The sequence below is a fragment of the Streptomyces sp. NBC_00354 genome (assembly GCF_036106915.1).
In the GTDB taxonomy this organism is placed as follows: Bacteria; Actinomycetota; Actinomycetes; order Streptomycetales; family Streptomycetaceae; genus Streptomyces.
In genome coordinates this window covers 6,551,485-6,607,386 of record NZ_CP107983.1, presented here as the reverse complement: position 1 = coordinate 6,607,386, position 55,902 = coordinate 6,551,485, and the positions used below count along the sequence as shown (strand labels likewise).

Genomic DNA, 55,902 nt, shown 5'->3' with positions numbered 1-55,902 from the left:
GTAGTCGTCCTCCACGACGAAGGCCCCGGCGGCCCGCGCGATCCGCAGCACCTCGGCCCGCCGCGCGGGAGCCAGCACCGCACCGGTCGGGTTCTGGAACAGCGGCTGGCATACGAACACCCGCGCCCCGGTCGCTTCGAAGGCGGCGGCCAGCAGCTCCGGCCGGACCCCCTCGGCGTCCACCGGGACGGGCACCGGCCGGCATCCGGAGGCGCGGGCGATGGCCAGCAGCCCGGGGTAGGTCGGGGACTCCACCAGGACCGGCGCCCCGGGCGGGGCCAGCGCCCGCAGGGCGGTGGTCAGCGCACTCTGCCCGGCCGCGGTGACCAGTACGTCGGCAGCCGCGACGGCTCCGCCGATCTCCCGGGCGAACCAGTCGCGCAGCTCGGGCAGCCCCTCCATGGGCGGCCGTTCCCAGGCCCCGGGGCGCCGCCCGGCTCGGGCGAGCGCGGCGGCCATGGCCCGCTCGGGCTGGATGGAGGGGTGCAGGTAGCCGCTGTTGAGCCCGATCACCCCGGACGGCGGCGCAGCCAGACAGGCCAGCACCCCCGAGGCGTCCACCGAGCGCGGCACGATCTCGCCGTCGCCCTCCGCGCTGAGGGCGACCTCCTGCCAGGAGGTGTCCCCGGGCGCGGGCTCCGCCGTCCGGGGCCGGGCCCGGAACACCCCGGCGCCGGGCCGGGTGACGACCAGCCCCTCGGCGGCCAGCTGCGCGAGGGCGCGGGAGACGGTGACGGGGCTGACCCGGAAGCGCTCCACCAGTGCTCGGCTCGACGGGAGCTTTCCACCGACCGAGTAGCGGTTGAGCTCCGACCGCAGGGATTCTGCCAGTTCGGCCACACTGCTACGCTCGTACATGACAGCAAAGAATAGCGCTACTCTCCCGACGTCGATAGCGGTTGAGCGCTCGGCCCGCCGGTTCGGCCGGGGCGGGCGGAGTCACGACGGCAGCCGCGGCCCCGGCCGGGGCGCTCCCGCCGGCCGGGCCACCGGAGGCACCGCGCTCGCCGCGCTCGGCGTCATCGCCTTCTCGCTGACCTTCCCCGCCACCGCCTGGGGCCTGGAGAGCTTCGGCCCCTGGTCCTTCGTCGCCGTGCGCAGCGTGCTCGCGGCCCTGATCGCGGGCGCCTTCCTGCTGGCCGGCCGCGTGCCGCTGCCCGCCCGCGAGCACCGGGCGGGCCTCGCCGTCGTCGCCGCCGGGGTCGTCGTCGGCTTCCCGCTGCTCACCACCCTGGCGCTGACCACCTCCACCACCTCGCACGCCGCCGTCGTGGTCGGCCTGCTCCCGCTCACCACGGCCGCCCTGTCCGCGCTGCGCACCGGCGCCCGCCCCTCACGCCGGTTCTGGGCGGCGGCCGTCGCCGGAGCCGCCGTCGTGCTCGGCTTCACCCTGGCCCAGAGCGGCGGCGCCCTCTCGGCCGGCGACGGCTACCTCTTCGGGTCGCTGCTGGTCTGCGCGGCCGGGTACACCGAGGGCGGGCGCCTCGCCCGCGTCATGCCCGGCTGGCAGGTCATCGGGTGGGCGCTGGTGCTGTGTCTGCCGCTCGGCCTGGCCGGTTCCGCGCTGGGGCTCGCGTACGAGCCGGTGCACCTGACCGGCCACGGGCTGGCCGGTCTGCTGTGGGCGGCCGCCGGCTCCACCTTCCTCGGCCTGTACGTCTGGTACCGCGGCATGGCGGAGATCGGCGCGCCGCGGGCCAGCCAGCTCCAGCTCGCCCAGCCGCTGCTGACCCTGGTCTGGTCGGTGGCGCTGCTGGGCGAGCACCTCTCCCCCGCCGCCCCGGCCGCCGCCTGCGCGGTTCTGGTCTGCATCGCCGTGACCCAACGGGCTTAAACCGCACAATCCGCCGTAAACTGCTGTCACCGGATCCAGACCGCCTCCGAGGAGGTCAGCAATGCGCGCGACCGAGGGCGACCAGTTGGTGCAGCACGGCAGGATCGTGGGACAGCACGACAAGGTCGGTGAAATCACTCAGGTACTCGGCGAGAACGGCACCCCGCCCTACCGGGTCCGTTTCCAGGACGGTCATGAGGCAGTCATGTCCCCGGGGCCCGACTGCGTCGTGAAGCACCCGACGGAGCCCACGCACTGATTCGGCGCGGCCGACGCGGCCGACGCAGTCTCAGCGCGGCGGCACGGCCGTCGGGTAATGGTCGGCAACGACCCTGGCCATCGCTCCATTGGGGTCCGCGACCACCTGCTTCGCCGAGAAGTAGACGTGGCCGCGGACCTCGGGGTACTGGCGGGCGAACGTCAGGTGCTTCGACAGCTCCGCCGGATCGCGCCACGCCGCGGTGGAGCTGTTGCGGTCGCAGCGGTACAGCGCCTCGCCCACGTACAAGGCCACGTCGGTGCCGGCGACGGTGTCCGCCCACCAGGGCACGATCTTCGCGTAGTCGGCCGCCGGGTGGCCGATCTGCCAGTACGCCTGCGGCACGATGTAGTCGATCCAGCCCTCCCGGACCCACTTGCGGGTGTCCGCGTACAGGTCGTCGTACGTTTCGACGCCGGCCTGCGTGGCCGAACCCAGCGGGTCCCGGCTGCTGTTGCGCCAGACCGCGAAGGGGCTGATGCCGAAGCGCGCCTCCGGGCGGATCGAGCGCAGCCGCTCCGACATCTCGCGGACCAGCGTGTCGGTGTTGTTGCGGCGCCAGTCCGCGCGGGACGCGAAGGCGCCGCCGTGGCGCGCGTACGCGTCGTCGTCGTCGAAGGACTGCCCCTCGGCGGGGTACGGATAGAAGTAGTCGTCCCAGTGCACCCCGTCCACCGCGTAGCGGGAGACGGCATCGAGCATGGCCTCCTGCACGAACGCGCGCACCTCGGGCAGACCTGGGTTGTAGTACAGCTTCCCGTTGTACGGGACCGTCCAGCCGGGGTTGCGCCGGGCCGGATGATCCGCGGCCAGGCGCGCGGGTTCGGTGTGGTTGGCCACCCGGTACGGGTTGAACCAGGCGTGCAGCTCCAGCCCACGGGCATGGGCTTCGGCGACCGCGGTACCCAGCGGGTCCCAGCCGGGGTCCTCGCCCTGCTCCCCGGTCAGCCACTGCGACCAGGGCTCCCGGGCGGCGGGCCACATGGCGTCGGCGGCCGGCCGGACCTGGAGGATCACCGCATTCAGGCGGCGGGCGACGGCGGTGTCGAGGAGGCCGGTCAGCTCGTCCCGCTGGTCGTCGGCGTCCAGCCCGCTCTCGGAGGGCCAGTCGACGTTCTCCACAGAGGCGATCCACATCGCGCGGAACTCAGCGGCCGCCTCCCTCCGCCCGCCGCGCCCCCGCGCCGCCCGGGCCGCGTGCGCCGGGCCCGCCCCGCCCGTCGCACCCGCCGCGGCCAGCAGCCCGGCGGCCCCCGCCAGCAGCCCCCGCCGTCCGATGTACGCCATGTGACGACTCCGTTCCGTTGCGTGACATTGCTCTGCGTCTGACAGCATGCCCGCCCCGGCGCCCCGGCATGGTCAAGGTCGGGGGTAACGTCGTGGGGCGTGGCGGGCGCCGGAATGCAGTTACCACTGCGAAGCACGGGGGACCCGCCGACGGATGAGCAGCGAAAGGCACGAAGTGACTGACCTCCCTTCCGACATCACTCGAGTCGGCGTAGTGGGCTGTGGCCAGATGGGCGCGGGCATCGCCGAGGTGTGCGCGCGCAGCGGCCTCGAGGTGAAGGTCGCCGAGACCACCGGCGAGGCCCTGGAGATCGGGCGCACCCGGCTGCACAACTCCCTGACCAAGGCCGCCGAACGCGGCAAGATCAGCGAGGAGGAGCGGGACGCCACCCTGGCCCGCCTCACCTTCACCACCGATCTCGGCGAGTTCGCCGACCGCGACCTCGTCATCGAGGCCGTCGTCGAGAACGAGCAGGTCAAGACGGAGATCTTCCAGGTCCTCGACCAGGTGATGACCCGCCCGGACGCGATCCTCGCCTCCAACACCTCCTCGATCCCGCTGGTCAAGCTGGCCGTCGCGACCTCCCGGCCCGACCAGGTCATCGGCATCCACTTCTTCAACCCGGCCCCGGTGCAGCAGCTCGTCGAGCTGATCCCGGCGCTGACCACGAGCGAGGAGACCATCAAGCGGGCCGAGGCCCTGGTGGGGAAGGTCCTGGGCAAGCACGCGATCCGCGCCCAGGACCGGTCCGGCTTCGTCGTCAACGCCCTCCTGGTCCCCTACCTGCTGTCGGCCATCCGGATGTTCGAGTCCGGCATCGCGAGCCGCGAGGACATCGACAACGGCATGGAGCTGGGCTGCGCCCACCCGATGGGCCCGCTCAAGCTCTCCGACCTGATCGGCTTGGACACGATCGCCTCGATCGCCGACTCGATGTACGCGGAGTACAAGGAGCCGCTGTACGCCGCTCCCCCGCTGCTCCAGCGGATGGTCGACGCGGGCCGCCTCGGCCGCAAGACCGGCTCGGGCTTCTACCCGTACGGCTGACCCCCGCGACCCGCGGCCCGGCGCTAGCCGAGCCGCAGATGGTGCAGGAGCAGCAGCCCGGCCGCCATGTTGGCGGCCGGGATCTCGCCGCGCGCGATCATGTCCGGAACCAGTTTGAGCGGCACCCACTCGCGGCGCGAGGACTCGAAATCGTCCTCGGGATGCCCGATGTACGTCGCGCCGTCCGCCCAGTAGAGGTGGTGGCGGGCGTCGGTCAGCCCGTTGGCCGGCTCGACGGTCATCAGGTGGTGGAGGGGCCCCGGCCGCCAGCCCGACTCCTCCTCCATCTCCCGGGCCGCGGCGTCTGCGATGTCCTCGCCGTCCTCGACCACGCCCGCGGGCAGCTCCCAGCCCCAGCTGTCGGTGATGAACCGGTGCCGCCACAGCAGCAGCACCTCATTGGCCTCGTTGACGGCCGTGGCGACGGCGACCGGCCGCAGCCGGATCACGAAGTGGTCCAGGTGCCGGCCGTCGGGAAGTTCCACATCGGCGAGATTCACGTCGAACCAGCGGTTCTTGTACACGGTCTGCTCACTCAGGTTCGTCCACTGCACGGTTGTGCCACCTTCCGTTCGAGTAGGTGGCAACATGGCAGCAGTTCACGCGCTCACAGGGGAACGCGCAGCGCCCCGTCGATGAGCTGTGCGGTCTCCTCCGCGCCGGAACATCCGCTGGTCAGCAGCTGTTCGCGGACCGCCCGCAGCCGGTCCCGCAGCCGCAGCGACTCCATCCCCTTGGCCCGCTCGGCCATCTCGGCGGCGGCCGCCACCGCCCGGTCCGCCTCGCCCTGGCGCAGCTGGATCTCGCACAGCATCGCCAGCCGGTGGACCCGCCCCCGGTCGTGCGCGGGCGTCCCGACGGCCGCGGTCGCCTGCTCGTGGGCGGCATCCAGATCGCCGAGGCTGAGCAGCGCCTCGGCCACCTGTACGTTGACCAGCCCGGGCTGTACGTACCCCGTCTCGTCGGGCTCCGTACCGGGCCGGATCCGCTCGGCGGCCGCCTCGGCATGCCGGATGCAGCCCAGTGCGGCGGCGGTGTCGCCGAGTTGGGCGTACGCCTTGGCCTGCATGGCGTACAGGTCGGCGGTCAGGGCCGGGGTGGTGTGCCGGCCTGCGGCGCGCAGCGCGGCCTCGGCGAAGGCGACGGCCTGGCGGTACTCCCGCAGGTGCAGTGACTGGTTGACGATCAGCGCGATGACGTAGGCGCCGAGGCCCCGGTCCCCGCTCGCCTTCGCGAGCCGCAGCGCCTGGTGGAAGTACCGCTGGGCGAGCCCGTGGGCGTCCGAGTCGTACGCGCAGATCCCGGCCACCGCCACGAGGGACCCGGTGGCCCGGTGCAGCTGGCGGCCGAGGCCGTCGGGGTAGCTCCCGCGCAGCATGGGCGCGGTCTCGCTGCCGAGGAAGCGGACGATCCGGGCCCGGGTGGCCACACCGCCGGCCCGGCGGTACATCAGCTCGTAGTGCGCGCGGGCGGCCCGCAGGATCTCGATGTGCTCCGGCCCGATCCGGTTCGGCCCGTCGCGGGAGACGTCGGCGTCCTCGGGCGGGTTCTCCCACTCCCAGACCGGGATCACGGCGGGCGTTCCGGTGACGGCCTCGGCGGTGAGCAGCTGGAACCGGCCTTGCTCGTCGGAACGCCACAGGGCAGCGGCCCGGTCGACGAAACCGCTGAGCGGGGAGCCCTGCGCGGACACGGGCTGGCCGGGCACGCCGAGCCCGACGTCGTCCAGCGACACCGGGCGCCGGAGCCGGCCGCCGAGCACCTCGCAGATCAGGTCGGGCACCTGGCCGCGCGGCCGCTGCCCCTTCAACCACCGGGTGACGGCGGTGTGTTCGTAGCGCAGGGCCAGTCCGCGGGACCGGCCTGCCTGGTTGACGTGTGCTGCGAGTCCGGCGTGGGACATGCCCGCCTCGGCGAGGAGGGCGTCGAGCAGGGCATTGGGCTGCATGGGCCCCTCCAAGGGCTCTTCGGTCTCAGGCTAGTGGGTGTGCGGTTCACACGGGGTGTACTTCCTTTTGATTCACACGGGGTGTGAACCGAGTACGCGCATAAATGCGATACGCACCCTGCCGCAAGGAGCCCTGGGAGCGGTTCACTTAAGAGCCTCGCCAAAGAGGCAGCCCGGGTCGTCGGCTCCCCCTCGTACAGTGCGACGACCCGCACCGCGCCGCCCGCTCTGCTGTCTGCCCGACACTCCATGGCAGGCGGGCGGCGCGCTCCGGCTCCGCCGGCGCCCGGTTGGTCGCCGGGCCCCGGCAGGGGCCGCGGAACGCGCGCCGGGCCCTCCCACCGGGCCCGGTGTGCGGTTCCCTCCGGCTCAGCAGCTGCGGTCGCTGCGCAGCACCAGCAGGGCGACGTCGTCGGCGAGTTGCCCGCCGGTGTGGTGCAGCAGTGCGGCGTGCACGCCCGCGACCAGCCGCGCGGGCGTGTCCGCCTCATGGGAGGGATGCTCTGCGAGCACGCTGCGCAGGGGGAAGAAGCGACCGTCGCGGTCGCGGGCGTCTTCGGCGCCGTCGGTGTGCAGGAACAGGACGTCGCCGGGCCACAGTTGTCCGCAGTCGTCTCCGACCAGCCCGTCGGGCACGGGCACCACACCGAGTGGCGGCAGCACCTCACCCCCGTCGAGCGATTGCACGGCCATGCGCCGCTGCGCGAGGCCTTCCCCCACCCCGCCCCTTCTCCGTTTCCCGGGCTCTGCCCGGACCCGCGCCTCGAACGCCGGCGGGGCTGAACGTGCCCGGCGCGGGCTGTACGGCCCGCAAGGCTCAAGCGGCTGCGGCTCGCGCAGGAGGTACGGCCACGGGTGGCCGCAGTTCAGGGCCAGGACGGAACCGTCCTCCGCGATCTGGAGCAGCAGCACCGTCACGAACTCCTCCGACAGCCCGTCCGCGTCCCGGACGTGTCGGGACAGGGCCCGTTCCATGCGGATCAGCACCCCGCCCAGCGCGGGTTCGTCGTACGCCGCCTCCCGAAAGGCACCGAGCACCGCCGCCGCCGCGCCCAGCGCCGGCAGCCCGTGCCCCCGTACGTCCCCGATGACCACCCGGACCCCGTACGCCGTCGGCACGGCCTCGTACAGGTCGCCGCCCACCGCCGCGCCCCGGCTCGCCGACAGCTGCGCCGCCGACAGCATCAGGCCGTCGATCCGCCCCGGCAACGGCCGCAGCAGGGCCCGCTGCGCCGCGCCCGCGATCTCCTGCGAGCGGCGCAGCTCGGCCATCAGCCCGCGCCGGATGTGCAGTGCACACCCGGTGGCCAGTAACAGGAACGCCGCGCAGCTGGCCAGGCTCGCCCCCAGCCGCCCAGAGGTGGACAGCTCCCAGGACACCGCGGCGCCTCCCCATGCCAGGACGCACACCCGGCGCACCTGGGGCATCTCCCCGCACGTGATCATCGTTCCGGCCTCCCCTCGGCCGCCAACGATTCTGTCGACAGCCCGGAGCACCGGACACGGCTCAACGGCGTTCTCACCCGAATGAGTGAGGGGCGCATCCGGTGGTCCGGACACGCCCCTCAGCCCTCAGCAGTAACAGCCGCGGCAGCGTTACGCTCCGCGCAGCACCGCGCCCGTGCGCTCGGCGGCCAGCGCCACCGCCGCGTCGCGCGCGGCCGTGGACTCCTCGGCCGTCAGCGTGCGGTCGGCCGCGCGGAAGCGCAGCGCGTACGCCAGGGACTTCTTGCCCTCGCCGACCTGCTCACCGGTGAACACGTCGAACAGCCGCAGGGACTCCAGCAGTTCGCCGGCGCCCTTGCGCAGCGCGGCCTCGACCGAGGCGGCCGGGACCGACGCGTCCACGATCAGCGCGACGTCCTGGGTCGCCACCGGGAAGGTGGAGATCCGGGGCGCCTGCACGGCGCCGCCGCCGGCCGCCGCGAGGCGGTCCAGGTCGAGCTCCATGGCGCTGGTGCGGGCCGGCAGGCCCATCGCCTTCACGACGCGCGGGTGCAGCTCGCCGGCGTGGCCGATGACCGTCTCCACCCCGTCCAGGGTGACGAGCAGTTCGGCGCACCGGCCCGGGTGCCACGGCCCGTACTGGCCCTGGCGCACGACGAGCTCCACGCCGGCCTCGACGGCCAGCGAGCGCGCGGCCTGAACCGCGTCCGCCCAGTCGGCCGGGCGGCCCTTGCCCCACCAGCCGGCCTGCTCGCGCGCACCGGCCAGCACGACCGCGGCGTACCGCGGCTGGGCCGGCAGGGCGGCGTTCAGCGTGGCGATCTCCTCGGCCGTGGGACGCCGGTCGACGGGCAGTCGTACGGCGACACCGGGCTGCGGGCCGGCCCGGAAGACCGAGCCCGTCTCGAAGAGGGCGAGGTCGTGGCTGCCCCGGCTGTCGTTGCGGCGCAGTGCGCCCAGCAGGCCCGGCAGCAGCGTGGTGCGCAGCGCCGGCTCCTCGTCGGAGATCGGGTTGACCAGCTTGACGACCTGGCGGGCCGCGTCGTGCGCGGGCAGCTGGAGCTGGTCGAAGACGCCCTCGCCCACGAACGGGTAGCTGAGCGCCTCGACGTAGCCCGCGCCGGCCAGCGCGCGGCCGACCCGGCGGTGCAGCTGCTGCCGGGCGGTCAGACCGCGGCCGGAGGGCAGCTTGGGCAGGGTCGACGGAAGGTTCCCGTAGCCCTCGAGCCGGATGACCTCTTCGGCGAGGTCGTTGGGCTCGGCGAGGTCGGGGCGCCACGACGGGACGGTCACGACGAGCTCGTCCTGGCCGTAGACGTCGCAGCCGACCTCCTGGAGGCGGCGGACGACGGTCTCGCGGCCGTAGTCCATGCCCGCGACCCGGTCCGGGTGGTCCGCGCGCATCGCGATGGTGCGCGGGGCGCCCGGGGCGGTGAGCTCGGTGACGCCGGCCTCGGCGGTGCCGCCCGCGAGCAGCACGAGCAGGTCGACGGTCCGCTGCGCGGCCGCGGAGGCCGCCTGCGGGTCGACGCCGCGCTCGAAGCGCTTGGAGGCCTCGGAGGCGAGCTTGTGGCGGCGGGCGCTGCGCGAGATCGTCAGGGCGTCGAAGTGCGCCGCCTCGATGACGACGTCCGTGGTGCCCGAGACCGCGCCGGTCTCGGGGTCGGTCACGGAGTCGGCGATCTCGGTGTCGGCGCCGCCCATGACGCCGGCGAGGCCGATCGGCCCGCTGTTGTCGGTGATCACCAGGTCCTCGGCGTCGAGCGTGCGCTTGACGCCGTCGAGGGTGGTGAACTTCTCGCCCTGCTCGGCCCGGCGCACGCCGATGGCGCCGTCCAGGCGGGAGCGGTCGTAGGCGTGCAGCGGCTGGCCGAGTTCGAGCATCACGTAGTTGGTGACGTCGACGGCGAGCGAGATCGGGCGCATGCCGGCCTTCTGCAGGCGCCGCGTCAGCCAGATCGGGGACTTCGCCTCGGGGTCGAGGCCGGTCACCGTACGGGCGGTGAAGCGGTCGCAGCCGGCCGGGTCGTCGATCTTGACCAGGTAGCCGTACGAGTTCGGCGCGGGCACGTCGAGCAGCGCCGGGTCGCGCAGCGGCAGGCCGTACGCGGTGGCCGTCTCACGGGCCACGCCGCGCATCGACAGGCAGTAGCCGCGGTCCGGGGTGACGGCGATGTCGAGGACCTCGTCGATGAGCTGGAGCAGCTCGATCGCGTCGGTACCGACCTCGTGCTCCGGGGGGAGCACGATGATGCCGTGGGTGCCGTCGTCGCCCATGCCCAGCTCGTCGCCCGAGCAGATCATGCCGTGCGAGGTGCGGCCGTACGTCTTGCGCGAGGCGATCGCGAAGTCGCCGGGCAGGACGGCGCCGGGCAGGACCACGACGACCTTGTCGCCGACGGAGAAGTTCCGGGCGCCGCAGACGATCTCCTGCGGCTCGCCGGTGCCGTTGGCCTGGCCGACGTCGACCGTGCAGAAACGGATCGGCTTGCGGAAGCCCTCGAGCTCCTCGATGGTCAGCACCTGGCCGACGACGAGGGGGCCCTTGAGGCCGGCGCCGAGCTGCTCGACCCTCTCGACCTCGAGGCCGGCGTCTACGAGCTTGGCCTGTACGTCACGACCGGTCGTGCCCGCAGGCAGGTCGACGTATTCCCGCAGCCAAGAAAGCGGGACCCGCATCAGATCTCCATCCCGAACGGCCGGGTGAACCGGACGTCACCCTCGACCATGTCTCGCATGTCTTCGACGTTGTGGCGGAACATCAGCATCCGCTCGATGCCGAACCCGAAGGCGAACCCGCTGTACTTCTCGGGGTCCACACCGCAGGCGATGAGCACCTTGGGGTTGACCATTCCGCAGCCGCCGAGCTCGATCCAGCCCTCGCTGGAGCAGGTGCGGCACGGGCGGTCGGGGTTGCCCACCGACTCGCCGCGGCACACGTAGCACTGCATGTCCATCTCGGCGGACGGCTCGGTGAACGGGAAGAAGTTCGGGCGCAGCCGGGTGGTCATGTCCTTGCCGAAGAGCGCCTGGACCATGTGGTCCAGGGTGCCCTTGAGGTCGGCCATGGTCAGGCCCTCGTCGACGGCGAGCAGCTCGACCTGGTGGAAGACCGGGGTGTGCGTCGCGTCGAGCTCGTCGGTGCGGAACACCCGGCCCGGGCACACCACGTACACGGGCGGTTCCCGGTCGAGCAGCGAGCGCGCCTGCACCGGGGAGGTGTGGGTGCGCAGCACGACGCCGGACTCGTCGCCCTCGGTACCCTCGGGCCCCTGGACGAAGAACGTGTCCTGCATCTGGCGCGCCGGGTGGTCGGGCGTGAAGTTGAGGGCGTCGAAGTTGAACCACTCCGCCTCGACCTCGGGGCCCTCGGCCACCTCGTAGCCCATGGCCGTGAAGACGTCCGCGATGCGGTCCATCAGCGTGGTCAGGGGGTGCCGGGCGCCGGCCGGGACGCGGTCGTACGGCAGCGTGACGTCCACCGCCTCCTCGACCAGCACCCGCTCGTCGCGCTCCGCTTCGAGCTCGACCGTGCGGGACCCGAAGGCCTTGTTCACGGCGCCGCGGGCCTGGCCCACGCGCTTGCCCGCCTCGGCCTTGGCCTGCGGCGGCAGGGCGCCGATCTCGCGGTTGGCGAGCGCCAGGGGCGAGCGGTCGCCCATGTGCGCGGTCTTCGCCTCACGCAGCGCGTCGAGGTCGCCGGCGGTCGCGAAGGCGGCGAGCGCCTCGTCCCGCATGCGCTCGATCTCTTCCGGTTTCAGTGCCTCGACCTCGACAGGGTCGTACGACTTGTTCGGTGCCGACATCTCTTCCCGTACTTCCGATGGCTGGCTGGTGGGTCCCCCGCGCGACACGCAGGGCGCGCTCGGCACAAGGACACAAAGGTGCCAAAGGACGAGTCTAAAGGTCGCTGGGGGTGAAGGAGCCCGTGGGCCGCCTGGCGAGACGCTCCGCAGGGTTACTGCGTGAGGTAGGCAGGCGCCCCCACGGGCAGGATAAATCGGAACTCGGCGCCGCCGCCGGGGCCGCGGCCGACCGTGATGGTGCCGCCGTGGGCCTCCACGATGCCCTTGACGATGTACAGGCCCAGGCCGGTGCCGCCGCGCTTGCTGCCCCGCCAGAAGCGGGTGAAGACACGGCCCATCGACTCCTCGGGGATCCCGGGGCCCTCGTCGGTCACGGTGACGGCGGTTCCCTTCTCGGTCTTGCCCGCAGCGTTCGTCATGCTGGTCGGCGATACGTCGATGGTGACCGTTCCCTCGCCGTGCCGCACCGCATTTTCGAGGAGGTTGCCGAGGATCTGGTCGATCTTGTCCGGATCGGCCCACAGATCGGGGAGCGAGCTGCTGACCCGTACGAGGAACCGCTCGGGTGCCTGGCCGTTCGCGGTGAGCGCCTGCACGTGGCGGCCCACGGCGGTGGCGATGTCCACCGGCTGGCGGCGCACCTCGAGGCGGCCCGAGTCGATGCGGGAGATGTCGAGGAGCTCGGCGATCAGCCGGGTGACGCGGTTGGCGTCGGCGTCGACGGTCTCCAGCATCAGCCGCTTCTGGTCGTCGGTGAACCGCTCCCACTTGGCGAGCAGGGTCGCGGTGAACCCCTTGACGGAGGTCAGCGGCGAGCGCAGCTCGTGCGCGACGGTGGCGATCAGCTCGGCGTGGCTGCGCTCGGTGCGGCGGCGGGCCTCGGTGCCGCGCAGGGTGACGACGAGGCGGCGCAGCGGGCCGGTGGGGTGGGTGCGCACGTACCGGGCGGAGACCAGCACCTCGCGGCCGCCGGGGAGCAGGAGGTTGCGCTCGGGCTGGCCGCGCCGGGTGGCGAGGCCCCCGTACGGGTCGGTCAGCGGCCACCAACGGCGGCCTTCGAGGTCCTCCAGCGGCAGCGCCCGGTCGATGCGTGCGCCGAGCGCCTCGTCGGGGGCCAGGGCGGTGATCCGGGCGGCGGCGGAGTTGAAGCAGATCACCCGGCCGGTGTGGTCGGCGACGACGAGCCCGTCGGGCAGGTCGTCGGGATCGATCCCGAGCTGGGCGAAATCGCAGGGATCGCAGGATTCGGGTGCGGCCGGTCCGGCGCGGCCCGCGGCCTGCGGGGGCACGGCCGCCAGGGACGGCGTCCCGGACGCCTTCACGGCCCCGGGCGAGCTGTTCGTACCGACGGTCATGTCCCCGTACCCCACATCTCCGAGTAGCGCAGTGGGCCCCCCGGGCCGCCACATTACTAGCTGGGGGTCACGGAGCGGCACCCTCCGGGAGCCCGCTGTGCACGAGCGGACGCGTAGAGGCACACCGCGGCGGCCGTGGCGAGGTTCAGGCTCTCGGCTTTTCCGTGGATCGGGACGCGTACGACGGCGTCCGCGAGCGCCCGGGTCTCCTCCGGCAGGCCCCACGCCTCGTTGCCGAAGACCCAGGCCGAGGGGCCGCCCATGGTGCCCGCGTCGAGCTCGGCGTCCAGGTCGTCCTCGCCGGCCCCGTCGGCGGCGAGGATCCGCACGCCGGCCGCCCGGAGCCCCTCGACGGCCTGCTCCACGGGAACGCCGACCGCCACCGGCAGGTGGAAGAGGGAGCCCACGGAGGCCCGTACGGACTTCGGGTTGTACAGGTCCACGGAGGCGTCGGTCAGGACGACCGCGTCCGCTCCGGCGGCGTCGGCGCAGCGCAGCACCGTGCCGGCATTCCCGGGGTCGCGGACGTGGGCGAGGACGGCGACCAGCTTCGGCTCGGCCTTGAGGATGTCCTCGAACGGCGAGTCGAGGAAGTGGCAGACGCCGACGAGCCCCTGCGGGGTGACGGTCTGCGAGACCTCGGCGAGCACCTCGTCGGAGGCGTAGTGGACGCGCGCGCCTGCGGCCAGCGCGGCATCGATGATCTCGGCGTAGCGCTCGGCGGCCTCGACGGTCGCGAACAGCTCGATCAGCGTCGACGCGCCGCCCGCGCCCCGGTGCTCGACGGCCTCACGGACGGCCTGCGGGCCCTCGGCGATGAACCGGCGCTCCTTGGTGCGGAAGTTGCGGCGCGCCAGTCGCCTGGCGGCGGCCACCCGCGGGGATCGGGGGGAGATCAGCTCGGCGGGGGTGCCCATGGCGGTCGGCTCGCTTCCGTACGTACAACAGGTGGAACTCAGTCGAACTCGGTGATCAACGCACCGGACCCGCAGGCGCGAGGCCTGCGGGTCCGGGCAATTACTGCAGCCTTGAAGGGCGTACTGCTTAGGCAGCGGCCTTCGGGGCGTTCACGTCGGCCGGAAGCGCCTTCTGCGCGACCTCGACCAGCGCGGCGAACGCGTTGGCGTCGTTGACGGCCAGCTCCGCGAGGATCTTGCGGTCCACCTCGACGTTGGCGGCCTTCAGACCCTGGATGAGGCGGTTGTACGTCATGCCGTTCTGGCGGGCAGCGGCGTTGATGCGCTGGATCCACAGCTGACGGAAGTCGCCCTTGCGCTTCTTGCGGTCGTTGAAGTTGTAGACCAGCGAGTGGGTGACCTGCTCCTTGGCCTTGCGGTACAGGCGCGAACGCTGACCGCGGTAGCCGGAGGCCGCCTCGAGGATTGCCCGGCGCTTCTTGTGGGCGTTTACTGCCCGCTTGACGCGTGCCACTTTTTAACTCCTTGTAGCGGGGCCGTGGGTGTCTTCACACGGCCCGAATTCGATGGGGTCCCGGTCTTGACGCTCATCCGCTCCCTGCGCGGGAGCGGAGAACATCACTTGCCGAGAAGCTTCTTGATCTTCGCGGCGTCGCCGGGGGCCATCTCCGCGGTGCCGGTCAGGCGGCGGGTGACACGGGACGACTTGTGCTCGAGCAGGTGGCGCTTACCGGCGCGCTCACGGAGCACCTTGCCGGAGCCGGTGATCTTGAAGCGCTTCTTGGTACCGCTGTGCGTCTTGTTCTTCGGCATAGCGCCGTTATCTCCTCGTCGGTGGCGCCCCCGCCGGTCCGGTTCGGGGACCGGCGCCCGGGAGCGTCATGTTGTGTCGGTGATCCGAGACAGGCTGCCTCGGAATCAGGCCTCGGCCGGTGCCTCGGGAGAGGCATCCTCGGTGGCCTCGGCAGAGGCGACCTCGGTGTTCTCCTCGACGTCGACGGGGGCTTCCTCGGAAGGAGCCTCGTCGGCGGCGACACCCTGGCGCTCGGCCTTGCGGGCGGCCTGCGCCTCGCGGGCTTCGGCCATCGCCTCGGTCTTCTTCTTGTGCGGACCGAGGACCATGATCATGTTTCGGCCGTCCTGCTTCGGGTTCGACTCGATGAACCCGAGGTCCTCGACGTCCGAAGCGAGGCGCTGCAGCAGTCGGTAGCCGAGTTCCGGCCGGGACTGCTCGCGACCACGGAACATGATCGTGATCTTGACCTTGTCGCCCTGCTTGAGGAACCGAACGACGTGACCCTTCTTGGTGTCATAGTCGTGCGGGTCGATCTTCGGCCGGAGCTTCATTTCCTTGATGACCGTGTGCGCCTGGTTCTTGCGCGCCTCACGGGCCTTCATGGCCGACTCGTACTTGAACTTGCCGTAGTCCATGAGCTTGCAGACCGGCGGGCGTGCGGACGCCGCGACCTCGACCAGGTCGAGGTCGTACTCCTGCGCGAGCTCAAGCGCCTTGGCAAGCGGCACGATGCCGACCTGCTCGCCGCTGGGACCGACAAGCCGTACCTCGGGAACGCGAATCCGGTCGTTGATGCGGGGCTCGGTGCTGATGGATCCTCCTCGGTAGCACCACACGGCTGCCTGGCAGACAGCCGCTGACGTCTAATGTCGTCAGACCAACCGCGGCGGAGAATGAAAAATGCCCCGCCGGGCACAGGCAGGGGCTCCAAAACAACCGGAGCACCGCCGCATGCGATCGCGGGGCGCAGACTCGGGCAGCTTTCCATCGTCCGTACGGAACGATGGATGCCGCCTGACCGGTGACCCGCCGCCCCGGAGGGTGGTCGGGTGGGAGAGCGGAGCCTCCACTTGTGGGCCGGGGACATAAGTCTCCGGCCGGTCGTCAGCCCAATATAGCATTCCGCGCCGGGTCCGCTCACCCGGAGGCCGCCCGTCCGGTGTCCCCCGGGTGTCCGCCCGGGGCCCGGTCGGCGGACCGTGCGTCCCGGCTTATCGTGTGAGGCATGACTGACGCGACCCCCGCCCCCGCCACCGAGGCCGGCAGCACGCCGGACGCTCCCGACTACGACGCCATGACCCGCGACATCGCGGACGTGCCCGCCGTCGAGGTGATCACCACGGTGGCCGTGCACCTGCTGAGCGCCGCGGCGGTCAACCTGGGCCTGGACAAGCCGGACTCCGAGCACAAGGACCTCGACGAGGCCCGCAAGCTGATCACGGCGCTGGCCGGCCTGGTCACGGCGAGCGCCACCGAGATCAGCTCCTTCCACGCGGCTCCGCTGCGCGACGGCCTGAAGTCGCTGCAGCTCGCCTTCCGCGAGGCCTCGATCGTGCCGGACGAGCCGGGCCAGGGTCCGGGCGAGAAGTTCACCGGTCCGGTCTTCGGCTGAGCCGTCCGAACGTACGGGGAAGGGCCGGGGCGATGCCCCGGCCCTTCTTGCATGCGGCCCTTCCCGCGCTCGCTGCTCAGCGGGTGAAGAGCGGCTCGCCGGCCGGGGCCGGGGCCTCCTCCGGGAGCAGGGCCAGGTCCAGCCCGCGCACCAGGCGGGCCCGCAGGGTCTCGTCGGCGGCCAGGGCCTCGGCGACCCGGCGGGCCGCGGCGTGCGGCTGCGTACCGGGGGCCAGGACGATCGCCAGGGTGCCGTCGGCGTCCGCCCCGCCCGGGCCCAGGTGGGCGCGGAGTACGGCCTGTTCGGCGGCCACGGCGGCCCGTACGGCCTCCCGTACCGCGGGGTCGGCCAGCGGGCCCGCGTCGGTGCGGCCCTCGGCCAGCGCGAGCAGCGCGGGTCCGGTGAGCTGGTAGGTGACGGGGCCGGCCAGGTCCAGGACCACGGTGTCGGCCTTCTCGTGCGCGGCGGCCGCCAGCGCCTGGTGCAGCGGGACGGCAACCGGCCGGGCCGCCGGGTCCCAGAGCGCCAGCGAGGCGATCGAGGTGAACGCGGGCAGCGCCCGCCGGTCCCCCGCCCGCAGGGTCGGGACGGCCATGTCGCTGGTCTTCTCCCGCTTGAGCCCGGTCTCCGGGTCGGTCTCCACCTCGCCGAGCACGGCGACGACCGGGACCAGCAGACGGGCCCCCTTGAGGGCGGCCAGCACCTCCGGCTCGTTCGCCCGGTCCGCGGACCAGGCGGCCAGAGCCGCACTCAGCCGGGGGTCGGCCGAGCCGTCGTCGTCTGAGAAGCCGGGGTCGGGAATGTTTTTGTTCGCCACAGTTACCCGACCCTATCCCGATCCCGCCGTGCGCCCCGCGGGCGCCGGGCCAGTACGGCGGCCAGTACGAGCAGCGCCAGCCCGGCGGCCGCGGCCGCCGGGGCGCCGAGGCGGGCACCGCGCCCGGCCGCACGGACCGGCTCGGGGCCGGGGCCGAAGTACGGCTGCCCGGCCGCGACGGGCGCGGGGACCGGCGGCTCGGCGCGCACCGTGTCGGCGACCTGGAGGGCGGCGACCGGATCCACCAGTCCGTGGCCGCGGGAGTCGTCCCGGCCGCCGGGCGGGGCGTCGGAGGCGGTGTCCTCGAGGAGCTTCTTGATCTGGGCCGGGGAAAGGTCCGGGTGCGCGGCCTTGACGAGGGCCGCGACACCGGAGACGAAGGCCGCGGCGGCGCTGGTGCCCCAGCCCTCGTAGTAGGAGCGGTCGGGGTCGGCGATGACGACGTCGACCCCGGGCGCGCTGACGGTGGCGTACCAGTTGCGGGTGGAGAAGGAGGCCTTCTTCCCGCCGCGGTCGACGGCGGTGACGGCGATGACCCCGGGGTAGGCGGCCGGGTAGGAGGCGTGGTCGCCCTGCCGGCCGCCGTTGCCCGCCGAGGCGACGACGACCACGCCCTTGGCGAGGGCGTACTGGACGGCCTCGTCCTCGGCGGCCTCGTGGTGCGCGGAGTCGCTGTCGTCGCCGAGGGAGAGGTTGATCACGTTCGCGCCGTGGTCGGCGGCCCAGCGGATGCCCTCGGCGAGGGCGCCGCCCTTGTTCTCACGGGCCTTGGCCCGGCCGGGGTCGCCCTCTTCGAGGATCACGCGGACCGGGAGGATCTTCGCCTGCGGGGCGATGCCGAGGACGCCCTGGCGGCGGTTGGCGCCGTGGCCGTGCCCGGCGATGATCCCGGCCATGGCGGTGCCGTGCCGGGCCCAGGCGCGGTCGCCGCGGCCGGCGCCCATGCCGATCAGGTCGGTGCCGTCGAGGACCTGGCCGGCCAGGTCGGGATGGGTGGCGTCGACCCCGGTGTCGAGGACGGCGACGGTGACCCCGTTGCCCCGGGTGGTGCCCCAGGCCTCCTCGGCGCGCAGGGCGGTGAGGCCCCACTGGCGGTCCCGGATGGCGTCGGCGGTGGCCGGGGGCGCGGTGGCGCCGACGAGGAGGGCGCCGAGTACGAGGGCGGCGGCGGCCCCCGGCCGGCTCATCGGCCCGCCCCGGAAGGGGCGGGAGGCCCGGCGAGGGTGCGTACGGCTCGCTCCATCCGGTCGGCGACGGCCTTGGCCTCGTGGCCGAGGCCGGCCTGGGCGACGGCTCCGGGGGCGTCCGTGCGCATCACGTCCTCGGCGGGGCGGGGGGCGTCCAGCGTGCGGCCGTCGGTGAAGGCGGAGACGGTGTAGACGACGACGGGTGCCTCGGACGGCACGGACGCGGTCCACGCGGCGCGCTGGCCGTCGGCGAAGCCGTAGCCGGGCGGGGCGGGAAGTCGTCCCCGCAGGGCCGCCATGGCCGGGGCGTCGGCGGGGGTGAAGACCATGCCGACGGTGACGAGGGAGCTGCGGGTGGCATCGCTGTAGGTGGCGCGCAGGACCCGGGTGCAGCCGGTGGCGGCGAGGACCGCCTGCCAGTCGGGGGCGAGCGCGGGCCCGCAGTCGGCGTCGGGGGCGAGCGCGACCCGGGTCCACGTACGGTCGGCCCCGCCGGGGCCGCTCTCCGCCCCGTCCAGGACGGGCGGGAACAGGGTGTCCACGGGGGTCGCGCGCCAGAGCGAGCCGGCCTTGCGGTAGGCGGCGTCGGCGGCCAAGGGGCGGTGGGCGGCGCGCTGTTCGACCCAGCCGCTGATGCCGGCCCCGCCGACCAGGCCCACACCCACCAGGGCGCACAGCGCGGCGGCGACGCCCCGCCCGGACCCGCGGCGGCCCGGACCGGATTCGGCCGCGGGCTCGGCGAGGACCGCGGTCTGCGGTGTAGACGCACTCATCCGGCGGCTCCGCCCCCCGTTCCGTACGGCTGCCTCCCCGTACTCTACGCGGCCTCATCCCCCCATCCGCGGGCCCGGGCCGGGGGCGCCCGCACCGAGCCGACCGCGAGGCCGGGCCTGGGCATGGCGCCCCTACCGCCACGACCGCGGGTCCGCGCCCAGGGGGCGCAGCCCCGGCTCCGGCCTCCGACCCCGCCGGGCCGATCAGCCCCGCCGGCGATTGAGGCGCGGGGTCTGGGGCGGAGCCCCAGGATCTTCGAGCCCCGCCGGCGATTGAGGCGCGGGTCCGGGCGGAGTCCGGTGAACGGGAGAAGGGCGGGTAGGGGACACGCCCCGCGCAGCGGCGACCCGCACGCCGGACCACGGGAACCGGAAACCGGGAACGGGGAGTGCGCGTGCGTCGCCGCTGCGGGGGCCGGCGGTACGGCAGGGGCGAAACGGGGCTAGGCCAAAACCGCCGAGGGGAGGGCGGCGGCTTCGATCAGGGCGGACATCACACGGGTGTCCTTGTCCCGTTCCGGGTGCCACTGGACGCCCAGGACCCAGTGCGCGGGGTCGGGGAGTTCGATGGCCTCCACCGTGCCGTCGACCGCATGCGCCGAGGCGATCAGGCCGCGGCCCAGGCGGTCGACGGCCTGGTGGTGGTAGGTCGGGACCTCCGCCTCCTCCGGCACCAGCGCCGCGTACCGCGTGTCCGGGACCGGCCGGACCGGGTGCCAGGCCATGACGCCCGGAGCCACCGCGTGGCCGTCGATGTGCTGGACCAGCGTGCCGCCCAGGGCCACGTTCAGCGCCTGCATGCCCCGGCAGATGCCCAGCACCGGCATGCCCGCCGCCAAGGCCGCCTCGATCAGGGCGAGTTCCCACTCGTCCCGCTGCGTCGCGGGGGCACCCGTACGCGGGTCGCGTTCGGCCCCGTAGCGGACCGGGTCCACATCGGGGCCGCCCGCGACGACCAGGCCGTCCAGCCGGCTCAGTACCTCCGCCGCCGTTCCGGGTTCGTCCGGCGGGAGCAGCACGGCCGCGCCGCCCGCCGCCTGGACGAGTTCGTAGTACCCGGTGGGTACGAGGGACGTCGGGACGTCCCACACCCCGTAGCGGGTGGATTCCTCCACGTAGGTGGTGATGCCGATGAGCGGCCTGGGCACTGTTGCTACCTCCAAGGGACGAAGAACGACGGTCAGTCTCGGGTCAGTTCGGCCTCGGCCTCCGCCAGAGCCGCGAACTCCTCCTCCGGCGCGGAGGCCACCAGGTGGTGCCGACTGTAGAGCGCGAAATAGGCGAGGGCGACGGCGTACACACCCAGTGCGATGAACGCCGCGTCCTTGTCCACCAGGAAGGTCGCGACCAGCGCCGACAGCGCGAGGACGAAGGCCACCGAGGAGGTGGCGATGCCGCCCGGCGTGCGGTACGGGCGCTCCAGGCCCGGCTCCCGCTTGCGGAGCACGATGTGGGAGAGGGCCATCAGCGCGTACGAAATGGTCGCGCCGAACACCGCGATGTTGAGCATGCGCGGGCCGTTCCCGGTGGCCGCGGCGAGCGCGAAGCCGATCGCGCCGGGGATGAGCAGGCCGAGGTACGGGGCCTTGCGCTTCGAGGTGAGGGACAGGAAGCGCGGGAGGTAGCCGGCGCGGGAGAGGGCGAACAGCTGGCGCGAGCCGGCGTAGATGAGGGAGAAGAACGAGGCGACGAGCCCGGCCAGGCCCGCATAGTTGACGAAGGTCTTCAGCCAGGACAGGTCCGGGTTGCCTTCGAGGGCGACGACCAGCGGGTTCCCGGCGTCCTTGATGGCGTCGGCGCCGCGCGCTCCGGTCGAGGCGAGGAAGGTGACCAGCGCGAGCAGGACGAGGATGCCCATGGAGATCGACAGGGCCCGCGGCATGGAGCGCACCGGGTCCTTGGCCTCCTCGGCGGCCAGCGGTACGCCCTCGACGCCGAGGAAGAACCACATGCCGAAGGGGAACGCGGCCCAGATGCCGAGGACGCCCAGCGGCAGCCAGGAACTGGAGCCGGCGGCGGTGGTGTCCACGGCGATGTTGTCGAGGTTCGAAGGGTCGAACTCGGTGAAGGCGCCCAGTGCGAAGACGATCAGCGCCATCACGGCGATCGCGGTGACGACGAGGGAGAAGCGCAGCGCCTCGCCGACGCCCCACAGGTGGATGCCTATGAAGATCGCGAAGCAGGCGAGGTAGACGGGCCAGCCCGACGTGAGGCCGAAGAGGTTGAGGGATTCGACGTAGTCGCCGATGAAGATGGCGATGGCGGCCGGGGCCAGGATGTACTCGATGAGGATCGCGGTGCCGGTGAGGAAGCCGCCCCAGGTGCCGAGCGCCCGGCGGGCGAAGCCGTAGCCGCCGCCGGCCGTCGGCAGGATCGCGGACAGTTCCGCGAGGGAGAAGACGAGGCAGGCGTACATCGCGCCCATCAGGGCGGTGGCGATGGCGAGCCCGCCGAAGCCGCCCTGGGCGAGGCCGACGTTCCAGCCGGAGAAGTCGCCGGAGACGACGTACGCGACGCCGAGGCCGGTCAGCAGCAGCCAGCCGGCGCTGCCGCGGCGGAGCGTACGGCGTTCCAGGTAGCTGTCGCCACCTTCGGGGGACGTGGTGGGTTCGGGGACGGCTGCGAGCCGTGCCTCGGTGTCGTCGGCCATGTGCGCTCCTGCCTAGGGCAATGGTTGTGGGGCGTACCTTTGCCGTAGCGGAGTGGAGAGCGCAAGACCCCTGCGTTAAACAAGGGTTACGAAAAGCTCTCGGGCCACCCCCGCACCAGTTCCCCCTAGGCCAGAAACCCCCGCAGCAGCGCCGCCGTTCCGCAGCAGTGCTCGCGCATCACCTCGCGCGCCGCGTCCGCGTTCCGCTCCAGCACCGCCTCGACGAGCGCGGAGTGCTGCTGCTGCGAGTGCTCCAGGTTGCGCACCAGCAGCGGGATGCAGTCCAGCAGGTCGTTCACGGTGGCCCGGACGGCCGCGTACTGGGCCGTGAGGGTGGCGGATCCGGCGAGCTCGCACAGGGTCAGGTGGAAGAGGGTGTCCTGGCGGCGGTAGTCGGGCAGCGGTGCGTCATGGGTGGCGGTCAGCGCGCCGAGCAGCCGCTCGGCGCCCTCCTCGGTCAGCCCCTGGGAGGCGCACAGCCCGGCCGCGCCCACTTCCAGGACCTCGCGGAACCGCAGGACGTCCTCGATGTCCACGCCCACCACGCGCCGGCGCAGCTCGTCCTCGGTGCCGCCGACGGGGGTGTCGGGGCGGGGGAGCACGAACGTTCCGCCGTACCGCCCGCGCCGGGCCTCCACCAGGCCCTGGTCCTGGAGCACCTTCAGCACCTCGCGCAGGGTGACCCGGCTGATCCCCATGCGCTCCGCCAGCTCCCGCTCGGGCGGCAGCCGCTCCCCGCCCGGCACCAGCCCCAGCCGGACCACCTGGAGGATCTGCTCCAGCGCCTCCTCGAAACCGTTGCCCGCCCGCACCTGTCGCAGCACCGGATTCAGCCGCGCGATCGCGCCGCCTTCGCTCGCCGTGTCGGTCATCTCGGCTCCTCCCCTTCCCAAGCAATGGTTCTATTCAATACCTTAGGCCTCCTCGGCTCACCGAAGGAGAGATTCCAGTGGTAGACCGCAAGCCGCCGCTCGCGCCCGAGGAGCTCCGCGCTCTCGTGGCCAGCGGCGAGATCGACACCGTGGTCCTGGCCTTCCCCGACATGCAGGGGCGGCTCCAGGGCAAGCGGTTCGCCGCACAGTTCTTCCTCGACGAGGTCCTCGCGCACGGCACCGAGGGCTGCAACTACCTCCTCGCCGTCGACACGGACATGAACACCGTCGACGGATACGAGATGTCCTCCTGGGACCGGGGCTACGGCGACTTCGCCATGCACCCCGACCTCGCGACCCTGCGCCGGATCCCCTGGAACCCGGGCAGCGCCTTCCTCCTCGCCGACCTCGCCTGGAACGACGGCTCGCCCGTGGTCGCCGCGCCCCGGCAGATCCTGCGCCGCCAGCTCGAGCGCCTCGCCGAGCACGGGTACACGGCCATGGTCGGAACCGAGCTGGAGTTCATGGTCTTCCAGGACACCTACGAGCAGGCCTGGAACGCCAATTACCGCGGCCTGACCCCCGCCAACCAGTACAACATCGACTACTCCGTCCTCGGGACCGGGCGCATCGAGCCCCTGCTGCGCCGGATCCGCAACGAGATGCAGGCCGCGGGCCTGATCGTCGAGTCCGCGAAGGGCGAGTGCAACCTCGGCCAGCACGAGATCGCCTTCCGCTACGACGAGGCGCTGACCACCTGCGACCAGCACGCCGTCTACAAGACCGGGGCGAAGGAGATCGCCTCCCAGGAAGGCGTCTCGCTCACCTTCATGGCCAAGTTCGACGAGCGCGAGGGCAACTCCTGTCATATCCACCTCTCGCTGGGCGACGCCGACGGGCACAACGCGATGGCCGGTGACGGCCCGGGCGGAATGTCACCGGTGATGCGGCACTTCCTGGCCGGACAGCTGGCCGCGCTGCGCGACTTCTCCCTTCTCTACGCCCCGAACATCAATTCGTACAAGCGTTTCCGGCCGGGATCCTTCGCGCCGACCGCCGTCGCCTGGGGCGTGGACAACCGGACCTGTGCGCTCCGAGTCGTCGGCCACGGCCGCTCCATGCGCTTCGAGAACCGCCTCCCCGGCGGGGACGTCAACCCGTACCTCGCCGTCGCCGGCCTGGTCGCGGCCGGGCTCTACGGCGTCGAGAACCGCCTCGAGCTGCCGGAGGCCTGCGCGGGCAACGCGTACACCGCGGAGTTCGCACACGTTCCCACCACCCTGCGCGAGGCCGCGGAGCTCTGGGAGAACAGCGAAATCGCCAAGGCCGCCTTCGGGCCCGAGGTGGTCGCCCACTACCGCAACATGGCGCGCGTCGAACTGGACGCGTACGACTCCGCGGTCACCGACTGGGAACTGCGCCGCTCCTTCGAGCGCCTGTAGCCACCCCGCCCCGCACGCCGCGCGCCCCGCATGCCACCGCGCGCCCGCATGCCACCGCGCGCCGCGCACGCCACCGAACCGAGAGTCTGTGAGGCACCACGTGTCCGATGTGCTGGTCCCCGACCATTTGAAGGTGTTGAATCCGGCCACCGAGGAAATCGTCGCCATCGTCCCGGCCGCCACACGGGACGATGTCGACACCGCCGTCGCGCGGGCCGCCGCGGCCCAGCGCGGCTGGGCGGCGGCCGCCCCCGCCGACCGGGCCCGGCTGCTTCGCCGCTTCGCCGCGGTCGTCGACGGGCACATCGAGGAACTGGCCCAGCTGGAGGTCCGCGAGGCCGGGCACACCATCGGCAACGCCCGCTGGGAAGCCGGCAACGTCCGTGACCTGCTCGAATTCGCCGCCGGCGGAGTGGAGCGGCTCTCCGGCCGCCAGATCCCCGTCGCCGGCGGCATCGACGTCACGTTCCTCGAACCCCTCGGCGTCATCGGCGTGATCGCCCCGTGGAACTTCCCCATGCCGATCGCCGCCTGGGGCCTGGCCCCGGCCCTGGCCGCCGGCAACGCCGTCCTCCTCAAGCCCGCCGAGACCACCCCGCTCACCGCGCTGCGCCTTGCCGAACTCGCCCTCGAAGCCGGGATCCCCGAACACCTCTTCCAGGTGCTCCCCGGCCACGGGACGGTCACCGGAGACGCGCTCGTCGAGCACCCGGGCATTGCGAAGATCGTCTTCACGGGATCCACGCCGGTCGGCAAGCAGATCATGGCCAAGTGCGCCGGGCGGGTGAAGCGGGTCACCCTCGAACTCGGCGGCAAGAGCCCCAACATCGTCTTCGCCGACGCGGACCTGGAGGCGGCCGCCGCCGCGGCGCCGATGGCCTTCCTCGACAACACCGGCCAGGACTGCTGCGCCCGCACCCGGATCCTCGTCCAGCGTTCCGCCTACGACCGGTTCCTGGAGCTGGTCGCCCCCGGCATCGAGGGCGTTCGCGTCGGCGACCCCGCCGACGAGAAGACCCAGATGGGGCCGCTGATCTCCCACGTGCAGCTGGACCGCGTACGGTCGTACGTCACCGACGACCTCACCGCGATCCGCGGCACCGCCCCCGAGGGCCCCGGCTTCTGGTACCCGCCGACCCTCGTCACGGACGTCGCCCCCACCGCGCCCGTGGCGGCCGAGGAGGTCTTCGGCCCGGTCGCCGTCGTCCTCCCCTTCGAGGACGAGGAGGACGCCGTACGGCTCGCCAACGCGACCGAGTACGGCCTCTCCGGCTCCCTCTGGACCCGTGACATCGGCCGCGCGCTGCGCGTCTCGCGCGCCGTCTCCGCGGGCAACCTGTCCGTCAACTCCCACAGCAGCGTCCGCTACTGGACCCCCTTCGGCGGCTACAAGCAGTCCGGACTCGGCCGCGAGCTCGGACCCGACGCCCTCACCGCATTCACCGAGACCAAGAACGTCTTCATCAGCACGGAGGCCTGAGCACACCATGACCACTTCTGACACCGAGATCGTCTGCCGCCGCCTGGTCGGCCGTACCGCCGTCATCACCGGAGCCGGCAGCGGCATCGGCCTCGCCACCGCCCGCCGTCTGGTCTCCGAAGGCGCCCACGTGGTCTGCGCCGACATCGACGAGACGGCCGGCAAGGCGGCCGCCGAGGAGGTGGGCGGCCTGTTCGTGAAGGTCGACGTCACCAGCCCCGAGGAGGTCGAGGCCCTCTTCAAGACCGCCTTCGACACCTACGGCTCCGTCGACATCGCCTTCAACAACGCGGGCATCTCGCCCCCGGACGACGACTCGATCCTCACCACCGGCCTCGAGGCCTGGAAGCGCGTCCAGGACGTCAACCTCACCTCCGTGTACCTGTGCTGCAAGGCCGCCCTGCCCTACATGCAGCGCCAGGGCCGCGGCTCGATCATCAACACCGCGTCCTTCGTGGCCATCATGGGCGCCGCCACCTCGCAGATCTCGTACACCGCCTCCAAGGGCGGCGTGCTCGCCATGTCCCGCGAGCTCGGCGTGCAGTTCGCCCGCGAGGGCATCCGCGTCAACGCGCTGTGCCCGGGGCCGGTCAACACCCCGCTGCTGCAGGAGCTGTTCGCCAAGGACCCGGAGCGGGCGGCCCGCCGTCTCGTGCACATCCCGCTGGGCCGGTTCGCCGAGCCCACCGAGATCGCCGCCGCCGTGGCCTTCCTGGCCAGCGACGACTCCTCGTTCATCAACGCCACCGACTTCCTGGTCGACGGCGGCATCTCCGGCGCGTACGTCACCCCCCTGTAAGCCGGCTCCGCCGACGGGCCTTGCAGGCCCCGAGCGTTCACCCGTACTCCATCCCCCCGACAGCCGGGCGTCGCACGACGCCCGGCTGTCGTGTTCTACCGTCCCAGATGATCTTCGTAGGAGAGTAGGGAGTGTTCACCTCAGTGACCCCACGTAGCACGGCACGACGGCTCCAGGCCGTCGGCGCCGCCGTCGCGATCGCCGCCGGCACCCTCGTCGCCGCCGCGCCCGCCGCCCAGGCGGCCCGACCCGGCGCCCACTGCACCACCCCGCAGCTCGCGGCCGGCTGGTACGGGGACAACCAGGCCCGGCTCCAGCAGCTGATCGACCAGTACGGAAAGTGCAACCCGTACCGGCCGAGCCGCAACAAGCCGGTCGCCGTCTTCGACTGGGACAACACCGTCGTCAAGAACGACGTCGGTGACGCCACCATGTACTGGCTGCTGCGGAACGGCAAGATCCGCCGGCCGGCCGCCGGGGACTGGACCGCCACCAGCCGCTACCTCACCCCGGCCGCCGCCCAGGCCCTCGCCGATGCCTGCGGCGCCCTCGCCCGCCCCGGCGCCCCGCTGCCCACCGGCACCCCCGAGGGCGCGGGCTGCGCCGACGAGCTCGCCGCCGTCTACGGCACCGCCGCGACCCGCTCCGGCGCCGCCGCCTTCGCCGGCTGGGACCACCGCACCATCGAGCCCGCGTACGCCTGGCTGCCCCAGCTGATGCAGGGCTGGACCGCACGCGAGGTCCGCGGCTTCGCGGCCGCCGCGCAGGCCGAGAACCTGGCCGCGCCGGTCGGCGCCAAGCAGCAGGTCGGCACCGGTACCGCCACCGGCTGGGTCCGCTACTACGACCCGCAGAAGGACCTCATAGCCGGCCTGCAGAAGGCCGGCTTCGACGTCTGGATCAGCTCGGCCTCGCCGCAGCCGGTCGTCGAGGTGTGGGCCAAGGGCGTCGGCGTCGACGCGGACCACGTCATCGGCATCCGCAACACGACCACGTCCGGCGGGAAGCTCACCGCGCACCTGCAGGGCTGCGGGTCGGTGAAGGACGGCGCCGACACGATGATCACGTACATCGACGGCAAGCGCTGCTGGATCAACAAGGAGGTCTTCGGCGTGCGCGGCGCGGCCGCCGAGAAGGTCCAGCCGGCCGCCCGCCGCCAGGTGTTCGCCGCGGGCGACTCCGACACCGACATCTCGTTCCTGCGGGACGCGACCGCGCTGCGGCTGGTCGTGAACCGGAACAAGAACGAGCTGATGTGCCGTGCGTACGACAACAGCGACGGCAAGTGGATCGTGAACCCGATGTTCATCGAGCCGAAGAAGCAGAAGAGCGCGCCGTACCCGTGCTCGACCACGGGCTACGTCGACCACGACGGCACGGCGGGCCCCGTCCGCCGGGGCGACACGAGCGTCATCCCCGACCAGACGGACTCGGTGTTCGGGGGCTAGAGGAAGGTGCGGCCCTCGCCCCGATAGGTCGGGACGGTGGCCGTCACCCGGTCGCCCTCGATCAGGTGCAACGCGTCGAAGCGCTCGCACAGTTCCCCGGCCTTCGCGTGCCGGAACCAGACCCGGTCGCCGATCAGCAGATCGTCGGCCGGGCCGCCGAGCAGCGGGGTCTGCACCTCGCCGGCCCCCTCCTGCGGGTCGTAGCGCAGGCCCTGGGGGAGGTACGGGACCGGAAGCCGGTCCGCCCCGGCCGCGCCGGAGGCGGGGTAGCCGCCGCCGAGCACGGTGACCACGCCGACGCCGGGCCTGCGGACCACCGGCAGGGCGAAGAGCGCGGCGGGGCGGCCGCGGAAGGACGTGTAGTTGTCGAACAGCCGCGGTACGTAGAGCCCCGAGCCGGCGGCGATCTCCGTGACCGCGTCCTCGGCGGCGGTCTGCTGGACGCTGCCGGTGCCGCCGCCGTTGACGAACTCCAGGTCCGGGACGACCGCGCGGACGGCCCGTACGGCTTCGGCGCGGCGGGCCGCGAGCTCCTTGCGGGCGGTGGCCTGCATGAGCCGGATGGCGCGGGAGCGCAGCGGGCGCCCCGCGAGGGCGTCGCCGACGCCGGCGACGTGGCCCTCGTAGCCCATGATCCCGACGACGCGGAAGCCGGGCCGGGCGGAGACCGTACGGGCGAGGTCCGCGAGCGCGGCGGGATCGCGCAGCGGCGAACGCCGGGCGCCGACGCGGACCCTGCCGCCGAACAGGTGGAGCGCGGTGTCGAGTTCGAGGCAGACGCGGATCTCGTGCGTGCCGGCGCCGTCCCGGGAGTTGTCGATCAGCTCCAGCTGGGCGGGGTCGTCGACCATGACGGTGACGGCGGCGGCCAGCTTGGGGTCGCCCGCGAGCTCGGCGAACCCGGCTCGGTCGGCGGACGGATAGGCCAGCAGCACGTCCTCGAACCCCGACCGGGCCAGCCAGATCGATTCGGCGAGGGTGTACGACATGATCCCGCCGAACCCGGGCCGGGCGAGGACCCGTTCGAGGAGCGCGCGGCAGCGGACGGACTTGCTGGCGACGCGGATCGGCTTGCCGCCGGCCCGGCGGACGAGATCGTCCGCGTTGGCGTCGAACGCTGCGAGATCGACGATGGCCAGGGGCGCGTCGAGATGCGCGGTGGCCCGGTCGTAGCGGGCCCTGTCTCCACCGGCGGGAAGATTCATGGCGGCAGCCTGCCAGATGGTTTTACCGGTGGGTAGGGGTGTGCGGCCGAGGCCTGCGGCGCACTTCCGGGCCCGGGCGCCCGGGCCCCGGGCCCCCGCGGGCAGGGCCACAGCTGTCAGCGGCCGGAGGCCGTGGGGGTGGCTCGGGTCAGGGACAGGAGGTCGCGGGCCGGGCCCGCCGGCCTGGCGCCCACGGGCCAGACCGCCCGCAGTGCACGCCCCAGCGCCGCCCCCGACACCGGGACCTCGACCAGCCGCCGCGCCGCAAGCTCGTCCCCCAGCGCCAGCTCCGACAGCACGCACGGCCCCGCCCCGCTCACCGCCGCCGCCTTCACCGCCGTCGTCGACGCCAGCTCCAGCAGTGGCTCCGCCAGCCCCCCGCTCCCGGCCAGCGCAGCGTCCAGCACCTGCCGGGTCCCCGACCCCCACTCCCGAAGGATCAGCGGCGTCGCCGCCAGCTCCGCCGCCTCGACCCCCCGCGTCCGCCGCGCCCACGCATGCCCCGGGGCCACCGCCACCACCAGCCGGTCCTCCGCGATCACCGCCGAGTCCAGCCCCTCCGGCACCGACAGCCCCTCCACGAAGCCCAGGTCCGCCTCGTGCGCGAGCACCCGCTCCGCGACCACCGCCGAGTTCCCGGCGTGCAGCGACACCGCCGTCCCCGGCCGCTGCCCCCGCAGCGCGATCAGCCACCCCGGCAGCAGGTACTCCGCGATGGTCATGCTGGCGGCCACCCGCAGCCGCGAGTCGCGCCGCCCGCGCAGCGCCTGCGCCCCGGCGTCGAACGCCTCCGCCGCCTCCACCACCCGCCGCGCCCAGTCCGTGACGAGCGCCCCCTCCGCCGTCAGGGTCGACCCCCGCGGCGAACGGTCCACCAGCGCCACGCCCAGCCGGGTCTCCATCGCCCGGATCCGGCTGCTCGCGGCGGGCTGGGTGATGCCCATGCGCTTGGCCGCGCCGCTCAGGCTGCCGACCCGCGCCACCGCGAGCAGCAGCTCCAGCGCTCCCAGGTCCGGTACCCGGTGTGCCAGCGGAACCCACTCCTCGTTACCCATAAAGTCAGTTTATGACCTCATAGAGAGATGGCCTCTGCCGTCCGCCGGGCCCCGCGACGACGCTGGGTCCATGGCCACCACCCTCGTGCGACCCCACGAACACACTTCCCGGAACCCCCAGGCCCACAAGGCCTTCCCGGCGCTCCGTCACCTCGGCCCCAACTGGTACGCGTCTGTCATGGGCACGGCGATCGTCGCCAACGCCGGCGCGACCCTCCCGTACCAGGTGCCCGGCCAGCGCGTGGCCTGCCAGATCGTCTGGGCGCTCTCCGCCGCGGCCCTCGCCCTCGTGCTCACCGCCCGCGCCGGCCACTGGCTCCACCACCGCGACCAGGCCCGCGCCCATCTCCTGGACCCCGCCGTGGCCCCGTTCTACGGGTGCCTCGCCATGGCCCTGCTGGCCGTCGGCGGCGGCACCCTCATCGTCGGCAAGGACCTGATCGGTGAGCCCGCAGCCGTCGCCGTCGACGCCGTGCTGTTCACCGCCGGCACCGCGATCGGCCTGGTCATGGCGGTGGTGGTGCCGTACCTGATGGTGGTCCGCCACAAGGTCGAGGCCGCGCAGGCCACCCCCGTGTGGCTGCTGCCCCTGGTCGCCCCCATGGTCTCCGCCGCCCTGGGCCCCCTGCTGATACCCCACCTGCCCGCCGGACAGCCCCGCGAGGCGCTGCTGCTGGCCTGCTACGCCATGTTCGGCATCAGCCTGCTCGCCACGCTGCTGATGCTGCCCCTGGTGTTCGGCCGGCTGATCATGAGCGGCCCGCTGCCCCTGCTGCTGACCCCCACGCTGTTCCTGGTCCTCGGCCCCCTCGGCCAGTCCACCACCGCGGTGAACCAGCTCGCCGACATGGCCCCCCAGGCGATCGGCGCCCCTTACGCCGGTGCGCTCGGCGCCTTCGCGGTCGTCTACGGCGTGCCCGTGATGGGGTTCGCCCTGCTGTGGCTGGCCCTCGCCGCCGCGATGCTGGTCCGGGCGGCCCGTAACGGCATGGGCTTCGCGATGACCTGGTGGGCGCTGACCTTCCCCGTCGGCACCTGCGTCACCGGCGCCGCCGGACTGGCCCGCCACACCGGCCTGACCGCGTTCGCCTGGCTCGCCGCCGCCCTGTTCCTGGCCCTGCTGACCGCCTGGCTCCTGGCCGCCGCCCACACCCTGCGCGGCCTGTTCACGGGCACCCTGCTGCCCCGCTAGCGGGCCGCGCGCAGGGCCGCCGCCAGGGTCGTCGGGGCCTCGGCCAGCGAGGGGCCGTACCAGGTGAGGTGGCGGCCGCTGATCAGGGCGGACGGGCGGTCCGGGAAGGCTTCCGGGCCGTCCTCGCGCGTGAAGCGGTACGGCTCGTCGGGGAGCACCACCAGATCGCAGTCGGCGGCGGCCAGCTCCTCCACCGGCACCCGCGGGTACCGCTCGCCGTGGCCGGCGTAGATGTTGCGCACGCCCAGCCGCGCCAGCAGATCGCCCGCGAAGGTGTCCCGGCCGAGCACCATCCAGGGCCGCCGCCACACCGGTACGAAGGCCCGGAGCGGGCCGGCCGGTTCCACCCGCGCCCATGCGGCCTCGGCCTCGTCCAGCCACTGCGGCCTCGCCAGCCCCAGGGCCCCCACCAGCACCCGGTCCAGCTCGGTCAGCGCCTGCGGCAGGTCCCGTACCTCGGTGACCAGCACCTCCACCCCGGCCGCCCGCAGCGCCGCCACGTCCGGGGCCCGGTTCTCCTCCTCGTTGGCGATCACCAGGTCCGGGCGCAGCGCCGTGATCCGCTCCACGTCGGGGTTCTTCGTACCCCCGATGCGCACCGCACCCCGCTCCCCGAGGTCCGCGGGGTGGGTGCACCAGTCGGTCACCCCGACGAGCAGCCCGGGAGCGCTCACCTCGACCGCCTCGGTCAGCGACGGCACCAGCGAGACGACCCGCATCCGGCTCAGCGCCCGGGCGAGGGCGGCTCGGAGGTCGCGTGGATGTGCTCCCCGACCGCCACGACCAGGAGCCGGGTGTCCTCGGAAACGGCCCGCCAGCGGTGCCGTACGCCGCCGGACAGGAACAGCGCGTCCCCGCTCTCCAGCCGGTACGCCCGCCCCTCGGCCTCCACCTGGCAGGCGCCCGAGACCACGTACATCAGCTCGTCGTTGCGGTGCTGGTACTCGCGGCCGGCGTCCTGGTCCCCGGTGAACTCCAGTGCGTGCAGCTGGTGGTGTCCGCGTACCAGGGGGCGCACGCCCGGGACCGGTGTGAGCCCGGATTCGTCGCCGGCCCGTACGAGGTCGACCGTGCGCGCGGTGTCGGACGCGGCCAGCAGTTCCACGGCCGTGGTCTCCAGCGCGTCCGCGACCCGCTCGAGGGACCGCATGCTGGGCCGGGCCCGTTCGTTCTCTATCTGGCTCAGGAAGGGCACCGACAGCCCGCTGCGCGCCGATACGGCGGCGAGGGTGAGGTGCAGCGCCCGGCGCCGCTTGCGCACGGCCACACCCACCCGGAGCGGTTCCTTGGCGTCCTTGTCCCGTTCCTTGTCGTCCGAGCCGTCCCTGTCGTCCATGGCGGGGCTGCCCTCCCCTTGTCTGGTCCGTCGGCGTACGTCGGCGTCCGTCTCACATCGGTGTGCTGTAAGCACCTTACGCAGCAACCGCCTCCGGTTTCGCGTGCAAGAGCCGACCAGGGTACGCCCCGGGTGAAACTCCCGTGCCATGTCCGATCGCTCTTGCGGCCACTTTCCGTGCCCCCGGCCGTAACCGTCCGCCGCGGGCGCACGTGAGGGTTGCGGCATCATCGTCACCGTGACGACGACTCGACGCCTGATGCTGCTGGACACCGCCTCCCTCTACTACCGCGCGTACTTTGGCGTGCCGGACTCCGTGAAGGCCCCGGACGGCACCCCCGTCAACGCGGTGCGCGGGCTGCTCGACTTCATCGGGCGCCTGGTCCAGGACCACCGCCCCGACGACCTCGTGGCGTGCATGGACGCCGACTGGCGCCCGCACTGGCGGGTGGAGCTGATCCCCTCCTACAAGGCCCACCGGGTCGCGGAGGAGACCGAGTCCGGACCGGACGTGGAGGAGACCCCCGACACCCTGGCCCCGCAGGTGCCGATCATCGAGGCGGCGCTGGACGCGTTCGGGATCGCCCGGGTGGGGGTCGCCGGGTACGAGGCCGACGACGTGATCGGCACGCTGACGGCGCGCGCCACCGGCCCGGTGGACATCGTCACCGGCGACCGGGACCTCTACCAGCTGGTGGACGACGCCCGGCAGCGCCGCGTGCTGTACCCGCTCAAGGGGGTCGGCACGCTGCAGGTGACAGACGAGGCCTGGCTGCGCGAGAAGTACGGGGTGGACGGCCCCGGCTACGCGGACCTCGCCCTGCTGCGCGGGGACCCGAGCGACGGGCTGCCCGGGGTCCCGGGGATCGGCGAGAAGACGGCGGCGAAGCTGCTGGACGCGTACGGCACGCTGGCCGGGATCATCGCGGCGATCGACGACCCGAAGTCGAAGCTGACCCCCACCCAGCGCAAGCGGCTGGACGAGTCCCGGCCCTATCTGGCGGTCGCTCCGAAGGTGGTCCAGGTGGCCTCGGACGTCCCCCTTCCTGCGTTCGACCCCGCCCTGCCGGCGGTGCCCGCGCAGCCGGAACTCGTCGATGCGCTGGCGCGCCGGTGGGGTCTCGGCGGGGCGGTGTCGCGTCTCAGGAGCGCGCTCCGCCCTTGAGGTGCTAACTTAGGTAATCCTAAGTTTCAGGGGAGCAAGGGGATAACGCCGTGGCAGAAGGACGCGCCCGCAAGATCGGCACTGCAGTCGTCGTGCGCACAGAGCGGCTGACGCCGCACATGGTGCGCGTGGTGCTGGGTGGCGCCGGACTGGTCCGATTCAGTGCGGGCGAGTTCACCGACCATTACATCAAGCTGCTGTTCGCGCCCGAGGGTGTCACCTACCCCTCGCCGTGGGACCTGGACCGGATCCGCGCGGAGTACGCGCGTGAGGCGTGGCCCCGCCAGCGCGCGTACACGGTCCGGTCGTGGGACCCGGCGCACCTGGAGCTGACGCTCGACTTCGTCGTCCACGGCGACGAGGGCCTGGCCGGCCCCTGGGCCGCGCGCGCCCAGCCGGGCGAACTGGTGCGCTTCCTCGGCCCCGGCGGCGCCTACGCGCCGGACCCGACGGCCGACTGGCACCTGCTGGTGGGCGACGAGAGCGCACTGCCGGCGATCGGGGCCGCCATGGACCGGATGCCGGTGGGTGCGCGGGTGCACGCGTTGGTGGAGGTCGAGAGCCCCGAGGACGAGCAGAAGATCGCCACCCCCGACGGCATCGTCCCGATCTGGCTGCACCGCGGCACCCGCCCGGTCGGCGAGACCCTGGTCGAGGCGGTCCGGGCCCTCGAGTTCCCCTCCCGCGACGTCCACGCCTTCGTCCACGGCGAGGCGGGCTTCGTGAAGGACCTGCGCCGCCACCTCCGCCTGGAGCGGGGCATCCCCAAGGAACGACTGTCGATCTCCGGCTACTGGCGGCTCGGCGAGACGGACGAGGGCTGGCGCGCGATCAAGGGCGACTGGAACGCCCGGGTCCTGGCCGAACAGGAATCCGCGGCGTAACCGCACCGCGGGCCCGGCCCGGGCACCGCCCCCGCCCCGTCTCCGGGGCACACCCCGCGGGTACCCGGCCCCGCCGACACGGCCGGGGCCCGTCCCCCCGCGGTTCCCGACCCGCCGGGCGGCTCTCCCGCCGCTCCGAGCAGCGGGGTCACCCTTTCGGCGTGACAATGTGGGCATGCGTACGCTCCGCATGTTCGGCGCAGCCGGAGCCGCCACCGTCCTCACGGCAACGGCGGTAGCCGGCGCGCACGCCGCGCCCAGCCCGCCGCCCGCGCCCAAGCCGCAGATCACCGACGCGGAAGTGGACAAGGCGCTCGCGCGCCTGCCCGGGTTCGTCACCGGTGTCATGCACAGCACCGGGGTCCCCGGGGCCGCCGTCGCCGTCGTCCACGACGACAAGGTCGTCTACCTCAAGGGCTTCGGCGTCCGCCGCACCGACGCCCCCGGCGCCATCGGCCCCGACACCGTCTTCCAGGTCGCGTCCGTCTCCAAACCGATTTCCTCCACGGTGGTGGCCGGCGCCCTCAAGGACCCCGCCGACTGGAACGGCCGCACCGAACTCCCCGGCTTCGCGCTGAAGGACCCCTGGGTCACCGGCCACGTCACCACCGCCGACCTCTTCTCGCACCGCAGCGGCCTCCCCGACCACGCCGGGGACCTCCTCGAAGACCTCGGCTACGACCAGGCGTACATCCTCGACCACCTCCGCCTGGAGCCTCTCACCCCCTTCCGCGCGAGCTACAACTACACCAACTTCGGCCTCACCGCCGCCGCCGAGGCCGTCGCCCGGCAGAAGGGCACGACCTGGGAGAAGCTCAGCCAGGACACCCTGTTCAAGCCCGCCGGGATGACGCACACCAGCACCGAGTTCTCGGCCTTCATCAACGCCCCCGACCACGCGGCCACCCACGTCAAGAACCCGGACGGGACCTGGTCGCCCCGCTTCGTGCGCGACCCCGACGCCCAGGCACCGGCCGGCGGCGTGAGCTCCACCGCCACCGACATGGCCCGCTGGCTGCGCCTCCAGCTCGCCGGCGGCACCCTCGACGGGAGGCGGATCATTCCCGCCGATACCCTGGCGGCCACGCGCCTGCCGCACATCGTGTCGCAGGCGCCGACCCCGCCCCTGGACCACACCGGCTTTTACGGGCTCGGCTGGAACGTCTCGTACGACGATGCGGGCCGGCTGCGCCTGAGCCACTCCGGCGGCTTCGAACTCGGCGCCAACACCAACGTCACGCTGCTCCCGCTGGAGAAGCTCGGCATCGTCGTCCTCACCAACGGCGCCCCGGTCGGCATGGCCGACGCCATCGCGATGGACTTTTTCGACACCGCCGAGCACGGCGCGCCGACCACCGACTGGCTGCCCCTCTTCGCCGAGCTGTACGCCCAGCAACTCGGCCCCGGCCCCTCCGCCACCGACTACGCGCACCCGCCCGCGGGCGCGAAGCCGGCCCGCGCCGACAGCGCGTACACCGGCACCTACGTCAGCCCGTACTACGGGAAGCTGACCGTGACGGCGAACGAGGGAGGCGGCCTCACCCTGTCGCTGGGGCCCAAGCCGATGCGCTTCCCGCTCACCCACTACGACGGCGACACCTTCAGCTACATGACCGCCGGCGAGAACGCGGTCGGCCGCACCGGGGTGATCTTCAAGGACGGCACGGTCCGCATCGAGTACCTGGACGCCACCCACCTGGGCACCTTCACCAGGCAGTAGCCACCTAGCCTGTTACCCGATGAGACGCAGAGCCCAGGCACCCCCCTCGCCCCTCCCCCAGATCGCCGGCATCGACCCGGTCCGGCTGCGGCTGCCCGCCGACCCCGACGGGCAGTGGCCCGACCTCGGCGGTTACCTCGCCGCGCGCTACGCCGGCACCCGCGGCGCCGAGTCCATCGCTCACCTGCTGCGCACCGGGCGGGTGTTCGGCCCCGGCGGGCGGGTCCTGCGTCCGCAGGACCCGTACGAGGCGGGCGCCTACGTCTGGTTCCACCGGGACCTGGAGCCGGAGCCGCTCGTGCCGTTCCCGATCCGGGTCGTCCACCGGGACGCGCACCTGCTGGTGGTGGACAAGCCGCACTTCCTGGCGACCACCCCGCGCGGCAGCCACATCACGCAGACCGCACTGGCCCGGCTCCGCGCCGAGCTCGACCTGCCCGAGCTCAGCCCGGCGCACCGGCTGGACCGGATGACCGCGGGACTGGTGATGTTCAGCATCCGCCCCGAGGACCGCGGCGCGTACCAGCTGCTGTTCCAGGAGCGTCAGGTCCACAAGGAGTACGAGGCCCTCGCCCGCCACGACCCGGCCGTCGCCCTCCCCCGCACGGTCCGCAGCCACATCGAGAAGATCCGCGGGGTCATGGCCGCAGCCGAGATCCCGGGCGCCGAACCGAACGCCGAGAGCCTGGTCGAACTCCTCGGCGCCAAGGGGGAACTGGGCCGCTACCGGCTGATCCCGCACACCGGCCGCACCCACCAGCTGCGGGTGCACATGAACGGCCTGGGCCTGCCGATCCTCGGCGACCCGGTGTACCCGCAGGTCACCGACCCGGCCCCGGACGACTACCGCAGGCCCCTGCAACTCCTGGCCCGCTCGGTGTCGTTCACCGACCCGGTGACCGGCACCCCGCGCCGCTTCGAGAGCGGCCTGTCCCTCCAGGCCTGGGAAGACTTCGCGGGCTGGGAAACCGGAACCTAGGTCGTCACGCCCCCGGCGGCTCCCGCAACCCCCGAAACCCCCGCGACCCGCAGCGCCGCGTCGGCGGTGGCCTCCGCGAAGGCCGCCACCGGCCGGGTGGCCTGACGCATTCCGGCTCGTTCGGCCACCGTCCGCGTGGTGGTGGCCGCGTACCCCCGGACGGTGAACAGCTCGGCCGCCGCGCAGAGGAGTTCCTCGCGCGGCGGCCGGCCGCTCGCCGGCCGCAGCCGATCGGCACGCGGCCGGCCGACCCGTCTCGGCCTTTCGGCCGCTCCCCCGGTCATGGGGCGATCGTCGCACGGGACACCCCCGACGTGATCATGGCAAGAGATGAGATCCGGCCATGCCCCCTTCGGAGGAAGCCCCAAAAGCGCCTAGCCGACCGAGCTGTAAGCCACTACACCCCGAAGCAGTGCGTCCACGGCCTTGCGGGCATTGCGTGCGACCGTGCTGCCGCCCTGCGAGGAGGGCGGGGCAGAGGACGCCGGAGCCGCGGCCGCGATCTGGCCCAGCACGTCGATGACCTGCTTGCACCAGCGCACGAAGTCGCCGGCCGGCATCTCCGCCTCGCGCAGCACCTCGTCCAGGCTCTTGTCGGAGGCCCACTGGTACGCCGCCCACGCGAAGCCCAGATCCGGCTCGCGCTGGCCCACGCCCTCCGCCTGGTTGATGCGGTGCTCCTCCTCCAGCGCGTCGAGCCGGCCCCAGATCCGGACCATCTCACCCAGCGCCGCCTTCGCTGCGCCGCCCGGCACCTTCGGCGCCACCGCGTCGTCGGACTGCCGCGCCTCGAACACCAACGCCGAGACACAGGCGGCCAGTTCGGCCGGGGTCAGGCCTTCCCAGACCCCGGCGCGCAGGCACTCCGACGCCAGCAGGTCGAGCTCCCCGTACAGCCGGGCGAGCCGCTTGCCGTGCACGGTGACCTCGTCCTCGCGCAGGTAGTCCAGCTCGGTGAGCAGCGCGTGGATCCGGTCGAAGGTGCGGGCGATCGTGTTCGTCCGGCCCTCGATACGGCGTTCCAGCTGCTGGGTGTCCCGCTTGAGCCGGTGGTAGCGCTCCGCCCAGCGGGCGTGGTCCTCGCGCTCGTCGCAGCCGTGGCAGGGGTGCGCCCGCAGCTCGGCGCGCAGCCGGGTGATCTCGCGGTCGTCGGCTGCGGCGGCCCGGCCGCGGCCCCGGCGCTCCGGCGTGATGTGCCCGGCCTTGGCCCGCAGCTGGGACGCCAGGTCCCGACGGGACTGCGGCGAGCGCGCGTTGAAGGTCTTGGGGATCCGCATCCGCTCGACGGCCTCGACCGGGACCGGGAAGTCGATCGCGGCGAGCCGCTTGACCTGCCGCTCCGCGGTGAGCACGAGCGGGCGCGGGCCCTCGGCGTACTCGTACCCGCGGTGCCCGTTGACCCGCCCGGCCGGCACGCCCGGGTCCAGGACCAGGGCGAGCCCGGCGAACTTGCCGGTCGGCACGTGGATGATGTCGCCCGGCTTGAGCTTCTCCAGCGAACTCGCCGCCTGCACCCGGCGCTGGGCCGCGCCCTGCTTGGCCAGGTCCGTCTCACGGTCCTTGAGGTCGCGGCGCAGCTGCGCGTACTCCTCGAAGTTCCCGAGGTGGCAGGTCATGCCCTCCCGGTAGCCGTCCAGGCCCTCCTCGTTGCGCTGCACCTGCCGGGAGATCCCGACGACCGAGCGGTCGGCCTGGAACTGCGCGAAGGAGGTCTCCAGCAGCTCGCGCGAGCGGTGCCGCCCGAACTGCTGGACCAGGTTCACGGCCATGTTGTACGAGGGCCTGAAGCTGGAGCGCAGCGGATACGTACGGGTACCGGCGAGCCCGGCGAGCGCCGCCGGGTCCATCCCCCGCTGCCACAGCACCACGGCGTGGCCCTCGACGTCGATGCCGCGGCGCCCGGCCCGGCCGGTGAGCTGCGTGTACTCGCCGGGGGTGATGTCGGCGTGCTGCTCGCCGTTCCACTTGACCAGCTTCTCCAGGATCACCGTGCGCGCGGGCATGTTGATGCCCAGCGCCAGGGTCTCGGTGGCGAAGACGGCCTTGACCAGGCCCCGGACGAACAGCTCCTCCACCACCTCCTTGAAGGTGGGCAGCATGCCGGCGTGGTGCGCGGCGATGCCCCGCTCCAGGCCCTCCAGCCACTCGTAGTACCCCAGGACGTGCAGGTCCTCGGCGGGGATGGAGGCGGTCCGCGCCTCGACGATCTCGCGCACCTTCAGCCGGGCGGAGTCGTCGTTGAGCCGCAGGCCCGCGAACAGGCACTGCTGGACGGCGGCCTCACAGCCGGCCCGGCTGAAGATGAAGTTGATCGCGGGCAGCAGCCCGTCGCCGTCGAGGCGGGCGATGACCTCGGGGCGGGCGGGGGTCCAGATCCGGCCGCGGGAGCGCCGCTCGCGCTCGCGGTCCGCCTCGCGGACCATCTTGCCGCGCCGCCGGTCCTTCGGGCTGTACGTGCGGGTGTTCTCCTCGCGCGCCATGCGCAGCAGGTCGGGGTTGACCTCGCGGCGCGCGGAGCCGCGGCCTCCGTGGTCGGACTCCTCCTCGAAGAGGTCGTAGATCCGGCGGCCGGCCATGACGTGCTGCCACAGCGGGACGGGCCGCTCCTCGGAGACGATCACCTCGGTGTCGCCGCGCACGGTGTCGAGCCAGTCGCCGAACTCCTCGGCGTTGGACACGGTGGCCGACAGGGACACCAGCGTCACCGACTCGGGGAGGTGGATGATCACTTCCTCCCAGACGGCTCCGCGGAACCGGTCGGAAAGGTAGTGCACCTCGTCCATCACGACGTACCCGAGGCCGAGCAGCGACTGCGAGCCCGCGTAGAGCATGTTGCGGAGCACCTCGGTGGTCATCACGACCACGGGCGCCTCGGAGTTGACGCTGTTGTCGCCGGTCAGCAGGCCCACCTTGTCGGCGCCGTAGCGCTTGACGAGGTCGGCGTACTTCTGGTTCGACAGGGCCTTGATCGGCGTCGTGTAGAAGCACTTGCGGCCCTGCTGCAGGGCAAGGTGCACGGCGAACTCGCCGACGATGGTCTTGCCGGAGCCGGTGGGGGCGGCGACCAGCACGCCCTTGCCGGCCTCCAGTGCCTTGCAGGCGTCGACCTGGTACGGATCCAGGTCGAATTCGTACATCTCGCGGAAGGGGGCCAGGGAGGAGGCCTCTTCGGCGGCGCGGATCCGGGCAGCGGCGTACCGCTCGGCGGGTGAGAGTTCTTCGGTCATCTTGTTCTCGAGCCTACCCGCCGCCCCTGACAACAGTCGCGATCATTTATATGGACCGCGCAGCCTTCGCTACGACAGCAGCCGCAGGGCCCCCGGGACGCAATCGGCGCTCACCGGCAGCGGTCCCAGCGGTTCGCCGTCCGCGTACGCGGTGATCCCGGCGGCCTCCAGCGTGATCTTCGCGGCCCGGTGGACGGTGACCTTCGGGTGGCTCAGGTGCGTCCCCTTGTAGACCTGCGGGAACACCTTCAGCAGAGTGGCCCGGCTGCAGTCGCCCACGACCACGATGTCGAAGAGCCCGTCGTCCGGGACGGCGTCCGCGCAGATGCGCATGCCGCCGCCGTACGAGGATCCGTTGCCGACGGCCACCAGCGTGGCCTCGGTCTCGATCACCGGACCGTCGTCGAGGGTGATCCGGTACGGGAACGGCCGGAACGCGGCCAGCTCGGCGAGCATCGCCAGGTCGTACTTGAACCGGCCCGCCGGCAGCCGCATCCGGTTGCCGCGGTCGTTGACCCGCGAGTCGAAGCCGGAGCACAGCACGGTCCCGTACCAGGTCCCGCCGCCGGCCCCGGCGCCCGCCCGGTACACCCGCCCGAGGTCGATCTCGCGGATCCGGCCCTCCTTGAGGGCCTCGGCGGCCAGCCGCCCCGCCTGCGCGGGCTCCCCCACGGGCAGCCCCATGGCCCGGGCGAAGTCGTTCCCCGTGCCCACCGCGACCACCCCGAGCGGCACCAGCGTCCCGGCCAGGGCCTGCAGGGCCAGCGACACCACGCCGTCGCCGCCGACGGCGATCACCGCCCCGGTGCCCTCGCGCACGGCGGTGCGCAGCCGGGCCAGGGCGTCCTGGGCATCGGCGCCGAGGACCGTCCGTACGGAGAATCCGGCGGCCCGGAGCGCGGAAGCGGCCGGCTGCGCGGCGTGCGCGCCCCGGCCGCGTCCCGCGGTGGGATTGACGAGGAGGGTGATCTCAGCGCTCACGCACCGGAATGTACCTGTCAGGTCGCGTCGTCGTAACCGTTGATCTGCCTGCGGCCGCCGTCGGCCTGCTCGGGCAGGGCGGTCGGGGCCTGGACGGACTCCAGCTCACCGATCGGCGCGGGCGTGAGGTCGAGCTCCGCCGCCTCGTCGTCGTCGAGCAGCGCGTCGGGGTTCCCGCGGCGCCGCCTGCGGTCGTTGACCAGGCAGATCCCGAGTGCGACGAAGTAGAGGGCGATGATCGGCGCGGCCAGCGACAGCATGGTCAGCGGGTCGCCGGTGGGCGTGGCGAACGCAGCGAAGATCGTGATGCCCAGCACCATGGCCCGCCACCAGCTCGCCAGCCGCTTCGCGGTGAGGACCCCGGTGAAGTTCAGCAGGATCAGCAGCAGCGGCAGCTCGAAGGCGAGGCCGAAGACGACGACCATGCGCGTGACCAGGTCGAGGTAGTCGTCGACCGGGAGCAGGTTGCGCGCGTTGTCGGGGGTGAATTCGAGGAGGATCTGCGCGGTCTTCGGCAGAAGCTTGTACGCGAGTACCGCACCGGCGCCGAACAGCGGAGCGCCTACGGCGACGAAGGCCGTCGCGTAGCGCTTCTCGTGCTTGTGCAGGCCGGGGGCGACGAAGGCCCAGAGCTGGTAGAGCCACACCGGCGCCGAGAGCACCACGCCGGCGGTGAGCGAGACCTTGAGGGCGATCGAGAACGGGGCGATGAGGCCGTTCACGGTCATGTCGGCGCAGGGCCGGCCGTTGCGCTGCGAAACCACGCCGTCGGTGCAGCCGACGGAGTCCAGCATCGGCTTCAGCATGAAGTCGATGAGGTTCTTGTAGTAGAAAGCCGCCACGACGGTGATCACGAGGATCGCCAGGACCGACTTCAGCAGGCGGTTTCTCAGCTCACGCAGGTGCTCGACAAGAGGCATCCGCCCTTCGGCGTCCTTCTCCTGCTTGCTTTGCTTCTCCTGCTTGCGGGCAGACTTGAGCAACCCACGTCCCTTGTCTCGTTGCAGATGACCGGCGTGATCGCGACCGCGGACCGGCAGCCCGGCGGCCGGGCGATCAGCCCTGGGTGGTGTGGTTCGGCTCGTTGACGGGGCGCGAGCCGGTCACGTCGCCGGGAGCGGCCTTGATGGTGCGCGGGGCGGTCGCCTGCTGCGGGGTCTGGTCGGCGACCGTCGCGGCGGTGCCGGCGTCGTCGGCCGCACCGTCGTTCTTCATGGCCTTGGCCTCGCTCTTGAGGATGCGGGCCGACTTGCCGAGGGAGCGGGCCATCTCGGGGAGCTTCTTCGCACCGAACAGCAGCACGATGACAGCGATGATCAGAAGGATCTCGAGGGGCTTCATATTGCCGATCATGTGTGTCTTCCTTCTCACCGAAACGGCTGGTTGTGGTGTCGGCGGCCGCGGACCGTGGTCCGTGACCGCTCAAGAAAGGATCGTAACCCCCGGGGGTTAACGCCCGGCAATCCCCCGGGGTATCGCGCCTTGCGTGCGTGTCCGACCGACGGTACGGGTCCCGTGCCGCACTTTCCATACGCGTGCGGGCCGCAGACCTGCGGGTCAGACCCCGGCTGCGCCGCCCGCGCGCGCCAGATCCGCGGCCGCGCGCTCCAGGTCCGCCGAGGCGTCCGCGATCCGGCGGCTGGCCCGCGCGACCTGGCCGGACAGCCGCCGCACCTCCACGTGGACCCGCACGGCGAGGACGGCGAGGACGGCGAGCCCGAGGAAACCCAGGGCGATTGCGAGCATCGGCCACAGCATGGGGTCGAGCCTAGGCCACCGGCCGCCTCAGATGCTGCGCAGGGTGCTCACGCCGCCACCGGTCAGCAGTTCCACGATGCGCTCGCCGGCCGGTTTTCTCACGGAGGCCCCGCACTCGGGACAGGTGAACGAGTAGAACGTGGTCCGCCGGCTGCCGCCGATCACCAGCCGCAGGGACCCCGCGTCCAGCTCGAAGCGGGCGCGGCAGTCGGAACAGGCCGCCTTGAAGGAGACCGGTCCGACCGTGGCCGACCGCCCCGGCGATCCTGCGGCAGCTTGCACACCCCGTGGCCCAGACATTGGCGACATCGCTCGGCGCTCCCCTCAGCCCACTCGTTCCGTACGGCACGGCTTCCGTACGGCACAGCCTCCGTGCGGTACGGGTTGCGTGCGGCACGGCTTCCCACGGCACGGCCCCGCACCCGCGCGGCCCCGCCGCTTTCCCTCGGTCAGCCCTGTTCCCCGTACCCGGCGAGGGCCTGACGGGCCGCCTGCCGCGCGCTGTCCGCCAGCTCCACGGGCGCCACGATCCGGCCCTCGCGGCCCAGCCGCAGCGCGAGGCGGCGCAGCGAGGCCGGGTCCGGGCTGCGCAGCGTGATCCGCAGGCCGCCCTCGGACAGCTCCTCGGCGCTGTCGTGCGGGTAGTACTCGGCGACCCAGCGGCCGCCCGGCCCGACCTCGACCACGACCTCCGGGTCCTCGGCGGCCGGCTGGACGAGCCCTTCGGACAGGTCGCGCGGCTCGATGGCGGGCGGCTCGGCCCGCTCGTCCAGCAGCCGGATCTCGGCGACCCGGTCGAGGCGGAAGGTGCGCCGGGCCTCCGAGAGGTGACACCAGCCCTCCATGTACGTGTGGCCCACCGCGAAGAGCCGGATCGGGTCGACCTTGCGCTCGGTCAGCTCGTCCCGGGCCGGCGAGTAGTAGCGCAGCCACAGCCGGCGGCGCTCCGCGATGGCCCGGTCGACGTCCGCGAAGACCCCGCCCTCCGCCTCGAAGGTCACCGACAGCCGGGAGCTGGCCCCGGCCGCCTCGCCCGCGGCCGCCTCCAGCTTCGCGGTGGCCCGCAGCAGCGCGTCCCTGTCGCTCTCGCGCAGCCCCGGCAGCGTGGCCACGGCGCGGGCGGCGACCAGCAGCGCGGTCGCCTCGTCGGCGGCGAGGCGCAGCGGCTCGGCGGTGGACTCCCCCGACGCGTCGGGGTTGCGCCACCAGATGCGCTCCCCGTCGGTGTCGATGTCGAGCAGGTCCCCGCCGCGGAAGCTGGTCCCGCACATGGGCAGCACGTCGAGGTCCGAGATCAGCTCGTCCTCGGTGATCCCGAAGGCGCGGGCGACGTCGGCGACGTGCGCCCCGGGGCGCTCGCGCAGGTACGTCACCAGGGACAGCATCCGGCGGGTCTGGTCGATGGCGTTGGCAGCCATGCTGGTACGTCTCCCCCTCAGGGCACGTCTTGCGAACGGTGCGGTGGTGCGGTCTGTGCGATGGGTGCGGATCGTGCGGCGGCCGCGACGGCTCCGGCCTGTCGGATCCGGCCCGCCCGGTCCGGTGTGCCCGGTCCGGGTGTGCCGGGTCGGTCTCAGCCCTTGGCCACGGCGCGCAGCCGGTCCACGACGTCCGCCCGCAGGTCGGCGGGCTCCACGACCACCACGTCCGGCCCGAACTCGACCAGCCAGGCGTCCAGCCCGTGCCCGTACGGGATCTCCAGCTCGTCCCAGCCGTCCCCGCGCTCGCGCACGGCGGTGGCCTTGGCCCGCAGCGGGTACCCGGCGCCGGCCCGCAGCCGGATCAGCGCGGAGCGGTCCGCGCTCTCCCCGGCCCAGCTGGCCACGGTCTCCCGTACGGTGACCACGTCCGGGACCTCGGCGGTGTACTTGGCCGCCCGGGACTTGACCTTGCCGGTGATCCGGGAGAGCCGGAACACCCGCTCCGCCCCGCGGTCGCGGTCGTAGCCGGCCAGGTACCAGTGGCCGCGCCAGCACTCCAGCGCCCACGGCTCGACCTGGCGGGTCTCGGGGCGCGCGGCGGTGGACTTGCGGTAGTCGAAGACCACCGGCCGGCGGTCGCGGCAGGCCAGCATCAGCGGTTCGAACGCCGCCTCGTGGACCGGGATGCGCGGCTCGATGGCGCTGTGCTGGCCCTCGTACGGGTCCCCCGCCTCCGGCATCCCGCCCGCGCGCAGCTTCTGCAGGGCGCCGCTGGCCGCTCCGGCGAGGCGCGCCTGCTGCCAGACCTTGGCCGCGAGCCCGAGGGCGGCGGCCTCCTCGGCGTCCAGCGAGACGGGCGGCAGCCGGTTGCTGTCGCGGCGGGCGAGGTAGCCGGTCTCGCCCTCCAGGTTCTCCACCGTCTCGATGACCAGGCCGAGTTCACGCAGATCGTCCTTGTCCCGCTCGAACATGCGGTTGAAGGACTCGTCGTTGCCGGCCTCCATGTACGCCTCGATGGAACCGCGCAGCTCTCGCTTGCTCAGCGGCCGACGGGTCCCCAGCAGACACAGCGCCAGATTCATCAGCCGCTCGGCCTTGGCAATCGCCATCGACGCCCTTCCGCCCTTCTCCGCTTACAAGTTGCCCGACGTGCACGGCACGCCGGACACGTACGACGCACACGTCCGTGACCGTTGACCGTACCGCCCCGGCGGGCCCCGGCAAAAGCGAGGGCCCCCGCCTCACGGCGGGGGCCCTTCACCGATCACGGCTTGCCGGATCAGACACCCATCAGGTCGCAGACGAAGATCAGCGTCTCGCCCGGCTTGATGGCCGGGGTCGGGCTCTGGTCGCCGTACGCGAGGTGGGCGGGGATCGTCAGCTTGCGACGGCCGCCGACCTTCATGCCCTGGACACCCTTGTCCCAGCCGGCGATGACCTGGCCGATGCCCAGGATGAACTGCAGCGGGGCGCCGCGGTTCCAGGACGCGTCGAACTCCTCACCGGTGGAGAAGGCCACGCCCACGTAGTGGACGGAGACCTTGTTGCCGGCCGTGGCCTCGGCGCCGTCGCCCTCCCAGATGTCCTCGATGACGAGGTCGGCCGGGACCGGGCCCTCGGGGAAGTCGATCTCGGGCTTCTCGAGCTGGTTGCTCACGGAACTGCTCCTCAAAAACGAATCAGGTCAACTGGGACAGTCTTACATCACGGCGAGGATGTCGAGGCTGAAGACCAGCGTCGAGTTCGCCGGGATGGTGCCCTGCTCCTTGTCGCCGAACCCCTGGTCCGGCGGGATGACCAGCAGGATGCGGCTGCCGACCTTCTTGCCGAGCAGGCCGTCCTTGAGGCCCTTCACCGAGAGCTGGTCCATCGGCCACGTCACCGTCTGGTCGGTGGCGTACGTGCTTTCGAAGGTCTTGTCGTCCTTCCACGTCTTGCCGTTGAACTTGACGACGACGCTGTCGGTGTCCTTGACGGCCGGGCCGTCACCCTCCAGCACGTAGTTCGAGACGAGCTTGGCCGGCGGCGTGGTGTCCTTCGGAACGGTCACGGAGACTTCCTTGCCGTCCGTGTTCGTACCGATCTTCGGCAGGTCCTTGTTGTCCTGCGCGACCTCCTTGCCCGTGGCCGAGGCCGGGACCGAGGTGCCCTTGACGATGTCCACGACGAAGACCAGCGTGGCATTCGGCTTGATCTTGTCGCCGGAGCCCTTCTCGCCGTAGCCGAGGTCCGGCGGGATCACCAGCTCGACGCGGCTGCCGACCTTCTTGCCCTCGAGGCCCTGGTCCCAGCCCTTGATGACCATCCCTGCACCGACGGTCACCTCGAACGGCTTGCCCTTGCCGAAGCTCTGGTCGAACGGCTCCTTGCCGTCCCACACCTGGCCGTAGTAGTTGACCTGGGCGACATCGCCCTTCTTCAGCGCCGGGCCGTTGCCCTCGCTGATGGTCACCACCTTCAGCTCCTTCGGCGGGTCGCCCTTGCCCTTGGACAGGGTCGGGGTCTCACCGAACTTGGCACCCTTGGTGATCGCGGGCGCCCCGTTCTTCATCTCGGCGGAGTCGGAGCCGCTGTCGCCACATGCTGCTGTCGACAGCAGCAGAAGGGGTACGACAAGCAGGCCGGCAAGTCGGCGCACAGGTTCCTCAGATCTCAGACGGCTGGCGGTCGTCGCCACTCTAAGGCGTGCAGAGGGCCCCGTACGAGATCCGTACGGGGCCCCGGCTGAGATCAGCGCGATGTCACATCCCGGCGATCAGCTTCTCCACCCGGTCGTCCACCGACCGGAACGGGTCCTTGCACAGCACGGTCCGCTGCGCCTGGTCGTTGAGCTTGAGGTGCACCCAGTCCACCGTGAAGTCCCGCCGCTGCTCCTGCGCCCGGCGGATGAAATCGCCGCGCAGCCGCGCCCGCGTGGTCTGCGGAGGCACCGACTTGCCCTCGAAGATCTTCAGGTCGTTGCAGATCCGCGCCGCCTGCCCCTTGCGCTCCAGCAGGTAGTACAGCCCGCGCCGGCGGTGGATGTCGTGGTACGCGAGGTCTATCTGAGCCACCCGCGGGTTCGACATGGTCATGCCGTGCTTGGCCCGGTACCGCTCGATCAGCTGGTACTTCATGACCCAGTCGATCTCGGTCCCGATCCGGTCCAGGTCCTCGGCATCGATCGCGTCGAGGGTGCGGCCCCACAGCTCCAGCACCTGGTCCACCGTGCCGGTACGGATCCCCCGGCGCTCGGCGAAGTCCACGGCCTTGTCGTAGTACTCGCGCTGGATCTCCAGCGCCGAGGCCTCGCGACCGCTCGCGAGGCGCACCTTGCGCTGGCCCGTGATGTCGTGGCTGACCTCGCGGATCGCCCGGATGGGGTTCTCCAGGGTCAGGTCCCGCATCACCGTGCCCGCCTCGATCATGCGCAGCACCAGATCGGTGGCCCCGACCTTGAGCAGCATGGTCGTCTCGGACATGTTCGAGTCCCCGACGATCACGTGCAGGCGGCGGTACCGCTCGGCGTCCGCGTGCGGCTCGTCCCGCGTGTTGATGATCGGCCGGGACCGGGTCGTCGCGGAGCTGACGCCCTCCCAGATGTGCTCGGCCCGCTGGCTCACGCAGTACACAGCACCCCGAGGGGTCTGCAGCACCTTGCCCGCGCCGCAGATCAGCTGCCGCGTGACAAGGAACGGAATGAGGATGTCCGCCAGGCGGGAGAATTCTCCGTGCCGGGCCACGAGATAGTTCTCGTGACAGCCGTACGAGTTGCCGGCCGAGTCGGTGTTGTTCTTGAAGAGATAGACGTCGCCCGCGATTCCCTCCTCGTGCAGGCGGCGTTCGGCATCGACGAGCAGGCCTTCGAGAATGCGCTCGCCCGCCTTGTCGTGCGTGACCAGTTCCGTCACGTTGTCGCATTCGGGAGTTGCATATTCCGGATGCGAACCCACGTCGAGGTACAGACGGGCGCCGTTCCGCAGGAAGACATTGCTGCTGCGGCCCCATGACACAACACGGCGGAAGAGGTAGCGCGCCACTTCGTCAGGAGACAGTCGGCGCTGTCCCCTGAACGTGCACGTGACGCCGTACTCGTTCTCCAGCCCGAAAATGCGGCGGTCCATGACTGAACATTACGCCTTCTGCACTGTTCTGAAACCGGGTTCGTGAACGCCGTTTCGATCAGTTGTCGACAAGCCGCCCGACCGGACCCCCCGCCGGGCCCTCGACCACGGCCCCGCCCGCACCCTCGGCCACCGCCGACACCGAGCCCGTCACCGTACAGGTCCGGCCCGGAGCAGCCAGGATGCGCTGAGTCACCGTCAGAACCAGCAGCGCCGCCGCACCCGCGACACTCGCCACGCCGAACCCCGTCGCCGTACCGCCCAGTTCCACCGCCGGCCCGGCCGCAGCCGTACCGATCGCCGCACCCACCCCGAAGAACGTCACCAGCCACGAGAACGCCTCCGTCACCGTCCCCGCCGGAGCATGCCGGTCCACCACGATGAACGCACACGCCAGCGCAGGCGCCAGGAACACACCCGCCAGCGCCGCCAGCGCCGTCATCGCCACCGGGCCCGGAACCAGCATCAGCGGCAGATAGCACACCGCCAGCAGCGCAACCAGCAGCCGCAGCCGCCGCTCCGGCGCACCCGACCACTGCCGCGCCCCGTACGCCACCCCGCCGAACAGCGCACCCAGCCCCAGCGCCGCCATCAGCCAGCCGTACACCGCCTGGTTCCCGTGGTCGTCCGCGTACGCCACACCCGCCACCGTGATCGAACCCAGCGCCATACCCACGAAGAAGAACGAACCCAGCAGCGCCAGCAGCCCCCGCGAACGCAGCGCACCCAGCCAGTGGGCCTCACGCGGCGCCGAACGCCACGTACGCGAAGGCTCCGACACCACGACGGACAGCGCCCCCAGCACACCGATCGCATTGATCACCAGCAGCGCGCCCGCCGGATCCCACAACGCCACGCACAGCGTCACCAACAGCGGCCCCACCGTGAACATGACCTCCTGGGCCACCGCGTCCATCGCGTACGCGGCGTGCACCCGCTCCTCCTTGCCACCGAGCACACCCGGCCACAGCGCCCGCAGCCCGCCCTCCAGCGGCGGCGTGAACAGCCCCGCCACGACCACGGCCCCGTACGCGGCCCCCGCCGACCCGGTACCCGCCACCGCCAGCCACACCATGCCCAGCGCCGAGACCACGGCCGCCGGCAGCTGCACCCGCGGCTGCCCGAACACGTCCACAGCTCGGCCCAGCAGCGGCTGACCCACCGCGTTCGCCAGCCCGTACACGGCCGCCAGAGCACCCGCCAGGCTGTAGCTGCCGCCCTCGGCACGCGTGAACAGCACGATCGCGATCGGCCCCGTGCCGTTCGGCAGCCGGCCTATGAGCGTGCCCACCAGCAGCCTCGCGGCGTGCCGGGTCCTGAGCAGCTCCGCGTATCCCGCGGCCATGTCCGCCCCCTTCCGCCCGGAACCAGCGCCGGGGTAATACGTATAACGTGACCCGTCATACGTACCATGGCCACACCACGGGGGTCCACCCGAACAACCGCCGCACCCCCGCCGACCTCGCACTACAGGAGCGCCGTGTGACGAGACCCACCAGCCGGGACGTGGCCACCGCCGCCGGGGTCTCCCAGGCCACCGTCTCCCTCGTCCTCGGCGACAAATGGCGCGGCCGCGTCTCCGAACGCACCGCCGGCCTGGTCCGCGAAGCCGCCACGACCCTCGGCTACCGCCCCAACCTCGCCGCCCGCAACCTCCGCCTCGGCTCCACCCGCACCGCCCTCCTCGTCGTCCCCGCCCTCACCAACGAGTTCTTCGCCCGCGTCTACACCGGCGCCGCCCGCATCGCCGCCGAACACGGCTTCGGCGTCGTCCTCTACCCCTCCCCCGACGGCACCGGCCCCGCCCGCGACCCCTTCGCCTCCGCCCGCGCCGCCCTCGACGGAGTCATCGCCTCCTCCATGGCCGCCCACACCCTCGACGCCATCGCCGACGCCACACTCCCCCTCGTCATGCTCGACAGCGACCCCACCGCCGGCCGCGCCGCCGCCCACGTCAACCTCGCCATGGCCGACGGCATGCGCCAGACCACCGAACACCTCCTCACCCTCGGCCACCGCCGCTTCCTCCACCTCGCCTCCGCCGTCGACTCCTGGACCTTCGACATCCGCGCCGAAGCCCTCGCCGCCCTCCTGAAGCCCCACGCCGAGCTGCGCACCGTACGGGCCCCGCTCACCGTCACCGACGCCCGTACAGCCATGGAGGCCGCCCTGGCAGCCCCCGAGGGCCGGCCCACCGCCATCGTCTGCGACGACGACATCCTGGCCGCCGGCACCTGCAAGGCCGCCCGCCGCCTCGGCCTGCGCATCCCCGAAGACCTCTCCGTCACCGGCTTCGACGACCTCGCCCTCGCCACCGCCGTCGAACCCGAGCTCACCACCGTCCACCTCCCCGCCGAACGCGTCGGCGAACAGGGCATGGCCGCCCTCCTCGCCGTCCTCGAAGGCACCCCCTGGACCGCCCCCGACATCCCGGTCGACCTCATCGTCCGCGCCTCCACCGGCCCCGCCCCCGCCTGAAAACACGAAAACGCCCCCGGCCACAAGGCCGGGGGCGTCAAACGCGCGCGGATCTACTCCTCGGACTCATCCTCGGGAGCCTCATCGTTCGACACGGCATCCGCCTGCACGGCCGCCGTGACATCCGCCTCCAGCAACCGCGAAAGCTGCCGGCCCCGGATCCGCTTGAACTTCCGCTGCTGAGCCCGCGTCCGGTCCAGCACCGCAACCTCCAGCCGCTCCGCCGGAATCGCCTTGTCCGCACCGTTCGCCTGGCTCGACAGCGCCTGCACCGCCAGCTTCAGCGCCTCGGACAACGTCATCCCGTCCCGGTGACGCTGATCCAGATACGTACTGATCTGCTCGGCATTGCCACCGACGGCGACCGAACCGTGCTCGTCCACGATCGAACCGTCGTGCGGCAGCCGGTAGATCTGGTCACCCGCGGCCGTCGCACCCACCTCGGCCACCACCAACTCCACCTCGTACGGCTTCTCACCGGCAGAGGAGAAGATCGTGCCCAGCGTCTGCGCGTACACGTTGGCCAGCCCACGGGCCGTCACATCGTCACGGTCGTACGTGTATCCACGCAGATCCGCGTAACGCACACCACCGATCCGCAGGTTCTCGTACTCGTTGTACTTGCCGGCGGCCGCGAAGCCGATCCGGTCGTAGATCTCGCTGAACTTGTGCAGCGCACGGGACGGGTTCTCGCCGACGAACACGATGCCGTCGGCGTACTGAATCACGACAAGGCTGCGACCGCGGGCGATGCCCTTCCGGGCGTATTCCGCCCGGTCGGCCATGGCCTGCTGGGGTGAGACGTAGAACGGAGTCGACACCGGCTGTCCGTCCCTTTCTTCTGGGTCCTACAGGACGACGGATGGTCAGAGCAGGGCGGCGCGCGGGCCGTCGGGCTGCTCCAGACGACGGTTGGTGACCGTACGGGCGAGCTCCTGCGACTCCTCGTCGCTGAGCCTGCGGAATCCCTCGTCCGTGATGACGGTGACGATCGGGTAGATGTGGCGGTACAGGTCCGGCCCACCGGTCGCCGAGTCGTCGTCGGCCGCGTCGTACAGCGCCTGCACGACGAGGGTGGTGGCCTGCTCCTCCGTCAGGTCGGGGCGGTACAGCTTCTTCATGGAGCCGCGCGCGAAGATCGAGCCGGAACCGGTGGCGGCGAAGCCGTGCTCCTCGGAGCGGCCGCCGGTCACGTCGTACGAGAAGATCCGGCCCTTCTCCTTGCCCTCGTCCCAGCCGGCGAACAGCGGCACGACCGCCAGCCCCTGCATGGCCATGCCCAGATTGCTCCGGATCATGGTGGAGAGCCGGTTCGCCTTGCCCTCGAGGGAGAGGGTCGCCCCCTCCACCTTCTCGAAGTGCTCCAGCTCCAGCTGGAACAGCTTCACCATCTCCACGGCCAGGCCGGCCGTACCGGCGATGCCCACCGCGGAGTACTCGTCGGCCGGGAACACCTTCTCGATGTCCCGCTGCGCGATCATGTTCCCCATGGTCGCCCGCCGGTCACCGGCGAGCACGACCCCGCCGGGGAAGGTGGTCGCCACGATGGTCGTCCCGTGCGGCGCCTCGACGACACCCTCGGGCAGCTTCCGGTTCCCCGGCAGCATCTCGGGCGAGTGCGCGCCCAGGAAGTCCATGAAGGACGACGACCCCGGCGTCAGGAAGGCTGCCGGTAGACGCCCTGTGCTACGAGTGTTGGGTTCCACAGGTTTCCTTCCACGTATGCGGCTGCACGCCGTATGACGTCCGGCCGATCCTTGAACTGCCCCAGTGCTGCGTTACAGCTGAAGCACAGTACGCCCCGGACCTTACCCGTCTGATGATCGTGATCAACGTGCTCTGCCGGAGCATCCCGGCAGAGCAGACAGACCCCGCCTTGAGCGGCGATCATCTCGTCACGCTCGGCCTCAGTGATGCCGTACTTTCGCATGAAGTAACTCGCCCTGTTGCGCTGCGCCCGACACGACCGGCAATAGCTGGACCATCCATCGGACGTGGTCTTGTTCGCTTCCCATTCCGAGTACGGCTTGATTTCCTCGCACTGAGGACACCGCTTGTGGCCGGACGGCACGACCACCTTCACCCGCACCGTCCGTCCCTTCGCCTCTTGGCGCGCCTTGTAGTACTCCGCCGAGCACGTGCGGCAATAGGCCTGTAAGCCGTCTGACGTCGAGCGGTTGCTCGCATAATCCGCCCGCGGCCTGTCCTGCTTACATCGGGAACACCGCTTCGCGCCCTCGGACAACTACCCGCCCCCCACCTTCGATTCGAAGGTCAAATGGCCTTACTGGCCACCTTTCTGAACGAACGACCTCACGAAATCCTCAGCATTCTCTTCGAGTACATCGTCAATCTCGTCAAGTACCGAGTCGACGTCGTCGGAGAGTTTTTCCTGGCGCTCCTTGAGGTCGGTCGATTCCTCGACCGCCGCCTCCTCGACCTCCTCGGTCGAGCGCTGCGCCTTCTGCTGTCCGCCGCCGGTGTCCTTGGTCGCCATGTCTACCTCACCCCGCTCGGTTCGCACGCTCGTGTCGAGAGACCCCGGGATTCGGGATCTCTCAAGATCAGACCCTACGTCGGACCCTACAAGGAGGGTCCGGCATTCGTCCCCGCACTTTCATTAACGTGCGGGCTTTCTCATGATTCCCGGACCGGAGGACTTTCAGCCCCGCTCACTGCCCCGAAAGCACCCGCACCAGGTCCTCCGCCGTACGGCAGCGGTCCAGGAGCTCCTTCACGTGCTTGCGGGTACCCCGCAGGGGTTCCAGCGTCGGGACCCGCTGGAGGGAGTCGCGGCCCGGGAGGTCGAAGATCACCGAGTCCCACGAGGCCGCGGCGACGTCGTCCGCGTACTGCTCCAGGCACCGGCCCCGGAAATACGCCCGGGTGTCCTCCGGCGGCTTGCCCTGGGCGCGCTCCACCGCCGGCTCCTCCACCAGCCGCTTCATCTTGCCGCGGGCCACCAGACGGTTGTACAGGCCCTTCTCGGGCCGTACGTCCGCGTACTGGAGGTCCACCAGGTGGAGCCGGGCGGCGTCCCAGCCGAGGCCGTCGCGCCTCCGGTAGCCCTCGAGGATCTCGCGCTTCGCGATCCAGTCGAGCTCTCCCGACAGGCTCATCGGGTCGCTCTCGAGCCGGCCGAGCACGTCCTCCCAGCGGACCAGCACATCCTTGGTCTGCTCGTCGGCGTCGGAGCCGAAACGCTCGTCCACGTACTTCCTGGCCAGCTCGAAGTACTCCATCTGGAGTTGCACGGCGGTCAGGGTGCGGCCGCTGCGCAGCGTGATCAGGTGTTGCAGGTCGGGGTCGTGGGAGACTTGGTGCAGGGTGCGTACCGGCTGGTCCACGGCCAGGTCGACGTTGATGAAGGAGTCCTCGATCATCGAGAGGACGAGGGCGGTGGTGCCGAGCTTGAGGTACGTCGAGATCTCGGAGAGGTTGGCGTCGCCGATGATCACGTGCAGCCGGCGGTACTTCTCGGCGTCCGAGTGGGGCTCGTCGCGGGTGTTGATGATGGGGCGCTTGAGTGTGGTCTCGAGGCCGACCTCGACTTCGAAGTAGTCCGCGCGCTGGCTGATCTGGAAGCCGTGCTCGCGGCCGTCCTGGCCGATGCCCACGCGTCCCGCGCCGGTCACGACCTGGCGGGAGACGAAGAAGGGGGTGAGGTGGCGCACGATCTCCGAGAAGGGGGTTTCCCGCTTCATCAGGTAGTTCTCGTGCGTGCCGTAGGAGGCGCCCTTGTTGTCGGTGTTGTTCTTGTAGAGGTGGATGGGCTGGGCTCCGGGGAGCTGGGCGGCCCGTACGGCTGCCTCGGCCATGATCCGCTCGCCGGCCTTGTCCCAGAGGACGGCGTCGAGCGGGTTGGTGATCTCCGGGGAGCTGTATTCGGGGTGCGCGTGGTCGACGTAGAGCCGTGCGCCGTTGGTGAGGATGACGTTGGCGAGGCCGATGTCCTCGTCGGTGAGCTGGCTGTTGTCGGCGGCCTCGCGGGCGAGGTCGAAGCCTCGGGCGTCCCGCAGCGGATTCTCCTCCTCGAAGTCCCAGCGGGCGCGTCGCGCCCGGTGCATCGCCGCCGCGTAGGCGTTGACGATCTGGGACGAGGTGAGCATGGCATTGGCGTTCGGGTGGCCCGGGACGGAGATCCCGTACTCCGTCTCGATTCCCATTACTCGCCGTACGGTCATGCGGCCCTCCTTGCCCGGCGGCGCTCCCGTTCGGGAGCGGCGCTCAAGTACCGCTGGTGCTCCGGTGCGTGTGCGGTGCCCGTCCCCGCACTGCGCGAGCGGCGGTACGGAAGAGCCTAGAACCACTCCGCGCTGGTGGGGAGATCATTTCAGTCATTGACTTTGCCCCGTCACCGGCTGAAAAGAGCAGTCGGTAAAGCAGTCGGCTGCGGGTGCCCGGTGAGGGCATCCGCAGCCGCCCTGTTCGATCAGAGGTACTGACCGGTGTTTGCCACCGTGTCGATGGAGCGTCCGGTGTCTGCGCCCTGCTTTCCGGTGACGAGGGTGCGGATGAAGACGATCCGCTCGCCCTTCTTTCCGGAGATCCGGGCCCAGTCGTCGGGGTTGGTGGTGTTGGGCAGGTCTTCGTTCTCCTTGAACTCGTCCACGCAAGCCTGG

Annotated in this window: 54 protein-coding genes and 1 pseudogene (2 of these 55 cut by a window edge); 14 read left to right on the top strand and 41 right to left on the bottom strand. The window is 72.0% G+C overall.

Translation table 11 applies throughout. From position 1 onward, the window contains the following. Positions 1-858 carry the 5' portion of an aminotransferase-like domain-containing protein gene (locus OHT74_RS30300; RefSeq protein WP_266668701.1) on the bottom strand. The gene continues 588 nt to the left of window position 1, outside the view, so 858 of the gene's 1,446 nt are visible here — the first part of the coding sequence; its start codon is at positions 856-858; the stop codon falls past the left edge of the window. Here OHT74_RS30300 and OHT74_RS30295 point away from each other — a divergent pair. Beyond that, positions 857-1,834, top strand: a complete 978-nt coding sequence (locus tag OHT74_RS30295; protein ID WP_328621931.1) for a DMT family transporter — start codon at positions 857-859, stop codon at positions 1,832-1,834. The genes OHT74_RS30300 and OHT74_RS30295 overlap by 2 nt on opposite strands. 61 nt (positions 1,835-1,895) lie before the next feature. After that, positions 1,896-2,093, top strand: a complete 198-nt coding sequence (locus OHT74_RS30290; protein ID WP_266630889.1) for a DUF1918 domain-containing protein — start codon at positions 1,896-1,898, stop codon at positions 2,091-2,093. A gap of 30 nt (positions 2,094-2,123) precedes the next feature. Here OHT74_RS30290 and OHT74_RS30285 read toward each other — a convergent pair whose 3' ends face one another. Next, a complete protein-coding gene (locus tag OHT74_RS30285; RefSeq protein ID WP_328621930.1) occupies positions 2,124-3,380 on the bottom strand; it encodes a glycoside hydrolase family 10 protein in 1,257 nt (418 codons plus the stop codon). A gap of 154 nt (positions 3,381-3,534) precedes the next feature. Here OHT74_RS30285 and OHT74_RS30280 point away from each other — a divergent pair, with 154 nt between their 5' ends. Then, positions 3,535-4,428 carry a 3-hydroxybutyryl-CoA dehydrogenase gene (locus tag OHT74_RS30280; protein WP_266668698.1) on the top strand — a complete coding sequence of 298 codons (894 nt, stop codon included), beginning with the start codon at positions 3,535-3,537 and terminating at the stop codon, positions 4,426-4,428. 23 nt (positions 4,429-4,451) lie between these two features. On the opposite strand, the gene OHT74_RS30275 is transcribed toward OHT74_RS30280, so the two are convergent. The 10 genes from OHT74_RS30275 to infC form a co-directional block, all read right to left on the bottom strand. Next, positions 4,452-4,982, bottom strand: coding sequence for an NUDIX hydrolase (locus OHT74_RS30275; RefSeq protein ID WP_266668696.1), 531 nt, complete (start codon positions 4,980-4,982; stop codon positions 4,452-4,454). A gap of 53 nt (positions 4,983-5,035) precedes the next feature. Further along, positions 5,036-6,376 carry a transcriptional regulator gene (locus OHT74_RS30270; RefSeq protein ID WP_328621929.1) on the bottom strand — a complete coding sequence of 447 codons (1,341 nt, stop codon included), beginning with the start codon at positions 6,374-6,376 and terminating at the stop codon, positions 5,036-5,038. A 369-nt stretch (positions 6,377-6,745) separates the two neighbouring features. Further along, positions 6,746-7,822, bottom strand: coding sequence for a PP2C family protein-serine/threonine phosphatase (locus OHT74_RS30265; protein ID WP_328621928.1), 1,077 nt, complete (start codon positions 7,820-7,822; stop codon positions 6,746-6,748). A 150-nt stretch (positions 7,823-7,972) separates the two neighbouring features. Continuing rightward, positions 7,973-10,501: a phenylalanine--tRNA ligase subunit beta gene (gene pheT / locus OHT74_RS30260; protein WP_328621927.1), complete on the bottom strand. Its 2,529-nt coding sequence runs from the start codon at positions 10,499-10,501 to the stop codon at positions 7,973-7,975. Further along, positions 10,501-11,628, bottom strand: a complete 1,128-nt coding sequence (gene pheS / locus OHT74_RS30255) for a phenylalanine--tRNA ligase subunit alpha (protein WP_328621926.1) — start codon at positions 11,626-11,628, stop codon at positions 10,501-10,503. The genes pheT and pheS overlap by 1 nt, the downstream gene beginning before the upstream one ends. 152 nt (positions 11,629-11,780) lie before the next feature. Further along, positions 11,781-12,983 (bottom strand): sensor histidine kinase, encoded by a 1,203-nt coding sequence (locus OHT74_RS30250; protein ID WP_328621925.1) that lies wholly within the window; start codon positions 12,981-12,983, stop codon positions 11,781-11,783. 56 nt (positions 12,984-13,039) lie between these two features. Next, positions 13,040-13,900 carry a TrmH family RNA methyltransferase gene (locus tag OHT74_RS30245; protein ID WP_266668685.1) on the bottom strand — a complete coding sequence of 287 codons (861 nt, stop codon included), beginning with the start codon at positions 13,898-13,900 and terminating at the stop codon, positions 13,040-13,042. 127 nt (positions 13,901-14,027) lie between these two features. Further along, positions 14,028-14,414 (bottom strand): 50S ribosomal protein L20, encoded by a 387-nt coding sequence (gene rplT / locus OHT74_RS30240; protein ID WP_073920387.1) that lies wholly within the window; start codon positions 14,412-14,414, stop codon positions 14,028-14,030. A gap of 104 nt (positions 14,415-14,518) precedes the next feature. After that, a complete protein-coding gene (rpmI, locus tag OHT74_RS30235) occupies positions 14,519-14,713 on the bottom strand; it encodes a 50S ribosomal protein L35 (RefSeq protein WP_030157249.1) in 195 nt (64 codons plus the stop codon). Between the two features lie 105 nt (positions 14,714-14,818). After that, on the bottom strand, positions 14,819-15,532 hold the full coding sequence (gene infC / locus OHT74_RS30230; protein WP_328621924.1) for a translation initiation factor IF-3: 714 nt from the start codon (positions 15,530-15,532) through the stop codon (positions 14,819-14,821). A 389-nt stretch (positions 15,533-15,921) separates the two neighbouring features. On the opposite strand from infC, the gene OHT74_RS30225 reads away from it, so the two are divergent. Next, positions 15,922-16,308 (top strand): DUF1844 domain-containing protein, encoded by a 387-nt coding sequence (locus tag OHT74_RS30225; protein ID WP_266668679.1) that lies wholly within the window; start codon positions 15,922-15,924, stop codon positions 16,306-16,308. Positions 16,309-16,384: 76 nt separating this feature from the next. Here the strand turns inward: OHT74_RS30225 and OHT74_RS30220 are convergent, their stop codons facing one another. The 6 genes from OHT74_RS30220 to OHT74_RS30195 all read right to left on the bottom strand — a co-directional run bounded on the left by OHT74_RS30220 (position 16,385) and on the right by OHT74_RS30195 (position 22,607). Next, entirely contained in the window at positions 16,385-17,125 is a 741-nt protein-coding gene (locus OHT74_RS30220; protein WP_266668677.1) for an SseB family protein, read from the bottom strand. Positions 17,126-17,127: 2 nt separating this feature from the next. Further along, positions 17,128-18,312, bottom strand: coding sequence for a type VII secretion-associated serine protease mycosin (gene mycP, locus OHT74_RS30215; protein ID WP_266668676.1), 1,185 nt, complete (start codon positions 18,310-18,312; stop codon positions 17,128-17,130). Beyond that, entirely contained in the window at positions 18,309-19,085 is a 777-nt protein-coding gene (locus OHT74_RS30210; RefSeq protein ID WP_266668674.1) for a hypothetical protein, read from the bottom strand. The genes mycP and OHT74_RS30210 overlap by 4 nt, the downstream gene beginning before the upstream one ends. A gap of 443 nt (positions 19,086-19,528) precedes the next feature. Next, a complete protein-coding gene (locus OHT74_RS30205) occupies positions 19,529-20,233 on the bottom strand; it encodes a gamma-glutamyl-gamma-aminobutyrate hydrolase family protein (protein ID WP_328621923.1) in 705 nt (234 codons plus the stop codon). Between the two features lie 32 nt (positions 20,234-20,265). Beyond that, positions 20,266-21,735 (bottom strand): ethanolamine permease, encoded by a 1,470-nt coding sequence (gene eat / locus OHT74_RS30200; RefSeq protein WP_328621922.1) that lies wholly within the window; start codon positions 21,733-21,735, stop codon positions 20,266-20,268. A 125-nt stretch (positions 21,736-21,860) separates the two neighbouring features. After that, positions 21,861-22,607, bottom strand: coding sequence for a FadR/GntR family transcriptional regulator (locus OHT74_RS30195; RefSeq protein WP_053785984.1), 747 nt, complete (start codon positions 22,605-22,607; stop codon positions 21,861-21,863). Between the two features lie 77 nt (positions 22,608-22,684). On the opposite strand from OHT74_RS30195, the gene OHT74_RS30190 reads away from it, so the two are divergent. From OHT74_RS30190 to OHT74_RS30175, 4 genes are all read left to right on the top strand, one after another. Next, entirely contained in the window at positions 22,685-24,049 is a 1,365-nt protein-coding gene (locus OHT74_RS30190; protein ID WP_328621921.1) for a glutamine synthetase family protein, read from the top strand. Positions 24,050-24,149: 100 nt separating this feature from the next. Continuing rightward, positions 24,150-25,529: an aldehyde dehydrogenase family protein gene (locus OHT74_RS30185; protein WP_328621920.1), complete on the top strand. Its 1,380-nt coding sequence runs from the start codon at positions 24,150-24,152 to the stop codon at positions 25,527-25,529. A 7-nt stretch (positions 25,530-25,536) separates the two neighbouring features. Beyond that, complete coding sequence (locus tag OHT74_RS30180) at positions 25,537-26,328, top strand: 3-oxoacyl-ACP reductase (protein ID WP_328621919.1); 792 nt, start codon at positions 25,537-25,539, stop codon at positions 26,326-26,328. A gap of 143 nt (positions 26,329-26,471) precedes the next feature. After that, the gene (locus OHT74_RS30175) at positions 26,472-27,776 is read left to right on the top strand and encodes an HAD family hydrolase (RefSeq protein WP_328621918.1); all 1,305 of its coding nucleotides are present in this window, start codon (positions 26,472-26,474) and stop codon (positions 27,774-27,776) included. On the opposite strand, the gene OHT74_RS30170 is transcribed toward OHT74_RS30175, so the two are convergent. Both OHT74_RS30170 and OHT74_RS30165 read right to left on the bottom strand, forming a co-directional pair. Further along, complete coding sequence (locus OHT74_RS30170) at positions 27,773-28,981, bottom strand: amino acid deaminase/aldolase (protein ID WP_328621917.1); 1,209 nt, start codon at positions 28,979-28,981, stop codon at positions 27,773-27,775. The genes OHT74_RS30175 and OHT74_RS30170 overlap by 4 nt on opposite strands. 116 nt (positions 28,982-29,097) lie before the next feature. After that, the gene (locus tag OHT74_RS30165; protein WP_266668658.1) at positions 29,098-30,036 is read right to left on the bottom strand and encodes a LysR family transcriptional regulator; all 939 of its coding nucleotides are present in this window, start codon (positions 30,034-30,036) and stop codon (positions 29,098-29,100) included. A 70-nt stretch (positions 30,037-30,106) separates the two neighbouring features. Here OHT74_RS30165 and OHT74_RS30160 point away from each other — a divergent pair, with 70 nt between their 5' ends. After that, positions 30,107-31,228, top strand: a complete 1,122-nt coding sequence (locus tag OHT74_RS30160) for a TDT family transporter (RefSeq protein WP_399245584.1) — start codon at positions 30,107-30,109, stop codon at positions 31,226-31,228. Here OHT74_RS30160 and OHT74_RS30155 read toward each other — a convergent pair. Both OHT74_RS30155 and OHT74_RS30150 read right to left on the bottom strand, forming a co-directional pair. Then, on the bottom strand, positions 31,225-31,947 hold the full coding sequence (locus tag OHT74_RS30155; RefSeq protein ID WP_328621916.1) for a helical backbone metal receptor: 723 nt from the start codon (positions 31,945-31,947) through the stop codon (positions 31,225-31,227). The two genes, OHT74_RS30160 and OHT74_RS30155, sit on opposite strands and share 4 nt — an antisense overlap. A 5-nt stretch (positions 31,948-31,952) precedes the next feature. Then, on the bottom strand, positions 31,953-32,564 hold the full coding sequence (locus tag OHT74_RS30150) for a helix-turn-helix domain-containing protein (RefSeq protein ID WP_051832331.1): 612 nt from the start codon (positions 32,562-32,564) through the stop codon (positions 31,953-31,955). Between the two features lie 259 nt (positions 32,565-32,823). Between OHT74_RS30150 and OHT74_RS30145 the strand changes: the two genes are divergently transcribed. The 4 genes from OHT74_RS30145 (at position 32,824) to OHT74_RS30130 (ending at position 37,312) form a co-directional block, all read left to right on the top strand. After that, the gene (locus OHT74_RS30145; protein WP_328623427.1) at positions 32,824-33,729 is read left to right on the top strand and encodes a 5'-3' exonuclease; all 906 of its coding nucleotides are present in this window, start codon (positions 32,824-32,826) and stop codon (positions 33,727-33,729) included. 50 nt (positions 33,730-33,779) lie between these two features. Further along, complete coding sequence (locus tag OHT74_RS30140) at positions 33,780-34,613, top strand: siderophore-interacting protein (protein WP_328621915.1); 834 nt, start codon at positions 33,780-33,782, stop codon at positions 34,611-34,613. 175 nt (positions 34,614-34,788) lie between these two features. After that, a complete protein-coding gene (locus OHT74_RS30135; RefSeq protein ID WP_328621914.1) occupies positions 34,789-36,333 on the top strand; it encodes a serine hydrolase in 1,545 nt (514 codons plus the stop codon). A gap of 19 nt (positions 36,334-36,352) precedes the next feature. Beyond that, a complete protein-coding gene (locus tag OHT74_RS30130) occupies positions 36,353-37,312 on the top strand; it encodes an RluA family pseudouridine synthase (RefSeq protein WP_328621913.1) in 960 nt (319 codons plus the stop codon). Between the two features lie 95 nt (positions 37,313-37,407). Here OHT74_RS30130 and OHT74_RS30125 read toward each other — a convergent pair. The 13 genes and pseudogenes from OHT74_RS30125 to OHT74_RS30065 all read right to left on the bottom strand — a co-directional run. Beyond that, positions 37,408-37,596 (bottom strand): annotated as a pseudogene (locus OHT74_RS30125) (helix-turn-helix domain-containing protein); the annotation flags it as partial. A gap of 90 nt (positions 37,597-37,686) precedes the next feature. Beyond that, complete coding sequence (locus tag OHT74_RS30120; protein WP_266668648.1) at positions 37,687-40,539, bottom strand: DEAD/DEAH box helicase; 2,853 nt, start codon at positions 40,537-40,539, stop codon at positions 37,687-37,689. A gap of 69 nt (positions 40,540-40,608) precedes the next feature. Next, positions 40,609-41,520, bottom strand: coding sequence for a diacylglycerol kinase (locus tag OHT74_RS30115; protein WP_266668646.1), 912 nt, complete (start codon positions 41,518-41,520; stop codon positions 40,609-40,611). A 17-nt stretch (positions 41,521-41,537) separates the two neighbouring features. After that, positions 41,538-42,503 (bottom strand): twin-arginine translocase subunit TatC, encoded by a 966-nt coding sequence (tatC, locus tag OHT74_RS30110; protein ID WP_266668644.1) that lies wholly within the window; start codon positions 42,501-42,503, stop codon positions 41,538-41,540. A gap of 73 nt (positions 42,504-42,576) precedes the next feature. Continuing rightward, the gene (tatA, locus tag OHT74_RS30105; RefSeq protein WP_266668642.1) at positions 42,577-42,873 is read right to left on the bottom strand and encodes a Sec-independent protein translocase subunit TatA; all 297 of its coding nucleotides are present in this window, start codon (positions 42,871-42,873) and stop codon (positions 42,577-42,579) included. Positions 42,874-43,077: 204 nt separating this feature from the next. Further along, positions 43,078-43,278: a hypothetical protein gene (locus tag OHT74_RS30100; protein WP_266668640.1), complete on the bottom strand. Its 201-nt coding sequence runs from the start codon at positions 43,276-43,278 to the stop codon at positions 43,078-43,080. A 27-nt stretch (positions 43,279-43,305) separates the two neighbouring features. Next, complete coding sequence (locus OHT74_RS30095) at positions 43,306-43,578, bottom strand: hypothetical protein (RefSeq protein ID WP_323139669.1); 273 nt, start codon at positions 43,576-43,578, stop codon at positions 43,306-43,308. Between the two features lie 149 nt (positions 43,579-43,727). Beyond that, the gene (locus OHT74_RS30090; RefSeq protein ID WP_328621912.1) at positions 43,728-44,696 is read right to left on the bottom strand and encodes a helix-turn-helix transcriptional regulator; all 969 of its coding nucleotides are present in this window, start codon (positions 44,694-44,696) and stop codon (positions 43,728-43,730) included. Positions 44,697-44,851: 155 nt separating this feature from the next. Beyond that, a complete protein-coding gene (locus tag OHT74_RS30085) occupies positions 44,852-45,808 on the bottom strand; it encodes a helix-turn-helix transcriptional regulator (RefSeq protein ID WP_266668631.1) in 957 nt (318 codons plus the stop codon). A gap of 170 nt (positions 45,809-45,978) precedes the next feature. Continuing rightward, the gene (locus OHT74_RS30080; RefSeq protein WP_030294343.1) at positions 45,979-46,356 is read right to left on the bottom strand and encodes an FKBP-type peptidyl-prolyl cis-trans isomerase; all 378 of its coding nucleotides are present in this window, start codon (positions 46,354-46,356) and stop codon (positions 45,979-45,981) included. Positions 46,357-46,398: 42 nt separating this feature from the next. Further along, entirely contained in the window at positions 46,399-47,337 is a 939-nt protein-coding gene (locus OHT74_RS30075; RefSeq protein ID WP_266668629.1) for an FKBP-type peptidyl-prolyl cis-trans isomerase, read from the bottom strand. A 103-nt stretch (positions 47,338-47,440) separates the two neighbouring features. Further along, entirely contained in the window at positions 47,441-48,802 is a 1,362-nt protein-coding gene (gene pafA, locus OHT74_RS30070; RefSeq protein ID WP_030157196.1) for a Pup--protein ligase, read from the bottom strand. A 58-nt stretch (positions 48,803-48,860) separates the two neighbouring features. Next, positions 48,861-50,147 carry an MFS transporter gene (locus OHT74_RS30065; RefSeq protein WP_266668627.1) on the bottom strand — a complete coding sequence of 429 codons (1,287 nt, stop codon included), beginning with the start codon at positions 50,145-50,147 and terminating at the stop codon, positions 48,861-48,863. Positions 50,148-50,284: 137 nt separating this feature from the next. Between OHT74_RS30065 and OHT74_RS30060 the strand changes: the two genes are divergently transcribed. Beyond that, on the top strand, positions 50,285-51,280 hold the full coding sequence (locus tag OHT74_RS30060; protein ID WP_328621911.1) for a LacI family DNA-binding transcriptional regulator: 996 nt from the start codon (positions 50,285-50,287) through the stop codon (positions 51,278-51,280). A gap of 53 nt (positions 51,281-51,333) precedes the next feature. Here the strand turns inward: OHT74_RS30060 and prcA are convergent, their stop codons facing one another. The 6 genes from prcA to arc form a co-directional block, all read right to left on the bottom strand. Next, the gene (prcA, locus tag OHT74_RS30055; protein WP_266668623.1) at positions 51,334-52,101 is read right to left on the bottom strand and encodes a proteasome subunit alpha; all 768 of its coding nucleotides are present in this window, start codon (positions 52,099-52,101) and stop codon (positions 51,334-51,336) included. Positions 52,102-52,146: 45 nt separating this feature from the next. After that, the gene (gene prcB, locus OHT74_RS30050) at positions 52,147-52,986 is read right to left on the bottom strand and encodes a proteasome subunit beta (protein ID WP_266668621.1); all 840 of its coding nucleotides are present in this window, start codon (positions 52,984-52,986) and stop codon (positions 52,147-52,149) included. Further along, positions 52,938-53,210, bottom strand: a complete 273-nt coding sequence (locus tag OHT74_RS30045) for an endonuclease VII domain-containing protein (protein ID WP_328623426.1) — start codon at positions 53,208-53,210, stop codon at positions 52,938-52,940. Before OHT74_RS30045 ends, prcB begins: the two co-directional genes overlap by 49 nt. 354 nt (positions 53,211-53,564) lie before the next feature. Next, positions 53,565-53,777, bottom strand: a complete 213-nt coding sequence (locus OHT74_RS30040) for a ubiquitin-like protein Pup (RefSeq protein ID WP_133898495.1) — start codon at positions 53,775-53,777, stop codon at positions 53,565-53,567. Positions 53,778-53,952: 175 nt separating this feature from the next. Continuing rightward, on the bottom strand, positions 53,953-55,464 hold the full coding sequence (gene dop, locus OHT74_RS30035; protein ID WP_030294331.1) for a depupylase/deamidase Dop: 1,512 nt from the start codon (positions 55,462-55,464) through the stop codon (positions 53,953-53,955). A gap of 248 nt (positions 55,465-55,712) precedes the next feature. Beyond that, positions 55,713-55,902 carry the end of a proteasome ATPase gene (gene arc / locus OHT74_RS30030; RefSeq protein ID WP_266630809.1) on the bottom strand. 1,577 nt of this gene lie beyond the right edge of the window, so the window shows 190 of its 1,767 coding nt (coding positions 1,578-1,767); the start codon falls outside the window, past its right edge; it ends in the stop codon at positions 55,713-55,715.

Coding starts and splice junctions, on each gene's coding strand:
- OHT74_RS30295 (WP_328621931.1), top strand. CDS start 857: ATGACAGCAAAGAATAGCGCTACTCTCCCGACGTCGATAGCGGTTGAG.
- OHT74_RS30290 (WP_266630889.1), top strand. CDS start 1,896: ATGCGCGCGACCGAGGGCGACCAGTTGGTGCAGCACGGCAGGATCGTG.
- OHT74_RS30285 (WP_328621930.1), bottom strand. CDS start 3,380: ATGGCGTACATCGGACGGCGGGGGCTGCTGGCGGGGGCCGCCGGGCTG.
- OHT74_RS30280 (WP_266668698.1), top strand. CDS start 3,535: ATGAGCAGCGAAAGGCACGAAGTGACTGACCTCCCTTCCGACATCACT.
- OHT74_RS30270 (WP_328621929.1), bottom strand. CDS start 6,376: ATGCAGCCCAATGCCCTGCTCGACGCCCTCCTCGCCGAGGCGGGCATG.
- OHT74_RS30265 (WP_328621928.1), bottom strand. CDS start 7,822: ATGATCACGTGCGGGGAGATGCCCCAGGTGCGCCGGGTGTGCGTCCTG.
- pheT (WP_328621927.1), bottom strand. CDS start 10,501: ATGCGGGTCCCGCTTTCTTGGCTGCGGGAATACGTCGACCTGCCTGCG.
- pheS (WP_328621926.1), bottom strand. CDS start 11,628: ATGTCGGCACCGAACAAGTCGTACGACCCTGTCGAGGTCGAGGCACTG.
- OHT74_RS30250 (WP_328621925.1), bottom strand. CDS start 12,983: ATGACCGTCGGTACGAACAGCTCGCCCGGGGCCGTGAAGGCGTCCGGG.
- OHT74_RS30245 (WP_266668685.1), bottom strand. CDS start 13,900: ATGGGCACCCCCGCCGAGCTGATCTCCCCCCGATCCCCGCGGGTGGCC.
- rpmI (WP_030157249.1), bottom strand. CDS start 14,713: ATGCCGAAGAACAAGACGCACAGCGGTACCAAGAAGCGCTTCAAGATC.
- OHT74_RS30225 (WP_266668679.1), top strand. CDS start 15,922: ATGACTGACGCGACCCCCGCCCCCGCCACCGAGGCCGGCAGCACGCCG.
- mycP (WP_266668676.1), bottom strand. CDS start 18,312: ATGAGCCGGCCGGGGGCCGCCGCCGCCCTCGTACTCGGCGCCCTCCTC.
- OHT74_RS30210 (WP_266668674.1), bottom strand. CDS start 19,085: ATGAGTGCGTCTACACCGCAGACCGCGGTCCTCGCCGAGCCCGCGGCC.
- eat (WP_328621922.1), bottom strand. CDS start 21,735: ATGGCCGACGACACCGAGGCACGGCTCGCAGCCGTCCCCGAACCCACC.
- OHT74_RS30195 (WP_053785984.1), bottom strand. CDS start 22,607: ATGACCGACACGGCGAGCGAAGGCGGCGCGATCGCGCGGCTGAATCCG.
- OHT74_RS30180 (WP_328621919.1), top strand. CDS start 25,537: ATGACCACTTCTGACACCGAGATCGTCTGCCGCCGCCTGGTCGGCCGT.
- OHT74_RS30170 (WP_328621917.1), bottom strand. CDS start 28,981: ATGAATCTTCCCGCCGGTGGAGACAGGGCCCGCTACGACCGGGCCACC.
- OHT74_RS30165 (WP_266668658.1), bottom strand. CDS start 30,036: ATGGGTAACGAGGAGTGGGTTCCGCTGGCACACCGGGTACCGGACCTG.
- OHT74_RS30160 (WP_399245584.1), top strand. CDS start 30,107: ATGGCCACCACCCTCGTGCGACCCCACGAACACACTTCCCGGAACCCC.
- OHT74_RS30155 (WP_328621916.1), bottom strand. CDS start 31,947: ATGCGGGTCGTCTCGCTGGTGCCGTCGCTGACCGAGGCGGTCGAGGTG.
- OHT74_RS30150 (WP_051832331.1), bottom strand. CDS start 32,564: ATGGACGACAGGGACGGCTCGGACGACAAGGAACGGGACAAGGACGCC.
- OHT74_RS30145 (WP_328623427.1), top strand. CDS start 32,824: ATGCTGCTGGACACCGCCTCCCTCTACTACCGCGCGTACTTTGGCGTG.
- OHT74_RS30135 (WP_328621914.1), top strand. CDS start 34,789: ATGCGTACGCTCCGCATGTTCGGCGCAGCCGGAGCCGCCACCGTCCTC.
- OHT74_RS30130 (WP_328621913.1), top strand. CDS start 36,353: ATGAGACGCAGAGCCCAGGCACCCCCCTCGCCCCTCCCCCAGATCGCC.
- OHT74_RS30120 (WP_266668648.1), bottom strand. CDS start 40,539: ATGACCGAAGAACTCTCACCCGCCGAGCGGTACGCCGCTGCCCGGATC.
- tatA (WP_266668642.1), bottom strand. CDS start 42,873: ATGATCGGCAATATGAAGCCCCTCGAGATCCTTCTGATCATCGCTGTC.
- OHT74_RS30100 (WP_266668640.1), bottom strand. CDS start 43,278: ATGCTGTGGCCGATGCTCGCAATCGCCCTGGGTTTCCTCGGGCTCGCC.
- OHT74_RS30095 (WP_323139669.1), bottom strand. CDS start 43,578: ATGTCTGGGCCACGGGGTGTGCAAGCTGCCGCAGGATCGCCGGGGCGG.
- OHT74_RS30090 (WP_328621912.1), bottom strand. CDS start 44,696: ATGGCTGCCAACGCCATCGACCAGACCCGCCGGATGCTGTCCCTGGTG.
- OHT74_RS30085 (WP_266668631.1), bottom strand. CDS start 45,808: ATGGCGATTGCCAAGGCCGAGCGGCTGATGAATCTGGCGCTGTGTCTG.
- pafA (WP_030157196.1), bottom strand. CDS start 48,802: ATGGACCGCCGCATTTTCGGGCTGGAGAACGAGTACGGCGTCACGTGC.
- OHT74_RS30065 (WP_266668627.1), bottom strand. CDS start 50,147: ATGGCCGCGGGATACGCGGAGCTGCTCAGGACCCGGCACGCCGCGAGG.
- OHT74_RS30045 (WP_328623426.1), bottom strand. CDS start 53,210: ATGCGAAAGTACGGCATCACTGAGGCCGAGCGTGACGAGATGATCGCC.
- OHT74_RS30040 (WP_133898495.1), bottom strand. CDS start 53,777: ATGGCGACCAAGGACACCGGCGGCGGACAGCAGAAGGCGCAGCGCTCG.
- dop (WP_030294331.1), bottom strand. CDS start 55,464: ATGACCGTACGGCGAGTAATGGGAATCGAGACGGAGTACGGGATCTCC.